This is a genomic window from Kitasatospora sp. NPDC057738, assembly GCF_042798815.1.
Taxonomy (GTDB): Bacteria; Actinomycetota; Actinomycetes; order Streptomycetales; family Streptomycetaceae; genus Kitasatospora; species Kitasatospora lactacystinica.
The window spans coordinates 53,892-95,938 of sequence record NZ_JBHVJT010000015.1 but is presented as its reverse complement, the minus strand read 5'-3'; the positions used below and the strand labels follow the sequence as shown (position 1 = coordinate 95,938).

35 protein-coding genes and 4 tRNA genes are annotated in these 42,047 nt (G+C 72.2%); 32 read left to right on the top strand and 7 right to left on the bottom strand.

The genetic code is table 11. The features are described 5' to 3' along the window. Positions 1-123: 123 nt before the first annotated feature. A complete protein-coding gene (locus tag ACFVGO_RS11060; RefSeq protein WP_359897554.1) occupies positions 124-1,392 on the bottom strand; it encodes a hydrolase in 1,269 nt (422 codons plus the stop codon). A gap of 278 nt (positions 1,393-1,670) precedes the next feature. On the opposite strand from ACFVGO_RS11060, the gene ACFVGO_RS11055 reads away from it, so the two are divergent. The 8 genes from ACFVGO_RS11055 to ACFVGO_RS11020 all read left to right on the top strand — a co-directional run bounded on the left by ACFVGO_RS11055 (position 1,671) and on the right by ACFVGO_RS11020 (position 6,488). Continuing rightward, positions 1,671-1,743, top strand: a tRNA-Thr gene (locus tag ACFVGO_RS11055). A gap of 42 nt (positions 1,744-1,785) precedes the next feature. Continuing rightward, positions 1,786-1,858, top strand: a tRNA-Met gene (locus ACFVGO_RS11050). Positions 1,859-1,941: 83 nt separating this feature from the next. Next, entirely contained in the window at positions 1,942-2,106 is a 165-nt protein-coding gene (gene rpmG / locus ACFVGO_RS11045) for a 50S ribosomal protein L33 (RefSeq protein WP_006604855.1), read from the top strand. Between the two features lie 117 nt (positions 2,107-2,223). Further along, complete coding sequence (locus ACFVGO_RS11040; RefSeq protein ID WP_359897553.1) at positions 2,224-2,682, top strand: MaoC family dehydratase N-terminal domain-containing protein; 459 nt, start codon at positions 2,224-2,226, stop codon at positions 2,680-2,682. Between the two features lie 5 nt (positions 2,683-2,687). Further along, on the top strand, positions 2,688-3,110 hold the full coding sequence (locus ACFVGO_RS11035; protein WP_359897552.1) for a MaoC family dehydratase: 423 nt from the start codon (positions 2,688-2,690) through the stop codon (positions 3,108-3,110). Between the two features lie 108 nt (positions 3,111-3,218). Continuing rightward, positions 3,219-3,800 (top strand): TetR/AcrR family transcriptional regulator, encoded by a 582-nt coding sequence (locus ACFVGO_RS11030; RefSeq protein WP_359897551.1) that lies wholly within the window; start codon positions 3,219-3,221, stop codon positions 3,798-3,800. A 106-nt stretch (positions 3,801-3,906) separates the two neighbouring features. Then, positions 3,907-5,337, top strand: a complete 1,431-nt coding sequence (locus tag ACFVGO_RS11025; protein WP_359897550.1) for an MFS transporter — start codon at positions 3,907-3,909, stop codon at positions 5,335-5,337. A 68-nt stretch (positions 5,338-5,405) separates the two neighbouring features. Further along, the gene (locus ACFVGO_RS11020; protein ID WP_359897588.1) at positions 5,406-6,488 is read left to right on the top strand and encodes a UDP-N-acetylmuramate dehydrogenase; all 1,083 of its coding nucleotides are present in this window, start codon (positions 5,406-5,408) and stop codon (positions 6,486-6,488) included. Between the two features lie 12 nt (positions 6,489-6,500). On the opposite strand, the gene ACFVGO_RS11015 is transcribed toward ACFVGO_RS11020, so the two are convergent. Both ACFVGO_RS11015 and ACFVGO_RS11010 read right to left on the bottom strand, forming a co-directional pair. After that, complete coding sequence (locus tag ACFVGO_RS11015; RefSeq protein WP_359897549.1) at positions 6,501-7,565, bottom strand: adenosine deaminase; 1,065 nt, start codon at positions 7,563-7,565, stop codon at positions 6,501-6,503. Positions 7,566-7,691: 126 nt separating this feature from the next. After that, the gene (locus tag ACFVGO_RS11010; protein WP_359897548.1) at positions 7,692-8,939 is read right to left on the bottom strand and encodes a pyridoxal phosphate-dependent aminotransferase; all 1,248 of its coding nucleotides are present in this window, start codon (positions 8,937-8,939) and stop codon (positions 7,692-7,694) included. A 284-nt stretch (positions 8,940-9,223) separates the two neighbouring features. On the opposite strand from ACFVGO_RS11010, the gene ACFVGO_RS11005 reads away from it, so the two are divergent. The 22 genes from ACFVGO_RS11005 to ACFVGO_RS10900 all read left to right on the top strand — a co-directional run bounded on the left by ACFVGO_RS11005 (position 9,224) and on the right by ACFVGO_RS10900 (position 34,305). Continuing rightward, positions 9,224-9,296 (top strand) — tRNA-Trp (locus tag ACFVGO_RS11005). A gap of 147 nt (positions 9,297-9,443) precedes the next feature. Continuing rightward, the gene (gene secE / locus ACFVGO_RS11000) at positions 9,444-9,767 is read left to right on the top strand and encodes a preprotein translocase subunit SecE (RefSeq protein ID WP_359897547.1); all 324 of its coding nucleotides are present in this window, start codon (positions 9,444-9,446) and stop codon (positions 9,765-9,767) included. 209 nt (positions 9,768-9,976) lie between these two features. Continuing rightward, positions 9,977-10,858, top strand: coding sequence for a transcription termination/antitermination protein NusG (gene nusG, locus ACFVGO_RS10995; RefSeq protein WP_359897546.1), 882 nt, complete (start codon positions 9,977-9,979; stop codon positions 10,856-10,858). 165 nt (positions 10,859-11,023) lie between these two features. Continuing rightward, positions 11,024-11,458, top strand: coding sequence for a 50S ribosomal protein L11 (rplK, locus tag ACFVGO_RS10990; RefSeq protein ID WP_359897545.1), 435 nt, complete (start codon positions 11,024-11,026; stop codon positions 11,456-11,458). A gap of 103 nt (positions 11,459-11,561) precedes the next feature. Continuing rightward, positions 11,562-12,284: a 50S ribosomal protein L1 gene (gene rplA / locus ACFVGO_RS10985; protein ID WP_196951777.1), complete on the top strand. Its 723-nt coding sequence runs from the start codon at positions 11,562-11,564 to the stop codon at positions 12,282-12,284. A gap of 96 nt (positions 12,285-12,380) precedes the next feature. Further along, a complete protein-coding gene (locus tag ACFVGO_RS10980; protein ID WP_359897544.1) occupies positions 12,381-13,160 on the top strand; it encodes a hypothetical protein in 780 nt (259 codons plus the stop codon). A 123-nt stretch (positions 13,161-13,283) separates the two neighbouring features. Continuing rightward, positions 13,284-14,162, top strand: a complete 879-nt coding sequence (locus tag ACFVGO_RS10975) for a hypothetical protein (protein WP_380357521.1) — start codon at positions 13,284-13,286, stop codon at positions 14,160-14,162. Between the two features lie 89 nt (positions 14,163-14,251). Next, entirely contained in the window at positions 14,252-15,163 is a 912-nt protein-coding gene (locus ACFVGO_RS10970; RefSeq protein WP_359897542.1) for a hypothetical protein, read from the top strand. Between the two features lie 333 nt (positions 15,164-15,496). Beyond that, positions 15,497-16,375 carry a hypothetical protein gene (locus tag ACFVGO_RS10965; protein WP_380631394.1) on the top strand — a complete coding sequence of 293 codons (879 nt, stop codon included), beginning with the start codon at positions 15,497-15,499 and terminating at the stop codon, positions 16,373-16,375. Between the two features lie 371 nt (positions 16,376-16,746). After that, a complete protein-coding gene (gene rplJ, locus ACFVGO_RS10960) occupies positions 16,747-17,310 on the top strand; it encodes a 50S ribosomal protein L10 (RefSeq protein ID WP_045693068.1) in 564 nt (187 codons plus the stop codon). Positions 17,311-17,401: 91 nt separating this feature from the next. Further along, entirely contained in the window at positions 17,402-17,785 is a 384-nt protein-coding gene (rplL, locus tag ACFVGO_RS10955; RefSeq protein WP_359823749.1) for a 50S ribosomal protein L7/L12, read from the top strand. A 710-nt stretch (positions 17,786-18,495) separates the two neighbouring features. Beyond that, complete coding sequence (gene rpoB / locus ACFVGO_RS10950) at positions 18,496-21,972, top strand: DNA-directed RNA polymerase subunit beta (protein ID WP_359897540.1); 3,477 nt, start codon at positions 18,496-18,498, stop codon at positions 21,970-21,972. A 98-nt stretch (positions 21,973-22,070) separates the two neighbouring features. Beyond that, entirely contained in the window at positions 22,071-25,964 is a 3,894-nt protein-coding gene (locus ACFVGO_RS10945; RefSeq protein ID WP_359897539.1) for a DNA-directed RNA polymerase subunit beta', read from the top strand. Positions 25,965-26,152: 188 nt separating this feature from the next. Continuing rightward, positions 26,153-26,226: transfer RNA gene (locus ACFVGO_RS10940), tRNA-Met, on the top strand. A 172-nt stretch (positions 26,227-26,398) separates the two neighbouring features. Next, entirely contained in the window at positions 26,399-27,073 is a 675-nt protein-coding gene (locus ACFVGO_RS10935) for a DUF4097 family beta strand repeat-containing protein (protein WP_359897538.1), read from the top strand. Positions 27,074-27,155: 82 nt separating this feature from the next. Next, the gene (locus ACFVGO_RS10930) at positions 27,156-28,343 is read left to right on the top strand and encodes a histidine kinase (protein ID WP_359897537.1); all 1,188 of its coding nucleotides are present in this window, start codon (positions 27,156-27,158) and stop codon (positions 28,341-28,343) included. Continuing rightward, positions 28,340-29,020, top strand: coding sequence for a response regulator (locus ACFVGO_RS10925; protein WP_380351773.1), 681 nt, complete (start codon positions 28,340-28,342; stop codon positions 29,018-29,020). Before ACFVGO_RS10930 ends, ACFVGO_RS10925 begins: the two co-directional genes overlap by 4 nt. Positions 29,021-29,136: 116 nt before the next feature. Continuing rightward, positions 29,137-29,772: a hypothetical protein gene (locus ACFVGO_RS10920; RefSeq protein ID WP_359897535.1), complete on the top strand. Its 636-nt coding sequence runs from the start codon at positions 29,137-29,139 to the stop codon at positions 29,770-29,772. 91 nt (positions 29,773-29,863) lie between these two features. Beyond that, the gene (locus ACFVGO_RS10915) at positions 29,864-30,604 is read left to right on the top strand and encodes an NAD-dependent deacetylase (RefSeq protein WP_380631392.1); all 741 of its coding nucleotides are present in this window, start codon (positions 29,864-29,866) and stop codon (positions 30,602-30,604) included. Positions 30,605-30,695: 91 nt separating this feature from the next. Then, positions 30,696-31,910 carry a cytochrome P450 gene (locus ACFVGO_RS10910; protein WP_359897533.1) on the top strand — a complete coding sequence of 405 codons (1,215 nt, stop codon included), beginning with the start codon at positions 30,696-30,698 and terminating at the stop codon, positions 31,908-31,910. A gap of 21 nt (positions 31,911-31,931) precedes the next feature. Beyond that, a complete protein-coding gene (locus ACFVGO_RS10905; RefSeq protein WP_380631391.1) occupies positions 31,932-32,930 on the top strand; it encodes an ADP-ribosylglycohydrolase family protein in 999 nt (332 codons plus the stop codon). A 55-nt stretch (positions 32,931-32,985) separates the two neighbouring features. Beyond that, entirely contained in the window at positions 32,986-34,305 is a 1,320-nt protein-coding gene (locus ACFVGO_RS10900) for a serpin family protein (protein WP_380351768.1), read from the top strand. A gap of 16 nt (positions 34,306-34,321) precedes the next feature. On the opposite strand, the gene ACFVGO_RS10895 is transcribed toward ACFVGO_RS10900, so the two are convergent. The 4 genes from ACFVGO_RS10895 to ACFVGO_RS10880 all read right to left on the bottom strand — a co-directional run bounded on the left by ACFVGO_RS10895 (position 34,322) and on the right by ACFVGO_RS10880 (position 39,327). After that, a complete protein-coding gene (locus tag ACFVGO_RS10895) occupies positions 34,322-35,434 on the bottom strand; it encodes an ADP-ribosylglycohydrolase family protein (protein ID WP_359897530.1) in 1,113 nt (370 codons plus the stop codon). A 71-nt stretch (positions 35,435-35,505) separates the two neighbouring features. Then, positions 35,506-36,777, bottom strand: coding sequence for a DUF2786 domain-containing protein (locus ACFVGO_RS10890; protein ID WP_359897529.1), 1,272 nt, complete (start codon positions 36,775-36,777; stop codon positions 35,506-35,508). A 97-nt stretch (positions 36,778-36,874) separates the two neighbouring features. Then, a complete protein-coding gene (locus tag ACFVGO_RS10885; protein WP_380631390.1) occupies positions 36,875-38,509 on the bottom strand; it encodes a transporter in 1,635 nt (544 codons plus the stop codon). Next, entirely contained in the window at positions 38,506-39,327 is an 822-nt protein-coding gene (locus ACFVGO_RS10880; RefSeq protein ID WP_359897527.1) for an ABC transporter ATP-binding protein, read from the bottom strand. The genes ACFVGO_RS10885 and ACFVGO_RS10880 overlap by 4 nt, the downstream gene beginning before the upstream one ends. A 266-nt stretch (positions 39,328-39,593) precedes the next feature. On the opposite strand from ACFVGO_RS10880, the gene ACFVGO_RS10875 reads away from it, so the two are divergent. Both ACFVGO_RS10875 and ACFVGO_RS10870 read left to right on the top strand, forming a co-directional pair. Beyond that, positions 39,594-40,148 (top strand): DUF1707 and DUF4190 domain-containing protein, encoded by a 555-nt coding sequence (locus ACFVGO_RS10875; protein ID WP_359897526.1) that lies wholly within the window; start codon positions 39,594-39,596, stop codon positions 40,146-40,148. A 266-nt stretch (positions 40,149-40,414) separates the two neighbouring features. Next, positions 40,415-42,013, top strand: coding sequence for a hypothetical protein (locus ACFVGO_RS10870; RefSeq protein ID WP_359897525.1), 1,599 nt, complete (start codon positions 40,415-40,417; stop codon positions 42,011-42,013). Positions 42,014-42,047 lie beyond the last annotated feature (34 nt).

The following is a 42,047-nucleotide window of genomic DNA, read 5'->3' as shown; positions in this document are numbered from 1 at the left end:
TTGTGGGGGGAGGGCCTGGTTCCGCTACGGAGGCGGCCCAGGGAGGGAAGGGGGGGGGGGGGGGGGCGCGCGACCTCCGCCCCCCGCCCCCATCTGTCGTCGGGGCCGGGTCCGTCCCCCGGATCAGCCGTCCGCGGCCCCGGACTGCCGGGGCAGCGCCAGCGCCACCGTGTCCGCGAACTCCCGGACCGCGCTGGTCCGGCTGACCACCCGGCCGCTGTGCACCACCAGCCGGCTGTGCCCGCCCGCGAGCGCCCCGGCCAGGCTGTCCCCGCGCACCGCCAGCAGCTCCGCCGGGAACCCGGCGTCCACCCGGACCGGGGCCAGCCCGAGCGCCGCCCGGGCCTGGTTCGCCACCGCGTCGTACGCCGCCGCCGGGTCCAGCTCCCCGCCGGCCGACAGCAGGTACGCCGACTCCAGCGGATCCGCCCGGCCGACCGGGTTGGACGGGTCGCGCAACGCCCCGCTGCCCGCCGCCAGCGGCACCCGGGCGGCGGCCAACTCCCTTACCAGGCCCGGCCGCAGGCCCGTCGTCCGGCCCTCCAGCCCGGTGCAGCCGCCGTTCTGCGGCAGGCAGACGACCCGGATCCCGCTGGTCGCCAGCACCGTCGACCCGCCCCGGGCCAGCGCCCCGCACGGGCCGAGCGTCACCCGCGGCCGCAGCGGCGCCAACGCGCCCGCCATCCGGGCGAGTTGGGCGGCGTCGGCGGCGCCGGTGTGCAGGTCCACCGGACAGTCCGCCTCCCGGGCGGCCTCCAGCAGCAGCTGCACGTACCCGGCCGGGTCCGGATCCAGGTCCGGGCAGCCGCCGGCCGCGGTGGCGCCCAGCTTGAGCGCCTCGCGCAGCTGCGCCCGGCCGTCCGCGCCGGCCCGCCCGGTGAGCAGCCGGGGCATCGCCACCGCCTGGAGCTCGGCCAGCCCGCGCAGCGCCTGCCGGGCGGTGAGCACCGCCTCCAGCCGGCGCAGTCCGTGCACGTCGCCGATCCGGACGTGGGTGCGCTGGGCGGTGGCGCCGTAGCCGAGCGAGGTCAGCGCGGCCTCGGTGACCCGGCGGGTGAGGTCGGCCGGGGTGTCCGGCGGCGGGGCGGCCAGCGCGGCGGAGAACGCGGTGTCGTAGTGGGCGTGCGCCTCGGCGGGGGCCGGGAGCAGCAGGTAGCCGCGCAGGTCGATCCGGGCGCCGGTGGTGACGGTGGGCGCGCCGGGCAGGGCGGGCAGTGGGCCGAGGCTGCCGACGGTGCCGACCGCCTGGATCCGGTCGCCGCTGATCCGGACGTCCACCACCCGCCCGTCGGCCAGCCGGGCGCCGGTGAGGAGCAGGACCGGGCCGTGCCCGAGCGGGTTGGCCGCCGGGCCGGGTCCGGAGTGCGGCCCGTCGGCGGCTGCGCTGTCCATCGCCGGCTCCTTCTCGCGTCGGCCCGTGCGGTCGGCCCCGGGCCGCCGGCCCGTACCGCCGGGCGGTCCTCCCGATCAATGAGCGTCGAGCCTATGGGCCCGGGGGGCGGGGCGCCGGGAGGCGGGCAATAGTCGTATCGGGTCGGGCCGCGGCGCTCGCGGCCCGATCGAACGCCCGGCCTTGGATCGTCCGCCCGTACCCCTCACCCACCTGCGGTCTTCGCCGCGGGATACGGATTTCACCTCCGGGCGCGAAACGTGTAATCTCTTCCTCGTTCGCCCCTATAGCTCAGTCGGTAGAGCGTCTCCATGGTAAGGAGAAGGTCTGCGGTTCGATTCCGCATGGGGGCTCGGTGAAAAGCGGTCAGCCTCGGCTGTGCCGTGGATCACTGTGGCGGTGTAGCTCAGTTGGTAGAGCAAGCGGCTCATAATCGCTGTGTCACCGGTTCAAGTCCGGTCACCGCTACCCCGCGTAGTCGGTCGGGAGATCGCACTCCCGGTCGGCTACTCTTGTTGTGTTCTTATTCGTTGTCCAAGGAAGGCACTCCCGTGGCTGCCACCGACGTCCGCCCGAAGATCACGCTGGCCTGCGTGGAGTGCAAGGAGCGGAACTACATCACCAAGAAGAACCGGCGTAACGACCCGGACCGTCTTGAGATGAAGAAGCACTGCCCCCGCTGCAACTCGCACACCGCGCACCGCGAGACCCGCTGACCCTGAAGCAGGGCGACGGGCCTGTGTGAATTCAGGTCTTCTACTCCGGGCCGCATCCCTCTACAGGGGGTGCGGCCCGGAGTTTTTTCGTATCCACCCGCGTTCCGAGGAGCTGCCATGGCGCTCGACCCCTCCTTCATCGGGCGTAGTTACCCGCCCACCGAGCCGTACGAGGTCGGCCGGGAGAAGATCCGCGAGTTCGCGACCGCGGTCGGCGACGCCAACCCGGCGTACACCGACCCGGAGGCGGCCAAGGCGCTGGGCCACCCCGACGTGATCGCCCCGCCGACCTTCCCGTTCGTGATCACCTACCGCGCGGCCGGCCAGGTGGTCGAGGACCCGGAGCTGGGCCTGGACTTCAGCCGGGTGGTGCACGGCGACCAGAAGTTCGCCTACACCCGCCCGGTGCGGGCCGGTGACCGGCTGTCGGTCGCGGTGACCATCGACAACATCAAGTCGCTGGCGGGCAACGACGTGCTCACCGTGCGCGGCGAGGTGACGGACGCGACCGGCGAGCACGTTGTGACGTCGGTCATGACCCTGGTGGCCCGGGCCGCCGACGAGGCGGGGGAGTGAGCACGATGGCGATCAGCTACGACGAGGTCGAGGTCGGTACCGAGCTGCCGGCGCAGTCCTTTCCGGTGACCCGCGACACACTGGTGCGGTACGCGGGCGCCTCGGGCGATTTCAACCCGATCCACTGGAACGAGAGGTTCGCCCTGGAGGTCGGCCTGCCGGACGTCATCGCGCACGGCATGTTCACCATGGCCGAGGCGATCCGGGTGGTCACCGACTGGGTCGGCGACCCGGCCGCGGTGGTCGAGTACGGCGTGCGCTTCACCCGCCCGGTGCCGGTGCCGAACGACGGGGTCGGCGCGGTGGTCGAGGTCTCGGCCAAGGTCGCCAAGAAGCTGGACGACCGCAGGGTGCAGGTCGACCTGCTGGCCACCGCGGGCGGTCAGAAGGTGCTCGGGATGTCCCGGGCCGTGGTCCGGCTCGGCTGAGCCGCCCCCTCGCGACGCCGGCCGCGGCCGGAGCCCCCGTACTCACGGGATCTCCGGCCGCGCCCGCGGGCCTTGCCTTGATAGTGATTGGCCACTAACTTGGAAGTCATGGCGAAGTCGAGCATCCGGATGAGCGCGGAGGAGCGGCGCGAGAGCGTCGTCCGGGCCGCCCTGATCGAGTTCGCCCGGGGTGGGTACCACGGCACCTCCACCGAGGCGATCGCCCGCCGGGTGGGCGTCTCGCAGCCGTACCTGTTCCGGCTGTTCCCGGGCAAGCAGGCGATCTTCGCCGCGGCTGCCGAGCGCTGCGTCGAGGAGACCTGGCGGGTGTTCGACGAGGCCTCGGCCGGGCTGTCCGGCGAGGAGGCCGCCGACGCGATGTCCGCCGCGTACATGAGCCTGGTCGAGGACCGTGACCAGCTCATGATGCAGATGCAGCTCTACGTCTCGGTCTTCGCGGCCCGGGCGGCCGGCGAGGAGGAGGTCGGCGAGACCGCCCGACGGCTGTGGGAGAACCTGTTCGACCGGGTCAGGATCCGGATCGGCGGCGACATGAAGGGCGCCACGCAGTTCTTCGCGTACGGGATGCTGATCAACACCATGGTGGCGCTGGGCTATCCGCCGGACCACCGGATGTGGAGCGGCTTCGACGGGTGCGAGGAGCCCGAGGAGCCCGAGGAGTCCGAGTAGCCGGGCCGCGCGGCGGTGTCCGTGCGGCCTTTTTTCGGCCCACGAAAGTTATTGAGCAATAACTACCTAGAGGAAACTGGGGGACGTCATGACGGAGAAACCGACCATGGGCAGAACCGCGATCTGGACGCTGGTGATCGTCAGTGCGGCCAGTTTCATGGCCGCACTGGACAACCTGGTGGTCACCACCGCACTGCCGTCGATCCGCGAGGAGCTCGGCGGCGGGCTGTCCGACCTCGAATGGACGGTCAGCGCCTACACCCTGAGCTTCGCCGTGCTGCTGATGTTCGGTGCCGCGCTCGGCGACCGCTTCGGCCGCCGACGGATCTTCCTGGTCGGCCTGACGGTCTTCACCGCAGGCTCCGCCGCGGCGGCGATGTCCCCGGGCATCGGCGACCTGATCGCCGCCCGGGCCGTCCAGGGCGTCGGGGCCGCGGTGATGATGCCGCTCACCCTGACCCTGCTCACCACCGCCGTGCCCGCGGCCAGGCGGGGGGTGGCCTTCGGCATCTGGTCGGGCGTCAGCGGCCTCGCCGTCGCCGCCGGGCCGCTGATCGGCGGCTCGCTGACCGAGCACTTCTCCTGGCAGTGGATCTTCTGGGTGAACGTCCCGGTCGGCCTCGTCCTGCTGCCGCTGGCCTACCTGCGGCTCGGCGAGAGCCGGGGCGCGGGCCGGGCCCTGGACGTGCCCGGGACCCTGCTGGTCAGCCTGGGGATGTTCGGGGTCGTCCTCGGCCTGATCCGAGGCAACCCGGACGGCTGGACCAGCCCGCTGGTCCTCGGCGCCCTGGTCGCCGGCGTCCTGCTGCTGACCGCCTTCGTCTGGTACGAGCAGCGGGTGGCCGCCCATCCGATGCTGCCGATGCGGCTGTTCCGCAGCCGGGCCTTCTCCGCCGTCAACGCGGCCAGCCTGCTGATGTACCTGGGGATGTTCGGCTCGATCTTCCTGATCAGCCAGTACCTCCAGGGCGTCGGCGGCTTCAGCCCGCAGGAGTCGGGCATCCGGATGCTGCCGTGGACGGCGATGCCGCTGCTGGTCTCCCCGGTCGCGGGCATCGTCTCCGACCGGATCGGCGGCCGCCCGATCGTGGTCGCCGGGCTGGCCCTGCAGGCCGTGGGCCTGGTGCTGTTCGGCCTGGTCGCGGACGGGAGCACCGGCCTCGACTACCCCGCCCAGATCCCGGCCATCGTGATCTGCGGGATCGGCATGTCGCTGTACTTCGGCCCGACCGCCCAGCTGGTGATGGCCAGCGTCCGGCCGCAGGAGCAGGGGATCGCCTCCGGCGCCAACAACGCGCTGCGCGAGGTCGGCGGGGCGCTCGGGGTCGCCGTGCTCGCCGCGGTGTTCTCGGCGCGGGGCGGCTACCAGTCGACGCAGGCCTTCACGGACGGGCTGGTGCCCGCGCTGTACGTCGGCGGGGCCGCCGTCGGGCTCGGCGCGCTCGCCGCGGTGTTCATCCCCCGGCGGCGCGCGGCCGCGGCGGCGGGTGCGCGGGAGGAGCGGGCCGGGGAGCCGGCCGTGCCCGCGGGGGTCTGAGGCGCCGGCCCCGGGCGACCGGCGTACGGGCGAGCGGCGTACGGGCGGCGGGAGCACGGGTGGCGGGAGTGCCGGGGGGCACCCCCGCCACCCGTACGCTGGTGGGCGTGCTGGTAGAAAACGACGCCCCCCTCGCCCCGCTGACCACGCTCCGGCTCGGCGGCCCGGCCCGCCGCCTGGTGACCGCCCACACCGATGACGAGGTGATCGCCGCCGTCCGCGAGGCCGACGCGGCCGGCGAGCCGCTGCTGGTCCTCGGCGGCGGCTCCAACCTGGTGATCGGCGACGCCGGCTTCCCCGGCACCGTGCTGCGGATCGCCACCGAGGGCTTCGCCCTGGACGGCACCGCGCTGGAGGTCGCGGCCGGCGAGACCTGGTCCGAGGTGGTCCGCCGGACCGTCGTGGACCACGAGCTGGCGGGCATCGAGTTCCTGGCCGGCATCCCCGGTTCGGCGGGTGCCACCCCGGTGCAGAACGTGGGCGCCTACGGCCAGGAGGTCGCGCAGTCGGTCACCGAGGTGGTCGCGTACGACCGCGCCGCCGACGAGGTGGTCGTGCTCTCGAACGCCGAGTGCGCGTTCTCCTACCGGCACAGCCGCTTCAAGGCCGAGCCGGAGCGCTACGTGGTGCTGCGGGTGCGGTTCCGCCTGGAGGACAACGGCGGCCTCTCCACCCCCGTCCGCTACGCCGAGACCGCCCGGCACCTGGGCGTCGAGCAGGGCGAGCGGGTGGCGGTCGGCACCGCCTGGAACGCGGTGCTGCTGCTGCGCGCCGGCAAGGGCATGGTGCTGGACCCGGCGGACCACGACACCTGGTCGGCCGGCTCCTTCTTCACCAACCCGGTGCTCACGGCCGCGCAGTACGACTCCTTCCGCACCCGCCCGGGCGCCGAGGACGCCCCCGCCTACCCGGCCCCGGAGGGCCGCACCAAGACCTCGGCGGCCTGGCTGATCGACCGGTCCGGCTTCGGCAAGGGCTACGGCAGCGGCCCGGCGACGCTCTCCACCAAGCACACCCTGGCGCTCACCAACCGCGGCTCGGCCACCGCCGAGGACCTGCTGGCGCTGGCCCGGGAGATCCGGGACGGGGTCCGCGAGGCCTTCGGGGTGGAACTGGTCAACGAGCCGGTGATGGTGGGCGTCGAGCTCTGAGGCGGCGCCTCGTCAGGCGGGTACGGCGGCCGGCTCCGCGGGGGCGCGGCCGCCCACCAGCCAGGCGTCGATGTCCGCCAGCAGCTCCTTGCGGACGGCCTCCGGCGCGACCGAACCGCGCACCGACTGCCGCGCCAGCTCGGCGAGTTCGGCGTCGGAGAAGCCCAGCACGTCCCGGACCAGCTCGTACTGGGCGGCCAGCCGGCTGCCGAACAGCAGCGGGTCGTCCGCGCCCAGCGCGAGCGGCACCCCGGCGTCGAAGAGCCGGCGCAGCGGGACCTCCTCGGGGTGCTCGTAGACGCCGAGCGAGACGTTGGAGGACGGGCAGACCTCGCAGGTGACCTGCCGGTCCGCCAGCCGCTCCATCAGCCTCGGGTCCTCGGCGGCGCGCACGCCGTGGCCGATCCGGCCGGCGCCCAGGTCGTCCAGACAGTCCCGGACGGACTCCGGGCCGGAGAGCTCGCCGCCGTGCGGGGCCGCCAGCAGCCCGCCGTTGCGGGCGATCGCGAAGGCCCGGTCGAAGTCCCGGGCCAGGCCCCGGCGCTCGTCGTTGGAGAGGCCGAAGCCGACCACCCCGTGGTCGGCGTAGCGGACGGCCAGCCGGGCCAGCGTCCGGGCGTCCATCGGGGACTTCATCCGGTTGGCCGCGACCAGGACCCGGATGCCCACGCCGGTCGCCGCGGCGGCGTGCTCCACGGCGTCCAGGATCAGCTCCAGCGCGGGGATCAGCCCGCCCAGCCGGGGCGCGTACGAGGTCGGGTCGACCTGGATCTCCAGCCAGCGGGAGCCGTCCCGCCGCTCGTCCTCGGCGGTCTCCAGGACCAGCCGGCGGATGTCCTCCTCGTCCCGCAGCACCGAGCGGGCGGTGTCGTACAGCCGCTGGAAGCGGAACCAGCCCCGCTCGTCGGTGGCCCGCAGTCGGGGCGGCTCGCCGGAGCTGAGCGCCTCCGGCAGCCGGACGCCGTGCTTGTCGGCCAGCTCCAGGAGGGTGGCGGGCCGCATCGAGCCGGTGAAGTGCAGGTGCAGGTGGGCCTTCGGGAGGCCCCTGACGTCTCGCGGGTTCAACAGGCGTTCCATTCACCGATACTGCCGTATGCGGCCCCCGAACGGGAACCGCCTCCTTTCCATCCCCCGAAGGGGTGAAAGGAGGCGGCGTGCCGGGTGAATCCCGTATGTCGGATTGACGTCAGTGCTCGAACCGCGTCAGTCGCGGGCCTCGCCGAGCAGCTTCTGCACCCGGCTGACGCCCTCGACCAGGTCGGCGTCGCCGAGCGCGTAGGAGAGCCGCAGGTAGCCGGGGGTGCCGAAGGCCTCGCCCGGGACGACCGCGACCTCGGCCTCGTCCAGGATCAGGGTGGCCAGCTCGCCGGAGGTCTGCGGGCGCTTGCCGCGGATCTCCTTGCCCAGCAGGCCCTTCACCGACGGGTAGGCGTAGAAGGCGCCCTCGGGCTCGGGGCAGAACACGCCGTCGATCTCGTTGAGCATCCGCACGATGGTCTTGCGGCGGCGGTCGAAGGCCTCGCGCATCTCGGAGACCGCGTCCAGGTCGCCGGCCACGGCGGCCAGGGCGGCGCGCTGGGCGACGTTGGAGACGTTCGAGGTGGCGTGCGACTGGAGGTTGGTCGCGGCCTTGATGACGTCCTTCGGGCCGATCACCCAGCCCACCCGCCAGCCGGTCATCGCGTAGGTCTTGGCGACACCGTTGACCACGACGCACTTGTCGGCCAGCTCGGGCAGCAGGGCCGGCAGCGAGGTGAAGGTGGCGTCGCCGTACACCAGGTGCTCGTAGATCTCGTCGGTGAGCACCCACAGGCCGTGCTCCAGCGCCCAGCGGCCGATCGCCTCGGCCTCGGCCTCGGTGTACACCGCGCCGGTCGGGTTGGAGGGCGAGACGAACAGCACGACCTTGGTGTTCTCGGTGCGCGCGGCCTCCAGCTGCTCGACCGAGACCTTGTAGCCGGTGGTCTCGTCGGAGACGACCTCCACCGGGACACCGCCGGCCAGCTGCACCGACTCCGGGTAGGTGGTCCAGTACGGGGCCGGGATGATGACCTCGTCGCCCGGGTCCAGGATCGCCGCGAAGGCCTCGTAGATCGCCTGCTTGCCACCGTTGGTGACCAGCACCTGGGAGGCGTCCACCTGGTAGCCGGAGTCGCGCAGCGTCTTGGCGGCGATCGCGGTCTTCAGCTCGGGCAGGCCACCCGCCGGGGTGTACCGGTGGTTCTTCGGGTCGCGGCAGGCCTCGACGGCCGCCTCGACGATGTAGTCCGGGGTGGGGAAGTCGGGCTCACCGGCGCCGAAGCCGATGACCGGGCGGCCGGCGGCCTTGAGGGCCTTGGCCTTGGCGTCCACGGCGAGGGTCGCGGACTCGGCGATCGCACCGATCCGGGCGGAGACCCGGCGGTCGGCGGGGCGGATGGACTGGTCGGGCTGAGGGGTGGAAGCACTCATGCCTGCATCGTCGCAGAACCCGGACCTACCGGGCATCGGGGTATCGGCATCCGTACGTTCCCGTCCGAATCGCGGCCCCGGCGATCCGTCGGCGGGCACCCCGCCGGACCGGACATCCGCCGGGTGACCGGCCGGTCCGGAAGAAGAGGTTCGACCAAACACCCCTCGACCACGTACACTCGCTGCTCGACGGCCCGCCGAGAAAAACCGGAGCTTTCACCGCCTGTACAGACAGCGGGGGGAGATGCGGTAGGTTGGTCGCCACCGGAGCCGCGAGGCACCGTAGGGCAATAGCTCAATTGGTAGAGCACCGGTCTCCAAAACCGGCGGTTGGGGGTTCGAGTCCCTCTTGCCCTGCTGCTAGATCCGTTTTCAGCCCGTTCGCTCCACAGGAGTGAGCGGGCTTGATGCGGAGATGGCACCGATCAGCACCGCTAGCCGACTGGCCGTGCCCCACCGGGAGCGCGGCGAAGCTCGGCAGGACCCGGATTCAGGTGAGGACGAGTGACGGAGACCACGGGCTCCACCGCAACGCCTGAGAGCGGCAACCCCGAGGGTGCCGATGGCGTCGCCGAGAACACGGCCGAGGGCGAGAACAAGTCCGGCAAGCAGAAGAAGTCCGGCAAGCGGGCCAAGAAGGGCCTGTTCGCCAGGATGGGTCTGTTCTACCGCCAGATCATCGCCGAGCTGCGCAAGGTCGTCTGGCCCACCCGCGGCGAGCTCACCAGCTACACCGCCGTCGTGGTCACCTTCGTCGTGGTCGTGATGGCCTTCGTGGCCGGCCTGGACTACGGCTTCTCCAAGCTGAGCCTCCTGGTCTTCGGCTGACCGGCCGCCTCACCTTTCGAACAGCTTCCCGACCCGGGCCGAATCCTCGGCCCGGGTCGAGCTGTCGGTGCCGGACGTACGCGCGGTTACCGTGGACTCGGTACTGTTGAAGTCTCCGAGACCTCGCCTGGCGCCCGCGCGAGCGGCCGTACGCCGGACCGGTCGAGGAGCGCGCCACCTTCACCATCTCCAGGAAAGAAGCCGCCACCGTGTCTGAGTCCCCCCTGTACGACGCCGACGAGACCGTCCGCGAGGCGGATGCGGATGTCGCCGCCGCGCCGGACGCGACCGAGCTGGCTGACGACGTCGAGTCCGCCGAGCAGATCGTGGACGCCGCGGACAGCGACGAGGACGAGGTCGAGGCGTACGACGAGGCCGAGGCCGGCGAGCCCGCCGAGGAGGCCGCGCTGCGCGTGGAGGGCGAGGCCGAACTCGACGCCGAGCTCGCCGCCGAGGAGACCGTCGAGGAGGAGCCGGCCGACGAGGTCGACCCGGTCGCCAAGTTCCGCGAGGACCTGCGCTTCATGCCGGGCGAGTGGTACGTGATCCACACCTACGCCGGCTACGAGAACCGGGTGAAGCAGAACCTGGAGCAGCGCGCCGTCTCGCTGAACGTCGAGGAGTACATCTTCCAGGCCGAGGTGCCGCAGGAGGAGGTCGTCCAGATCAAGAACGGCGACCGCAAGACCATCCGCCAGAACAAGCTCCCCGGCTACGTCCTGGTGCGCATGGACCTCACCCCGGAGTCCTGGGGCGTCGTGCGCAACACCCCGGGTGTCACCGGCTTCGTCGGCAACGCCTACGACCCGTACCCGCTGACCCTGGACGAGGTCGTCAAGATGCTCGCCCCCGACGTCGAGCGCCAGGCCGCCAAGGAGGCGGGCAAGCCGTCGCCGATCAAGCCGAGCGAGATCCAGGTGCTGGACTTCGAGGTCGGCGACTCGGTCACCGTCACCGACGGTCCGTTCGCGACCCTCCAGGCGACCATCAACGAGATCAACCCGGACTCGAAGAAGGTCAAGGGCCTGGTCGAGATCTTCGGCCGGGAGACCCCGGTCGAGCTCTCCTTCGACCAGATCCAGAAGAACTAGTCCCACGGTCTTCGGATTCGGGGCGGGGCCGAGGGCCCTGCCCCGAATCCGTTTTGGTCCAGCGGCGCCGACGCGTTAGCCTGGTCCGATGTGTGTGCTGGCGGCCGGGTGTCGCCCCGGTTCCGCACGCACCAGCAATCACCTCTCGGAAGGACCCGGAGAGACATGCCTCCCAAGAAGAAGAAGATCACGGGGCTTATCAAGCTCCAGATCAACGCCGGTGCGGCCAACCCGGCGCCGCCGGTCGGCCCCGCGCTGGGTCAGCACGGCGTCAACATCATGGAGTTCTGCAAGGCCTACAACGCCGCGACCGAGTCGCAGCGCGGCATGATCGTGCCGGTGGAGATCACGGTCTACGAGGACCGTTCCTTCACCTTCATCACGAAGACGCCGCCGGCCGCGCGCCTCATCCTGAAGGCCGCCGGTGTGGACAAGGGCTCCAGCGAGCCGCACAAGACCAAGGTCGCCAAGCTCACCAGCGCCCAGGTCCGTGAGATCGCCACCACCAAGATGCCCGACCTGAACGCCAACGACCTGGACGCCGCGGAGAAGATCATCGCCGGCACCGCCCGGTCGATGGGCATCACCGTCGAGGGCTGAGAATCTCCCTTCCCGCCAGGGGAAAGTTGATTCAGCCGGTTCTTGTGGTAGGGCCCGCGCAGGCCCGTGACACCACACCTCCATTCACCATTCAGGAGCAGCTATGAAGCGCAGCAAGGCCCTGAAGGCCGCGGACGCCCAGGTCGACCGCGAGCGCCTTTACGCCCCCCTCGAGGCCGTCCGCCTCGCCAAGGCGACCAGCACCACCAAGTTCGACGGCACCGTCGAGGTCGCCATGCGTCTGGGTGTCGACCCGCGCAAGGCCGACCAGATGGTCCGCAGCACCGTGATCCTCCCGCACGGCACCGGTAAGACCGCTCGGGTCCTGGTCTTCGCGACCGGCGAGCGTGCCGAGGCCGCGCGTGCTGCGGGTGCCGACATCGTCGGCTCCGACGAGCTCATCGACGAGGTCGCCAAGGGCCGCCTCGACTTCGACGCCGTCGTCGCCACCCCGGACCTCATGGGCAAGGTCGGCCGCCTCGGCCGCGTGCTCGGCCCCCGTGGCCTGATGCCGAACCCGAAGACCGGCACCGTGACTCCGGACGTCGCCAAGGCGGTCAACGAGATCAAGGGCGGCAAGATCGAGTTCCGCGTCGACAAGCACTCGAACCTGCACTTCATCATCGGTAAGGCCTCCTTCACCGACGAGCAGCTGGTCGAGAACTACGCCGCCGCGCTGGACGAGGTGCTCCGCGCCAAGCCGTCCGCCGCCAAGGGCCGCTACATCAAGAAGACCGCGATCTCGACCACCATGGGCCCCGGCATCCAGGTGGACCCGAACCGCACCCGCAACCTCCTCGTCGAGGAGGACCCGGCCGCGGTCTGAGCCTCAGCGCTCTAGAGCAGTCCGTACGGCGGGCCGAACCGTCGTACGCTCTGCCGGTCAGACCACGTGGAGCACCTGTGACCGCCGGAGTGTGCCGTGCCGCCCGCCCCTCGCCCCACCGTTCTCGCAGCGGCCCTGCTGCTCGCCACCACCACCGGGTGCAGCCTGCTGGCCGCTCCGACCACCGGCACCCCCGGGGGCCCCGCGCCGGTGCCGCCCAAGCAGGTGGTGCTCACCGCCGCGCAGGCGCTGGACGACGCCGGCAGCGCCCGGATCGACGTGGTGCGGGAGGGCCCGGGCGGCCGGCGCACCGCGAGCGGCTCCCTGGTCTGGGGCGCCTCGGACGAGGCCCGACTGACCGTCACCGACGAACGCGGCAGCGGCCGGCTGACCGTGAAGGACGGCGCCCTCGACCTCGTCTACCAGGACGGCGCGGCGAGGCACGCGGAGCGGAGCACCGCCGAGTCGGTCGACCCCGGGGCGGGCCCCGACCCGGAGGGCTTCGCGGGCGGCTGGACGACGGCTCTGATCTCCAGCCCGGGCGGCCGGGCGTACGAGGTCGCCCAGGGCGTCAAGCTCACCTCGCTCGGCGGCGAGCAGCTGGCCGGGGTGACCGTGGCGCACTACCAGGGCTCCGCGCCGGTGGCCGAACTGTTCGGCAAGGACGACGAGTTGAGCCCGCGACGGCGCGCCGCCACACTGGACTGGTACCGGCAGCACGGGGTGACGGCGATCGGCTACGACATCTGGGTCGGGCCCGGCATGCAGCTGCTGCGGCTGCGCGAGACGGTCCGGGGGGACGCGGGAACCACGGTGACGACGACCGATGTCTCGGCTCCCGGGGCGGCGGACGCGACGCCCGCCGCGGGCGGGTGACGGGGAGGCGGATATCCGGTGCGTGGGGACATCGACGATCCGTTAGAGTCCGCATGAAAAGAACATGAGAAGAGCTGACGATCGGTTCTTCCATGGGGATCTGGATCTCACGGGGGTACCTTCATGCGCGCTCTGCGCCTCGCCTCGGCCGTCGCGACGACGGCCGTCCTGCTCGGTGCCGCGACCGCCTGCGGCAGTGACGCCAAGAGCGGCGACGCCAAGGGCGGCACCAAGACCGGTGAGGCCAAGCCCGGTGACACCAAGAGCGCCGACGCCAAGGGCGCCGACCCGCTCGCGGCGGCCCTGGCCGCGGACCCGAAGGCCGCGCTGGCCGCGTCCGCCGTGGTGATGCAGAAGGCCGGCAACGGCAAGGTCACCATGATCCCGGCCGATCCCACCGACCCCGCCGGCACCGGCGACGCGGACTGGAAGGACCCGGCCAAGGCGGCCGTGGACCTGGCCAGCGACATCGAGGGCAAGAAGCTCCGGATCCGGGTGCTCGGAACGGACGCCTACCTCGGCGGCGGCGACGACGTCGCGCCGGCCCTCGGCGGCAAGCACTGGGTCAAGATGCCCGCCGACGCGACGGGCGACAGCTTCCGGGCGGTCGGCCAGATGACGAACCCGGTCGTCCTGCTCACCGTCGCGGCCCAGAGCGGCAAGCTCTCCAAGATCGGCCAGGAGGCCGTGGACGGCGTCCAGACCACCCACCTGCGGGCGGAGCAGGACACCGCCGCGCTGGTGGCCGGGATGACGGCGCTCTCGGCGGGCCAGCGCACGGCCGTCCAGAAGACGCTGGAGGAGGACGGCAAGACCCTCACCATCGACTTCTGGCTGAACGCCAACCAGGAGCTCGTCCAGTACAAGGAGTACGGCGACACCAACGGCGAGAAGCAGGCCGTCACGATCAAGTACTCCAACCTCGGCAAGGCCGCCGCGATCGCGGCGCCGGCCGCCGGCGACCTCGGCAACGAGGCCGACGTGCTCAAGCTGCTCGGCTGATCCGGCCGGACCGGACACCGGGCCCACCCGCAACAACCGGCTACCACCCCGGGCGCACCACGCGCCCGGGGGTCCTCAAGGGGGGAATCATGGCTGGAACCCGCAAGACCGCCGTCGCCGTCGTCCTCGCCGCCCTGGCGCTGACCGCGACCGCGTGCAACAACAACGACAAGAGCGCCGCCCCGGCCGCGCCGACCACGGCCGCCACCTCGGCCACCCCGTCGGCCGCCGCCCCGACCACCGCCGCGAAGCCGGAGAAGGTCAGCCCGGCGGTCTTCCTGGAGCAGGTCACCCAGAAGACCGGCGCGGCCAAGTCGGCGAAGGTCGACGAGGTGATCCAGGTCGGCGAGGTCGTCATGAAGGGCCAGGGGGCGGTGTCCTGGGCCGACGGCCTGGAGGCCGACCTCACGATGGACCTGTCGGGCTCCCCGATGGCCAAGCTCCTGGAGCCGCTGACCGGCGGGCCGAAGGTGCACTACCTGTACGCCAAGGACGCCATGTACATGGGCCTGGGCGGGCAGCTGGTGGAGAGCGGCAGCCCGAAGTGGGTGCGCTACAGCAAGGCCGACATGGCCAAGGCGTCCGGCGGCACGACCGACCAGCTGCAGAGCGCGGACCCGGTGCAGGGCGTCCGGACGCTGATCGCCAGCGGCAAGGTCACCGAGGTCGGCCAGGAGACGGTGAACGGCAAGGCCACCACCCACTACTCCGGTGTGCTCAGCGCGGCCGACGTGGTCAAGGCCACCGGCCAGGGCATGACCCAGGCGCAGGTCGACAAGATCAAGCAGAACCTGGACACGGCCGGCATCACCACCGACCAGATCGACGTCTGGGTCGACGCCGACAAGCTCGTGGTCAAGCGGAGCGAGGTGGCCGAGACCAAGGCCGGCGCGCTGAACGTCACCGTCAGCTACTCGGACTACGGCACCCCGGTGATCGCCTCCACCCCGGCGGACTTCATCGACCTCGCCGACCTCCAGAAGGCCGCGGCCGGCAGCTGATCCGCGCGGCCGGGGGGGGGGGGGAACGGGAGACAGTCCCCCCCCCCCCCCCCCCCGGCCCAGCTCGGACCAACCCGTGGAGCCACCCCGCGGAGGGGGAGGCGGGGCCAGCTGTCCACGCCGGGAGGACGCCGAGGGGGGCGGAGAGCCGGGGGAAGGGGGGAGGGGGGCCACCACGCCCCTCCCCCCCCCCCCCCGGCCCCGGGCCCGGCTGGGCCGACCCGGTGGATCCGCCCGGCGGAGGGGGCCGCCACCGGGCGGACCGGGGACGGGTGGCAAGGTGGCCGGGACGGGGCCGCCGCGGGACGGGGCCGGGCGAGAGGGGAACGGGCGATGGCGGCACGGCAGCGGTTGGCGGCAGTGGCCGCCGTCGCCCTGCTGGCGAGCGGGCTGAGCGGGTGCGGCGGGGACGGCGGCGCGCCCGCCGCGACGCCCGGCAGCCCGAGCCCGGTCGGCGCCCCGCTCTCCACCGCCTCCCCGAGCGCGCAGGCCAAGCCCACCGACCGCTCGCCGCACGGGGTGCTGCTCTCCGCCCAGCTGGCCATGCAGACCGCCCGCCGGGCCAAGGTCAGCTACCGGCTCGGTTCGGACGCCGGATCCGGCCCGCTGTTCTGGCAGCCCAAGACCGCGCTCCAGATCAAGCGCTCCACCCCGGCCGAGGCCGAGCAGCTGATCGTCGTGGACACCGTCGCCTACCAGGGCGGGGACGCCGCCACCGCGGCCCGGCAGGGCGGCCGGCACTGGGAGCGCTTCACCGTCCCGCCGGACGCGGACGGCCACAAGGAGATCCCGTACGCCGGGCTGATCGACCTGCTGAACCCGGTCGAGGCGCTGACCGCGGCCAACGCCGAGGGGACGGACCCGGTCTTCGTCGGCGAGGAGAAGTTCGAGGACTCCACCGTCGAGCACTACCGGGTCACCACCACCGCCGAGAAGTACGCCGCCGCCCAGACCCAGCTGACCCAGTCCCGCCGGGACGGCCTGCGGGTCGCGCTCGCGCCCGGCGGCTCGATCTCCCTCACCCTGGACCTCTGGCTCAACGACAAGGACCAGCTGGTCCGGCTCCAGCGCACCGGCAGCGGGGACAGCGGGCGGGCGGACGACTCGGTGCTCTACACCGACCTCGCCGGCGCGCTGCTCTCGGCGCAGGCGCCGGCCGAGGCGGACACCGCGGACACCGGCGTCCGGACGGTCTCCCCGCTGGCCCGCTGAGCGGGCGCCCGGGATGCTCCGGGACGGCCCGGGCCTGCTCCGTCCGGGGGCGATTTGCACCTCGCGGAGGGCTCCGGCTACGCTGGCCGAAGCCAAAGACCGCTGGTTGTCGCCGCGCCCGTCAGGGAGCAGGTGACCGAAGGATCTGCGCTTCGTCGCAGGCAGCCCGCGCAGGTGCGTCTGGAGCTTCGATTTCCGGGTCCCGCGTTCGCGTGGAGGTCCGTCGAGGTCGTTCCGAGCCCCGTGCCCCTGCGCACCGGGGCTCATTGCATTTCTGCAAGGGCTTTCCTTCCGTCCGGTCGGTCCACGGCGACCTAGGTCGACTTTCGCGGTCGGCCCGAATTCGACATCACGGAAGGAGGCGTAAGCCTATGGCCAGGCCCGACAAGGCTGCCGCCGTCGCCGAGATCACGGACAAGTTCCGTGGCTCCTCCGCGGCGCTGCTGACCGAGTACCGCGGTCTCTCGGTGAAGCAGGTCAAGACCCTGCGTCGCTCGCTCGGCGACAACGCCGAGTACGCCGTGGTGAAGAACACGCTGACCAAGATCGCGGCCAATGAGGTCGGGATCACGGAGCTCGACGACCTGTTCAACGGTCCGACGGCTGTCGCCTTCGTCACCGGTGACCCGGTGGAGTCGGCGAAGGCTCTGCGTGACTTCGCCAAGGAGAACCCCGCTCTCATCATCAAGGGCGGTGTCCTTGACGGTAAGGCGCTGTCCGCCGATGAGATCAAGAAGCTCGCGGACCTCGAGTCCCGCGAGGTGCTGCTCGCCAAGCTGGCGGGTGCCCTGAAGGCCAAGCAGTCCCAGGCTGCCGCGCTCTTCCAGGCCCTGCCGTCGAAGCTCGTCCGCACTGTGGACGCGCTGCGCGACAAGGTCGAGCAGGGCGGTGCCGGTACGCCGGCTCCCGCCGCCGAGGACGCCGCCGCCGAGTAATTCGGCAGGCTCACGCCTCGCTGCGGGCCCGTACGCCCGCCCCACCCGTACATCCGGCACCAACCTGCCGATTTAGTGGAAGGACGCCATCATGGCGAAGCTGTCCCAGGACGAGCTGCTCGCGCAGTTCGAGGAGCTCACCCTCATCGAGCTGGCCGCCTTCGTGAAGGCCTTCGAGGAGAAGTTCGACGTCACCGCCGCCGCGCCGGTCGCCGTTGCCGCCGCCGGCGTTGCCGGCCCGGCCGCCGAGGCCGCTGAGGAGCAGGACGAGTTCGACGTCATCCTCGAGGCCGCTGGCGACAAGAAGATCCAGGTCATCAAGGAGGTGCGCACCCTGACCTCCCTCGGCCTGAAGGAGGCCAAGGACCTCGTTGACACCGCTGGTGCCAAGGTCCTGGAGAAGGTTGCCAAGGACGTTGCCGAGAAGGCCAAGGCTGCCCTCGAGGGCGCCGGCGCCAAGGTCACCGTCAAGTGATCTCGCGCCCCCTCTGAGGGGGCGTAGGGCCGGGCCGATCACCCTTGCGGGTGGTCGGCCCGGCTTTTTCGCGTTTCCGGGCCGGGCCCGGGCCCCGCCGGGGCCGCCCCCGGCCCCGTTCCCCCGACCGGCCGGTACGGCCCGCCGGCGTGGCCGACGGCCCACTCGGCACCGTCGGTGCCGGGGGGTATGGTGATCAACGTCGTCGAGGGCGGCGCCACCACGGCTTCTGTAACGCCGGGGGGCGCCGGATCGATAGACAGGTCGAGGCCCGCGCCGCCGGCGGGCCCTTGACGAACCTGGCGCGGCGCGCGATTCTCAAGGCGCGAGTCCGCCGGGTTGGTTCGCCACTGGATGCATAACCAGTGGCTCCGGCGGGAAATGACTCCACGTGAGTTAGAGCAGTACCCGGTGGGCGCCCGCGCCCGCCGGCTACCGGGAGGAGTCTCCGATTCGGTCTCCGAATCAGAGCTGGACAGCAGTGTCGCCATTGGCTACACTGTCCCTTTGCGCTGCCTGTTAGCTTCTCCGTGACTCGTCGCCCGGAGTTTGCGTTGCCCTGATGGGGTCTGGCACCGCCTCCGCAAAGCGGCTCTGACCTGGGGTTTCGACCCCGGCGGAGGCCAGTGGCGAGGGAGGCGGCACCAAGCCCAAGCAGGCCCGGCTGGTACGCGCGTAGTGAGCTCCGAGCCCTCGGAAGGACCCCCCTCTTGGCCGCGCCGCGCAACGCCTCGAACAATTCCGCCGCATCCACCGCCCCGCTCCGCGTCTCGTTCGCGAAGATCAAGGAGCCCCTCGAGGTCCCGAACCTCCTGGCCCTGCAGACCGAGAGCTTTGACTGGCTGCTCGGCAACGCGGCCTGGAAGTCCCGGGTCGAGGCGGCCCTGGAGAGTGGTCAGGACGTCCCCACGAAGTCCGGTCTGGAGGAGATCTTCGAGGAGATCTCCCCGATCGAGGACTTCAGCGGGTCGATGTCGCTGACCTTCCGCGACCACCGTTTCGAGCCGCCGAAGAACTCCATTGACGAGTGCAAGGACCGCGACTTCACGTTCGCGGCCCCGCTCTTCGTCACGGCCGAGTTCACCAACAACGAGACCGGTGAGATCAAGTCTCAGACGGTCTTCATGGGCGACTTCCCGCTCATGACCCACAAGGGCACGTTCGTGATCAACGGCACCGAGCGTGTCGTCGTGTCGCAGCTCGTCCGCTCCCCGGGTGTGTACTTCGACTCCACCCTGGACAAGGTGTCCGACAAGGACATCTACTCCTGCAAGGTCATCCCCTCGCGTGGTGCCTGGCTGGAGATGGAGATCGACAAGCGCGACATGGTCGGCGTCCGCATCGACCGCAAGCGCAAGCAGTCCGTCACCGTGCTGCTCAAGGCGCTCGGCTGGACCAACGAGATGATTCTCGAGGAGTTCGGCGAGTACGAGTCGATGCGCGCCACCCTGGAGAAGGACCACACCCAGGGCCAGGACGACGCGCTGCTGGACATCTACCGCAAGCTGCGTCCGGGCGAGCCGCCCACGCGCGAGGCCGCGCAGACGCTTCTGGAGAACCTGTACTTCAACCCGAAGCGCTACGACCTCGCGAAGGTCGGCCGTTACAAGGTCAACCGCAAGCTGGGCAACGCCGAGTCGCTGGACTCCGGCGTGCTCACCGAGCCCGACATCATCGGTGCGATCAAGTACCTGGTGAAGCTGCACGCGGGCGAGACCGAGTGGCGTGACGACGAAGGCCGCGACATCGTGGTCGAGGTCGACGACATCGACCACTTCGGCAACCGTCGCCTGCGCAACGTCGGCGAGCTCATCCAGAACCAGGTCCGTACGGGTCTCGCCCGTATGGAGCGCGTCGTGCGCGAGCGCATGACCACCCAGGACGTCGAGGCGATCACGCCGCAGACCCTGATCAACATCCGGCCGGTCGTCGCCTCCATCAAGGAGTTCTTCGGCACCAGCCAGCTGTCGCAGTTCATGGACCAGACGAACCCGCTGTCGGGCCTGACCCACAAGCGTCGTCTGTCCGCGCTGGGCCCCGGTGGTCTGTCCCGTGAGCGGGCCGGCTTCGAGGTCCGTGACGTGCACCCCTCGCACTACGGCCGCATGTGTCCGATCGAGACCCCCGAAGGCCCGAACATCGGTCTGATCGGCTCGCTCGCCTCGTACGGCCGGGTCAACGCGTTCGGCTTCATCGAGACCCCGTACCGCAAGGTCATCGAGGGTGTCGTCACGGAGCAGGTCGACTACCTGACCGCCGACGAGGAGGACCGCTACGTCATCGCCCAGGCGAACGCGCCGCTGACCGCGGACCTGCACTTCGCCGAGCCGCGTGTCCTGGTCCGCCGCCGTGGCGGCGAGATCGACTACATCCCGGGCACCGAGATCGACTACATGGACGTCTCGCCGCGCCAGATGGTGTCGGTCGCGACCGCCATGATCCCGTTCCTCGAGCACGACGACGCCAACCGCGCGCTCATGGGCTCGAACATGATGCGCCAGGCGGTGCCGCTGCTGAAGAGCGAGGCTCCGCTGGTCGGTACCGGCATGGAGTACCGCTGCGCCGTCGACGCCGCGGACGTCATCACCGCCGAGAAGGCCGGTGTCGTCCAGGAGGTCTCGGCCGACTACGTCACCGTGGCCAACGACGACGGCACGTACACCACGTACCGCGCCGCCAAGTTCACCCGCTCGAACCAGGGCACCGCCTTCAACCAGAAGGTGCTCGTGGACGAGGGCGCCCGGGTCGAGGTCAACCAGGTGCTGGCCGACGGCCCGTGCACCGACGAGGGCGAGATGGCCCTCGGCAAGAACCTGCTCGTGGCGTTCATGTCGTGGGAGGGTCACAACTACGAGGACGCGATCATCCTGTCGCAGCGCCTCGTGCAGGACGACGTCCTCTCCTCGATCCACATCGAGGAGCACGAGGTCGACGCCCGTGACACCAAGCTCGGCCCCGAGGAGATCACCCGGGACATCCCGAACGTCTCCGAGGAGGTCCTCGCGGACCTCGACGAGCGCGGCATCATCCGCATCGGCGCCGACGTCGTCACCGGCGACATCCTGGTCGGCAAGGTCACGCCCAAGGGCGAGACCGAGCTGACCCCGGAGGAGCGCCTGCTCCGCGCGATCTTCGGCGAGAAGGCCCGTGAGGTCCGCGACACCTCGCTGAAGGTTCCGCACGGTGAGTCCGGCAAGGTCATCGGCGTCCGCGTCTTCGACCGCGAAGAGGGCGACGAGCTGCCCCCGGGCGTCAACCAGCTGGTCCGCGTCTACGTGGCCCAGAAGCGCAAGATCACCAACGGTGACAAGCTCGCCGGCCGTCACGGCAACAAGGGCGTCATCTCGAAGATCCTGCCGGTCGAGGACATGCCGTTCCTGGAGGACGGCACCCCGGTCGACATCATCCTCAACCCGCTGGGTGTCCCGTCCCGAATGAACCCGGGACAGGTCCTGGAGATCCACCTCGGGTGGCTCGCCAAGCAGGGCTGGGACGTCTCCGGGCTGGCCGACGAGTGGGCCCAGCGCCTGCAGGCGATCGGCGCCGACACCGTCGAGGGCGGCACCAACCTCGCCACCCCGGTCTTCGACGGCGCCCGCGAGGACGAGATCACCGGCCTGCTGGACAACACCACCCTCACCCGTGACGGTGAGCGCCTGGTGAACTCCACCGGCAAGGCCCGACTGTTCGACGGCCGCTCCGGCGAGCCGTTCCCGATGCCGGTCTCGGTCGGCTACATGTACATCCTCAAGCTGCACCACCTGGTCGACGACAAGCTGCACGCCCGTTCGACCGGTCCGTACTCGATGATCACCCAGCAGCCGCTCGGTGGTAAGGCGCAGTTCGGTGGTCAGCGCTTCGGTGAGATGGAGGTGTGGGCCCTCGAGGCGTACGGCGCGGCCTACGCGCTCCAGGAGCTCCTCACCATCAAGTCCGACGACGTCCTCGGCCGAGTCAAGGTCTACGAGGCCATCGTCAAGGGCGAGAACATCCCCGAGCCCGGCATTCCCGAGTCCTTCAAGGTTCTCATCAAGGAAATGCAGTCGCTCTGCCTCAACGTGGAGGTGCTGTCCTCGGACGGCCAGTCCATCGAGATGCGGGACTCCGACGAGGACGTGTTCCGCGCCGCCGAGGAGCTCGGCATCGACCTGTCCCGGCGCGAGCCGAGCAGCGTCGAAGAGGTCTGACGGAGGCCGGGCCGGCCGCAGCAGCGGCCGGCCCGCCCCCAGGCCCCCCTCAGACCACATGAACGACTCTCGACTTACGAAAGAGGGCTTGACGACCAGTGCTTGACGTCAACTTCTTCGACGAGCTCCGCATCGGCCTGGCCACCGCCGACGACATCCGCCAGTGGTCGCACGGCGAGGTCAAGAAGCCGGAGACCATCAACTACCGCACCCTGAAGCCGGAAAAGGACGGGCTCTTCTGCGAGAAGATCTTCGGCCCCACCCGGGACTGGGAGTGCTACTGCGGTAAGTACAAGCGCGTCCGCTTCAAGGGCATCATCTGCGAGCGCTGCGGCGTCGAGGTGACCCGCGCCAAGGTGCGCCGCGAGCGGATGGGCCACATCGAGCTGGCCGCCCCGGTCACCCACATCTGGTACTTCAAGGGCGTGCCGTCCCGCCTGGGCTACCTGCTCGACCTGGCGCCGAAGGACCTCGAGAAGGTCATCTACTTCGCCGCCTACATGATCACCTGGGTCGACGACGAGCGCCGCCAGCGCGACCTCCCGTCCCTGGAGGCGCACGTCTCGGTCGAGCGCCAGCAGATCGAGAACCGCCGCGACTCGGACCTCGAGGCCCGCGCCAAGAAGGCCGAGACCGACCTGGCCGAGCTGGAGGCCGAGGGCGCCAAGGCCGACGTGCGCCGCAAGGTGCGCGAGGGCGCCGAGCGCGAGATGAAGCAGCTGCGCGACCGCGCGCAGCGCGAGCTCGACCGCCTCGACGAGGTGTGGGCCCGCTTCAAGAACCTCAAGGTCCAGGACCTCGAGGGCGACGAGCTGCTCTACCGCGAGCTGCGCGACCGCTTCGGCACCTACTTCTCCGGCTCGATGGGCGCGGCGGCCCTCAAGGACCGCCTGGAGACCTTCGACCTGGCGGAGGAGTCCGAGCGCCTGCGCGAGATCATCCGCACCGGCAAGGGCCAGAAGAAGACCCGTGCGCTCAAGCGCCTCAAGGTCGTCTCCGCGTTCCTGCAGACCACCAACAAGCCCAACGGCATGGTGCTGGACTGCGTCCCGGTCATCCCGCCGGACCTGCGTCCGATGGTGCAGCTGGACGGTGGCCGCTTCGCGACCTCCGACCTGAACGACCTGTACCGCCGCGTGATCAACCGCAACAACCGCCTGAAGCGCCTTCTCGACCTCGGTGCCCCCGAGATCATCGTGAACAACGAGAAGCGCATGCTCCAGGAGGCCGTCGACGCGCTGTTCGACAACGGCCGTCGTGGTCGCCCGGTCACGGGCCCCGGCAACCGCCCGCTGAAGTCCCTCAGCGACATGCTGAAGGGCAAGCAGGGTCGTTTCCGTCAGAACCTGCTCGGCAAGCGAGTCGACTACTCGGCCCGTTCGGTCATCGTCGTCGGCCCGCAGCTCAAGCTGCACCAGTGCGGTCTGCCGAAGGCCATGGCGCTGGAGCTCTTCAAGCCGTTCGTGATGAAGCGCCTGGTCGACCTGAACCACGCGCAGAACATCAAGTCGGCCAAGCGCATGGTCGAGCGTGCCCGCCCGGTCGTGTGGGACGTGCTCGAAGAGGTCATCGCCGAGCACCCGGTCCTGCTGAACCGTGCGCCCACCCTGCACCGCCTCGGCATCCAGGCCTTCGAGCCGCAGCTGGTCGAGGGCAAGGCCATCCAGATCCACCCGCTCGTCTGCACCGCGTTCAACGCGGACTTCGACGGTGACCAGATGGCCGTCCACCTGCCGCTCTCCGCGGAGGCGCAGGCCGAGGCCCGCATCCTGATGCTGTCCTCGAACAACATCCTGAAGCCGGCCGACGGTCGCCCCGTCACCATGCCGACCCAGGACATGGTGCTCGGTCTGTTCTTCCTGACCTCGGACCGCGAGAACGTGAAGGGCGCCGGCCGCACCTTCTCGTCGACCGCCGAGGCGATCATGGCCTTCGACGCCCGCGACCTGGACGTCCAGGCCCCGATCGAGCTGCGCCTGCCGGCCGGCACCGTCCCGCCGCGCGGCTGGACCGCCCCGGTGGACGAGGACGGCCAGTCGAGCTGGTTCGACGGCGAGCCCTTCCGCCTGACCACCACCCTGGGCCGCGCGCTCTTCAACGAGCTGCTGCCCGAGGACTACCCGTTCGTCGACTACGAGGTGGGCAAGAAGCAGCTCTCCGCGATCGTCAACGACCTGGCGGAGCGCTACCCCAAGGTCGTCGTCGCGGCGACCCTGGACAACCTGAAGGCGTCCGGCTTCCACTGGTCGACCCGCTCGGGTGTCACCGTCTCGATCTCCGACGTCGTCGTCCCGCCGAACAAGCCCCAGATCCTCGAGGGCTACGAGGCGAAGGCGGAGAAGGTCCAGCGTCAGTACGAGCGCGGCCTGATCACCAACGACGAGCGCAAGCAGGAGCTCATCGGCATCTGGACCCAGGCGACCAACGAGGTCGCCGAGGCCATGAACGAGAACTTCCCGAAGACGAACCCCATCTTCATGATGGTCGACTCGGGTGCTCGTGGAAACATGATGCAGATGCGCCAGATCGCCGGTATGCGTGGTCTGGTGTCGAACGCCAAGAACGAGACCATCCCGCGACCCATCAAGGCGTCGTTCCGTGAGGGTCTGTCCGTGCTGGAGTACTTCATCTCCACCCACGGTGCCCGTAAGGGTCTGGCCGACACCGCCCTCCGTACCGCCGACTCCGGTTACCTCACCCGTCGTCTGGTCGACGTCTCCCAGGACGTCATCATTCGCGAGGAGGACTGCGGCACCGAGCGCGGCCTGAAGCTGGCGATCGGCTCCGTGGGTGCGGACGGCGTGCTGCGCAAGGCCGACGACGTCGAGACCAGCGTCTACGCCCGCATGCTCGCCGAGGACATCACGGTGGACGGCAAGCTCCTTGCCACCGCCAACACCGACCTCGGCGACGTCCTGATCGACGAGCTGATCCGCCACGGCATCGGCGAGGTCAAGACCCGCTCGATCCTGACCTGTGAGTCGGCCGTCGGCACCTGTGCCATGTGCTACGGGCGCTCGCTGGCCACCGGCAAGCTGGTCGACATCGGTGAGGCGGTCGGCATCATCGCCGCCCAGTCCATCGGTGAGCCCGGTACCCAGCTGACCATGCGTACCTTCCACACCGGTGGTGTGGCCGGTGACGACATCACCCAGGGTCTGCCGCGTGTCGTCGAGCTCTTCGAGGCCCGTACCCCGAAGGGTGTGGCTCCGATCTCGGAGGCGCAGGGCCGGGTCCGCATCGAGGACACCGAGAAGACCCGCAAGCTGGTCGTCACGCCGGACGACGGCACCGACGAGATCGCCTACCCGGTCTCGAAGCGTGTGAAGCTGCTCGTCAGCGAGGGCGAGGCGGTCGAGGTCGGCCAGAAGCTGACCATGGGTGCCACCAACCCGCACGACGTCCTGCGCATCATGGGCCAGCGTGCCGTCCAGGTCCACCTGGTCGCCGAGGTCCAGAAGGTCTACAACTCGCAGGGTGTGTCGATCCACGACAAGCACATCGAGATCATCATCCGGCAGATGCTCCGCCGCGTGACGATCATCGAGTCGGGCGACGCCGAGCTGCTGCCCGGCGAGCTGGTCGAGCGCGGCCGCTTCGAGCAGGAGAACCGCCGCGTCGTCGCCGAGGGCGGTCACCCCGCCTCCGGCCGTCCGCAGCTGATGGGTATCACCAAGGCCTCGCTGGCCACCGAGTCCTGGCTGTCGGCCGCCTCCTTCCAGGAGACGACCCGGGTCCTCACCGACGCGGCGATCCACGCCAAGTCGGACCCGCTGCTGGGCCTCAAGGAGAACGTCATCCTCGGTAAGCTCATCCCGGCCGGTACGGGCCTGCCCCGTTACCGCAACATCCGGGTCGAGCCGACCGAGGAGGCCAAGGCCGCGATGTACTCGGCCGTCGGCTACGACGACTACGACCTGTCGCCCTTCGGCGCCGGCTCCGGCCAGGCGGTTCCGCTGGACGACTACGACTACGGCCCGTACACCGGCTGAGTCGCGCAGCACCGATCGCAGGGCGGTCACCCCACGGGGTGGCCGCCCTGCGGCGTTCCCGGGGGCTCCAGGGGCCGTCAGGGGCCGCTGGGGAGCGTGGGGGAGGCCCGGCCGGCGGGGCCGTTCGGGGCACGGACGGAAGCCGATTAGGTCATTCGGCCGAAGTCGCGTAGAGTCATGTTTACCGACGCGGGGTGGAGCAGCTCGGTAGCTCGCTGGGCTCATAACCCAGAGGTCGCAGGTTCAAATCCTGTCCCCGCTACAAAGAGAAGGGCCCGGAGGCATCAAGCCTCCGGGCCCTTCGGCATTCCCCGGGCCGGACGGCTCCGTCGCACGGGGGAGGGGCGGGAACCGCTCCGGCGGGGGAGGCGGTCGGGGCGGCCGCCGAGGGAGGGTTCCCGGTGTCGGTCGACGGGCTTTCGAAGGAGCCGGGGATGAAGCGGGTGCTGGGCGCGGTGGCGATCACGGCGGGGGTGCTGGTCGGGATGTCGGCCTGCCTGCCGTTCGGGGACGACGCGGAGCACCGGACGGTGAGCTACGGGGTGGCGGGGCCGGTCCGGGAGCTCGTCGTGGAGGGGGCCGACGGCGGGGTGGTGGTGCACGGGGGCGGTGACGCCGTGCACGTGGTCGAGAAGCAGGACTACCGGGGGGACGCGCCGAAGAGCACCCACGAGGTGACGGACGGCGTGCTGAGGCTGACGTACGACTGCGGCTCCTGCGGGATCGGGTACACCGTGCAGGTGCCCGCCGGGACCAGGGTGCGGGTGAAGGAGGGCAACGGCGGCGTCAAGCTGTCCGGGCTGGCCGGCGAGGTGGACGCCGAGGTGACCAACGGCGGGGTCGAGGCCGACGGGCTGCGGGCCCCGCGGGTGCGGCTGACCACGGTGAACGGCGGGGTGCGGGCCGACTTCGCCGCGGCGCCGTCGAAGGTCGAGGCGAGCACCACCAACGGCGGGGTGCGGCTGCGGGTGCCGGCCGGGGAGGCGTACGCGGTGGACGCCCGGGCCTCGGCCGGCGCGGTGGACCTGGGCATCCCCTCGCAGCCGGGCGCGGCGCGCAGCATCAGCGCCCGGGCGGAGACCGGCGGAGTGACGGTCAGCGGTGGCTGACCTGGGCGTTCCGCAGGCGCTGCCGGTAGGGCATGATCTCCTGCGCGGGGGCGGCGTCCCCGGCTACGGGGGAGGGACCGGGGTGGAGCGTGCGGTGCGCCTGCGCGGCCGGGTGGACGGGTTCGGCCCGTACCTGCCGGACTCGCTGCTGGCGGTGGCGGCGGCCGGGGTCGCGCTCTGGGCGGTGTCCCAGGACACCACGGTGCGCCCGTGGTGGATCCACCTGCTCGCGGTGGCGACCGCGCTGCCGCTGCCCTGGCGGCGCCTGAGGCCGCTGACGGTGCTGGCGCTGGCGACGGCGCCGTCGCTGGTGATCTCGGTGGTGGCGCACTCGGCCAACCCCCAGGTGCCGCTCTCCGGGGTGGTCGCCCTCTACACGGTGGCGGAACGGTCCTCGGAGCGGGTGCGGTGGAGCGTGCTGGCGGTGGTGGTGGCCGGCAACGTGCTGGGCACCCACTCGCCGAACGGCGCGCTGTTCAGCCTGGTCACCTCCGTCGGCACCTTCGTGTTCGGTTCGCTGGTGCGCGCCCAGCGGCAGCTGGCCCGGGTGCAGGCGGAGCGGGCCCGGGACGCCGGCGAACGGGCGGCGAGCGACGCGGCCCGGGCGGTGGCGGAGGAGCGGGCCCGGATCGCCCGGGAGATGCACGACATCCTGGCCCACGCCGTCTCGCTGATGGTGATCCAGGCCGAGGCCGGGCCGGTGGTGGTGCGCAGCGATCCGGACCGGGCCGTCCGCGCGTTCGACACCATCGCCGACGCGGGCCGGGACGCGATGGTCCAGCTGCGGCGCGTGCTGGGGGTGCTGAAGGATCCGGAGGCGGGCCGGCAGCTGGCGCCGCAGCCCCGGCTGGCCGAACTCGCCGCGGTGGCCGACCGGGTGCGCGCGGCGGGGCCGCGGGTGGATCTCGAACTTCCCGGACAGGAGGGTCCGCTGCCGGCCGACGTGGAGACGGCGGCGTACCGGATCGTGCAGGAGGCGCTGACCAACACGGTCAAGCACGCCGGGGCGGACCGGGTCGCGGTCCGGGTGCGGCGGGCCGGGGAGGTGCTGGAGGTGGTGGTCTCGGACAACGGACGCGGGGTGCCGGCCGCGGCCGGCCGTGCGGTGGTCGGCTGGTCCGGCGGCCGCGGGCTGGTCGGCATCCGGGAGCGGGCGGCGGCCTGCGGCGGGCTGGCCGAGGCCGGGCCGGGGCCGGAGGGCAGGGGTTTCCTGGTGAGGGCCCGGCTGCCGCTGGGCACCGGCGGGGTGGTGGAGAGGGTGGACGAATGACGCCGATCCGGGTGGTCGTCGCGGACGACCAGGAGCTGGTGCGGGCCGGGTTCGGGATGATCCTGGACGCGCAGCCGGACATCGAGGTGGTGGCCGAGGCGTGCGACGGTGCCGAGGCGATCGAGGCGGTGCGCGCGCACGGTCCGGACGTGCTGCTGCTGGACGTCCGGATGCCGGTGATGGACGGGCTGGAGGCGGCCCGCCGGGTGTGCGCCGAGTTCCCGTCGACCAAGGTGATCATGCTGACCACCTTCGACATCGACGACTACGTCTTCGACGCGCTGTACGCGGGTGCCAGCGGCTTCCTGCTCAAGGACGTCCGGCGGGACGACCTGGCGCACGGGGTGCGGATGGTCGCCTCGGGGGAGGCGCTGCTCGCGCCGTCGGTGACCAGGCGGCTGATCGGCGAGTTCGCGGCCCGTCGGCCGGGGGCGCCGGAGCGGGCGGTGCGACCGCCGTCGCGGCTGCTGGAGCAGCTGACCCTGCGCGAGCGGGAGACGCTGCGGCTGATCGCGCGCGGGCTGTCCAACGCCGAGATCGCGGCCGAGCTGGTGGTCAGCGAGCACACGGTGAAGACGCACGTCAGCAATGTGCTGAGCAAGCTCGGGCTGCGGGACCGGGTGCACGCGGTGGTGTTCGCGTACGAGGCCGGGGCGGTGGTGGCGGGGGAGTCCTGACGGGCTCCCCCGTGCGGGGGAGGCGGCCGGTTCGCCGGTGCGGGGGATCCGGGACGAGGGCCCCGGCCGGGAGGCTCTGCGGTGTCGGAACGGACCACACCGCTGGAGACCATCGGATGAACACCGCCCTGGATGCCCGGAACACCCGCCCCACCCGCCTCAGCGGCCTCACGCCGTACGCCGTCGTCGGCGCCCCCGCCCTGATGGCCCTCTACGGCGGCATCCGCCTGGTGCCGGGCTCCCGGGCGCCCGGCCCCGGCTGGACGGCGGGGCACACCGCGATGCTCGCCGGGCTGCTGCTGTTCGCCCCCGTCCTCCTCGCCCTGCACCGGCGGCTCGCCCCGCGCGGCACGGCCGGGCGGACCGCGGCCGGGGCGGCGCTGGGGACGGCCTTCGCGGGGCTGCTCTGCTCGCTGGCGCAGATCGGCATCGACCTGGTGGTGGGGCTGGCGGCGGCGGACAAGGCCGAGCAGTCGCGGCTGTTCGACCGGGTCCAGGACGTCCCGGGCGTGCTGCCGGTCGTCTACCAGGTCGGCCCGCTGCTCTTCTACGTCGGCCTGCTGGCGCTGCTGACCGCCGCCGCGGCGGGCCGCTCCCGGGTGCTGCGCTGGTGGAGCCCGGTGCTGGCGCTGCTCGGCACCCTGGCCTCGGGCGTCGACCTGGCCCTCGTCCCGCTCGCCGCCGCCTGCTACCTGCTCGCGCTCGCCCCGCTGGCCCGCCCGGCCGCCGCGCCGCGCGCCGCCCTGGCCTGAAACGCGCGTCCTGGCCCGAAGCGGGCCCCGGCCCGGTGCCCCCGGGTTTTTCGGTGGCCGGTCGTGGGCCGCGGGCCGTACGGTCCGGGGTATGAACGCGAAGCGCCCCCTGATCGCCGTGCTCACCGGCGCGGGCATCTCGACGGACTCCGGCATCCCCGACTACCGCGGCCCGCAGGGGCTGTGGCAGAAGGACCCGTCGGCGCAGGAGCTGGTCACCATCGGGCCGTACCTGGAGGACCCGGAGGTCCGGCGGCGGGCCTGGCGGATGCGGCTGGAGACGGGCGCGCTGGGCGCCGAGCCGAACGCCGGGCACCGGGCGCTGGTCGACCTGGAGCGCTCCGGGCTGCCGCTGCGGGTGCTCACCCAGAACATCGACGGGCTGCACCAGAGGTCCGGGCTGACCGCCCGCAAGGTGCTCGAACTGCACGGCAACGTGCGGGAGACGCAGTGCCTGCGCTGCCGGGTGGTCGGTTCGATGGCGGACGCGCTGGAGCGGGTCGGGGCGGGCGAGCCGGACCCGGCGTGCCGGGAGTGCGGGGGGATCCTCAAGCCGCGCATCGTGATGTTCGGCGAGAACCTGGACCCGGAGGTGCTCGGGCAGGCCGACTCGGTCGTCCGGGTCGGCGACGTCTTCATCGCGGTCGGCACCAGCCTCCAGGTGTTCCCGGTGGCGGGGCTGCCGTACAACGCGGTGCGGACCGGGGCGAAGCTGATCATCGTGAACGGCGAGCCGACGCCCTACGACGAGGCCGCGGCCGAGGTGATCCGGGAGCCGATCTCGCAGGCGCTGCCGAAGCTGGTGCGCCGACTTGTCCTGGAGCGGGCCTGAGCGGGCGCCGGAAGGGTCATGTTCCCGGATGTACCGCGTGCGTACGATGATCTTTCCGGCTTCCCCCCTCCTGGCCTGGAGTGATCGACCGATGACGACGACGGCGAAGTTCGACCCCTGGTCGGCGGCCTTCGTGGCCCACCCGTACGACGCGTACGCCGAACTGCGCGAGCACGCGCCGGTGACGTACTTCGAGCCCACGAACCAGTGGCTCGTCTCGCGCCACGAGGACGTCAGCGCCCTGCTGCGCGACCGGCGGCTCGGCCGCACCTACACCCACCGCTTCAGCCACCAGGAGTTCGGCCGCCCCGAGCCCGACCCGGCGCACGAGCCCTTCCACACCCTCAACGACCACGGGCTGCTCGACCTGGAGGCGCCCGACCACACCCGGCTGCGCCGGCTGGTCTCCAAGGCCTTCACCCCGCGCATGGTCGAGGGCCTGCGCCCCACCGTGCGGCGGCTGGCCGGCGAACTGGTCGACGGGCTGCTCGCGGCCGGCGGCGGCGACCTGATCTCCGCCGTCGCCGAGCCGCTGCCGGTCGCCGTGATCGCCGAGATGCTCGGCGTGCCGGAGGGCGACCGCCACCTGCTGCGGCCCTGGTCCGCCGACATCACCGGGATGTTCGAGCTCAACCCCACCGAGGAGACCGCCCGCCGGGCCGTCACCGCGAGCATCGAGTTCTCCGACTACCTGCGCACCCTGATCCGCGAACGCCGGGGCAACCCCGGGACGGACCTGATCAGCGCGCTCATCCAGGCCCAGGAGGGCTCCGACGCGCTCAGCGAGCAGGAGATGATCTCCACCTGCGTGCTGCTGCTCAACGCCGGCCACGAGGCGACCGTCAACACCACCGGCAACGGCTGGTGGGCGCTGTTCCGCAACCCCGGGGAGCTCGCCCGGCTGCGCGGCTCGGTGGACGCACTGCTGCCCACCGCGATCGAGGAGCTGATGCGCTGGGACACCCCGCTGCAGATGTTCGAGCGCTGGGTGCTGGAGGACATCGAGGTCCGCGGCGTCACCATCCCGCGCGGCGCCGAGATCGCCCTGCTCTTCGGCTCCGCCAACCGCGACCCCGAGCGCTTCGCCGACCCGGACCGCCTCGACCTCGGCCGCACCGACAACCCGCACATCACCTTCGGCGCCGGAATCCACTTCTGTCTGGGTGCCCCGCTCGCCAGACTGGAGCTCACCGAGTCCTACGGCACGCTGCTGCGCCGGGCCCCGGGCCTGCGGCTGGTCCGCGAGCCCGAGTGGAACCCGGGCTACGTGATCCGCGGGCTCAAGGAGCTGTTGGTCGAGGTGTGACGGGAAGAGGGGGGAGCTGCCGTGGGCAAGGCGACGGGGGCACTGCTGGGGCTGGCGATCGGCGACGCGATGGGCCGGCCGACCGAGTTCCAGGACATCGAGCGGATCGCCGCCGACCATCCGGACTGGCGGCGGCTCCCGCTGCCGAAGAAGGCGCTGGTCACCGACGACACCCAGATGACGCTCGCCCTCGCCCGCGGCCTGCGCACCGCCCTGGCGCGCGGGACCCTGACGCCCCTGCGGCTGGAACGGCCGGTCCGCGAGGAGTTCGTCGACTGGTGGCGCTCCCCGCAGAACAACCGCGCCCCCGGCATGACCTGCCTGCGGGCCTGCCAGCGGCTCAGCCACGACGAGTACCGCTGGCAGCAGGCCAGCGACATCGGCTCCAAGGGCTGCGGCGCCAACATGCGGGTCGCCCCGGTCGGGCTGATCCGCGACCTGGACGCCCGGCAGCTCTCCGGCGCCGCCCAGCTGCAGTCCGCGCTCACCCACGGCCACCCGACCGCGCTCGCCGCCAGTGACCTCACCGCGTACGCCGTGCGCAAGCTCGCCGAGGGCGTCCCGCCCGCCGCACTGCCCGGGGTGCTGCGGGCGTACGCGCTGGCGAGCCGCGAGCGGTACGACGCGTTCTGGCTCGGCGACCTCTCCGACCACTGGTACGGCTCCTCGCCGCAGGCCGTCATCGCCCGCGGCTGGGACGAGTGCCTCCAGGTGCTCGACCGGCTGGACGCGGCGCTCGCCGCCCCCGACGTCGAGGCCGACCCGTGCCTGGCCACCGGCGAGGGCTGGGTCGCCGAGGAGGCCTTCGGCACCGGCCTGCTCTGCTTCCTGCTGCTGCCCGACGACCCGGTGGCGGCCGTCCGCCGGGCCGCCTGCTCCAGCGGCGACTCCGACTCGCTGGCCTGCCTGACCGGCGCCTTCGCCGGCGCCCACCACGGCGAGGCGGCCTGGCCGGCCGACTGGGTGGAGCGGATCGAGCACCGGGACGAACTGCTGGAGTTCGGAGCGCTCTGGGACTGATCCGGGGCACGCCGGCCGGGCGGAACCGGTGGGCGGGGCGGCGCGTCGAAGGGCCATGACGAACCGCAGCACCGCAACCCGTCGCACCCTCCGCCGCCCGGCGGCGCTGCTCCTCGCGGCCGCGCTCGCCACGCCGCTGCTCGCCGGCTGCGGCAGCACCGGGGCCGCCGCGCCCGTGGAGCTCCGGGCGTCCGCGCCCGTGAGCCGGCCGGCCGTCGACCCGGCCCAGGTGGCCGCCACCGCGAGCGCCACCGACGCCTTCGGCCTGGACCTCCTGCACGCCCTGACCAGCGAGCCGGACGCCGCCGGGAGCAACCTCGTGGTCTCCCCGTCCGGCCTGGCCACCCTGCTCGCCATGCTGCTGCCCGGAGCCCGCGGCGCCACCGCCGGGGAACTGGCCGAGGCCCTGCACACCGGGCTCGACCCGCGGCAGTACGCGCTCGCCACCGGCGCGCTGAACCGGCCGGTCCCGGCCACCGACAAGCTGACCCTGCGCCGCAGCGACGACGTCTGGACCCAGCAGGGCCTGGCCGTCGAGCCGGACTACCTCGCCACCCTCGCCGCCGCCTTCGACGCCGGGGTCCACCAGGCCGACTTCGCCAAGGACCCGGACGGGGCCCGCAGGACCGTCAACGCGGCCGTGGAGAAGGCCACCGACGGCCGGATCAAGGAGCTGTTCGGCTCGAACGGGATCACGTCGAGCACCCGGCTGGTGCTCACCGACGCGCTGTACCTCAAGGCGAAGTGGGCCTCCGCCTTCAAGCCCTCGCTCACCGCCGACCGCCCGTTCCACAAGCTCGACGGCTCCGCCCCGGCCGTCCCCACGATGGGGCAGAGCGGGGAGTTCAAGTACGCCGACGGCTCCGGCGGGATCGTCGGCGAGCCCTGGCAGGCCGTCGAACTGCCCTACGCGGAGGGCGGGCTGGTGATGGACCTGATCGTCCCCGCGCAGGGCGGCTTCGCCGCGTTCGCCAAGGGCCTGGACCAGCCCCAGCTCGACCGCGTCCTCGGGGCCCTCGCCGAGCGGCCGGTCGACCTCCGGCTGCCGCGCTTCCACTTCGGCACCTCGAAGGAGCTCACCCCCGCGCTGCGCTCGCTCGGCGTGCGGGCGGCCTTCGACGCGGCCGACTTCGGCGGCATCGCCAAGGACCCGCTGGCCGTCGGCACGGTGTTGCAGAAGGCCACGATCGAGGTCGGCGAGGACGGCACGGTCGCGGCGGCCGGCAGCGGTGTCGGGATGGAGGTGATGGCGGTGCCGAACGCCGAACGGCCGGTCCAGGTGTACGTCGACCGGCCGTTCCTGTTCCTGATCCGGGACGCCCGGGGCGGCGCGCCGCTGTTCCTCGGCCAGGTCACCGACCCGCGGGCGGGCTAGTCACCGGGCCGGGTGGTCACCAGGCGGGGTAGCGCCCGCCGAGCCCGGGGTGCAGCGGGTCGCGGCTGCCGAACAGCACCAGCAGGTCGTCGGCGACCTGCCGCAGCTCGGCCCGGCCCTCGACCGCCCCGGCCCACTCGGGGGGCAGCGCGGCGGCGCCGTACGCGGCCCCGACCAGGTTGCCGCAGACCGCGCCGGTCGAGTCGCTGTCCCCCGAGTGGTTCACCGACAGCAGCAGCGCGGTGCGCACCGGGTCGGGGTCCAGGGTGGCCGCCAGCAGCGAGTACACCGCGATGGCCAGGCACTCCTCGGCGGTCCAGCCGAGCCCGACCCGCTCCACCGTCTCCGCGGCCGGCTCGGCCTCCTGGGCCAGCCGCACCGCCCGGGCCAGCGCCTGGACGGTCTCCTTGGAACTCGGCAGCTCGCGGATCTGCTCCACCGTCTCGCCGACCGCCGCCCACGGCTCGGTGCCGTCCGCGAGCCGCTCGACCAGGGCCGCGAAGGCGCCGGCCGCGAGGTAGCCGGTCGGGTGTCCGTGGGTGAGCTGGGCGCACTGCACCGCCAGCCCGAAGGACTGCTCGACACCGAGCCGGGCCAGCCCGAACGGCGCCGAGCGCATCACCGTGCCGCAGCCCTTGGAACCCGGGTTGATCGGCCCCAGCAGCCCGATCGCGGACGGCGCCTCGAACGCCGGATGCTCGGTCACCCCGCTCAGGCAGGCGTTGCCGGGCGCCCGCCGCGCGTACAGGAAGGGCCGGCTCAGCAGCCAGCCGTCGTACGGGCGGGGCTGCGGCTCGGTGTCCGGCGCGCCCTGGTACTGGGTCCGCAGCCAGCGCCGGTAGGCGCCGTGGACGGCCTCCGGCACCGAGCCGCCGCCGCCCGTCCAGCCGCGGACGAAGCCGCGGATCAGGCCCTCGGCGGTGAACAGCGTCATCTGGGTGTCGTCGGTGACCTCGACCGGCCCGGGCCCGGCCGGCAGCGTGGTCACGCCCTGCGGCCCGAACCGGTCCCGGATCTGGTGGAGTTGCTGGAACTCCACCGGCCAGCCCAGCGCATCGCCGATCGCTCCGCCGAGCAGCGCTCCGCGCACCCGGTCCCGGTACCCCGACTCCGCCGCCGGATCCGTCACGTCGCGTCCCCCTTCGTTCGTGGCGGACTACGTTCTATCAGGTCCCCGGGGAATGATCGGCGGGACGGGCCCTACCGGCGGATCGCACCGGCGCGTCCGTGCAGGGCGGCCCGGTCGGCGGCGGCGCGTCCGGCCGCCCAGCCCACGCCGTCGCTGACCCGCACCCGCTGCGAGACCAGCTTCGGGAACAGCCGGTCGACCTGCTCGTCCACCGCCTCGGAGCGGGCGGCGAGCGCGGGCAGCAGCCGCTCGTCCGGCAGCAGCTGCTCCTCGGTGCCGTCCTCGCGCAGGTGCCGGCCGGCCGCGGCGGCGCTGGTGGCGCGCTCGGTCGCGGCGGTCAGCCGCTCGCGGATCCGCGCCGCGTACGCGACCAGGAAGGACTGCCGGAACGCCTTGCTGCGCGAGTCCTTGCGGGAGCCGGCCTTGTTGAGCGCGTGGGTGGCCTGCACCAGCAGCGAGGTGTAGAGCAGCTCGACGCCGTCCAGGTCGCCGTCGAAGCCGACCACGGTGCAGAAGCCGAACTCCTTCGCCCACACCACCCGGCACCGGTTGGCCGCCGCGACCGCGTCCAGCAGCATCGTCTTGGGACCCTCGTACGGGTTGTCCACCCCGATCCGCAGCGCCGCCGGGGTGTCGCGGTCGGCGCCGGCCGCGGCCAGCAGCGCGTCGTCGATGCTGTGCTGGGCCATCAGCTGCTGGGCCTTGGCGGTCAGCGCCTCGGCCTCCTCCGGGTACTCGGTGGATTCGGCCTTGGCCAGCAGCGCCCGGATCCGCGCCAGCATCCGCGGCTCGCCGGTCACCGGCGCCGAGTGCCGCCCCCGGACGGCCTGCCCGGGGGCGGGCCCCACCGGGGCGATCGGCGGCAGCCGGCCCCAGGTGCGCAGCAGCTCCAGGACGGCGGTGGCGAGCGCGAAGCGGTCCAGCCGGTGCCGGTGGGCGAAGGCGCCGAGGTACTCCTCGTCGCCGGACCACCACACCTCGGCCTCCAGCTCGCGCAGCTGCTCCCGCCAGCGCCGGTCCAGGCCGGCCGCGGGGTGGCGGCGGTCCTCGGCGGCGATCAGGTCCACCGCGAGGGCCAGGTGGACGGGCTGCAGCTCGCGCCGCACCACGCGCGCCAGGTCGGCCGGCCGCCATCCGGCGGACCAGCAGCGGCCGACGGCGGCGTCCGCGTGGCCGAGCACCGCCCGGCTCACCTCGGGCCACTGCCCGGCCGAGGCGGCCAGCAGCGAGGCCCCGGTGTCCAGGGCGAGGTCCAGTGCGTCCTCCGGTGCCGTCAGCACCGACCGCACCGCCTGCTCCAGCAGCGGCCCGGCGGTCCCGGCCTGCTGCGCTCGCTCGCCCACGGTGTGTCCCTGCTCTCCTCGACGGTCCGGCCTCCTGCCCATGATGCCGGAGCCGCGGCGGAGACCGTCCGGCGCTCGGGCCGGCGGGGCCCGCGGCTCAGCGCTCGATGGCCTTGGCCAGGATCTCCGGCGTGCGCTCCAGCAGCCGGCCCGCGGCCATCCGCACGCCCAGCGTCGCGACCAGGGCGCCGTACAGCGGGCCGACCAGCAGCACCGGCCAGCTCGGCCCGTCCGAGACCAGCGCCCAGGCGAGGTAGCCGCCGACCGGCAGTGCCAGCACCGTGACGCCGAGCATCGAGCCGAACTGGTTGAGCAGGATCAGCCCGCCCTGTCCGGGGGCGGCGTTGCGCATCGGGTTGCTGTCGGCCGGCATGGTGTAGGGCGCCAGCACGCTGAACATCGAGCCCAGCGCGATCCCGCAGCCGAGGAGGGTCAGCGCCAGGCCGAGCGCGGACGGCAGCTCGCCCCACCGGCCGGTGACGGCCGCCAGCACCAGCCCCAGCACCACCGTCACCGGGACGGCGTACGACAGCACCGCGTACGCCCGGCCGCGCAGCTCGGACCGGGCGTCGGCCGGGGTGCGCAGGGTGGCGGCGACCATCCAGAACGCCGAGCCGTCCATGCCGAACAGGTTGAGCATCTGCAGTCCGAGGAACACCCCGGTCATCGCCAGCAGGTAGACGCTCGCCCAGCCCTGGACCATCGACAGCACGCAGATCACCAGCGTCATCCCGATGCTGGTGAACAGCGCGGCCTTGGCCCGCGGCTCGCGCCAGGCGTACCGCAGGTGGCGCTGCATCACCGCGCCGGTGCGGCCCTGGGGCAGGAAGCGCCAGCCGCGCGAGTTCTGCACCCCCCGGGCCACCTCCAGGGTGGAGGAGTCGGCGGTGACCATCAGCTCCTGCAGGCTCCGCCGCCACCAGCGCAGCAGCAGTGCCAGCAGCGCGGCGGCCGCGGCGAGCTGGAGCAGCGCGAGCCCGTACCGGCCCTCGCCGGCGGTGCGCGGCGCGTCCGCCGCGCTGATCGGCGGGATCCAGCGCAGCACCGAGGCGATCGGCTTCAGCGGGGTGAGGTCGATCGGTCCGCCCCGACGGCCGAGGATGCTCTGCGAGCCGACGTTGGCGACCTGCACCAGCAGCGCGAAGGCCAGCCCGCCGAAGATCGCGAAGTCCTTGCCGCGCCGGCTGGAGAGCATCCGGGCGTTGCCCGCGGCGACCGCCCGGGAGAGCGTGACCAGGCAGAGCACCGCGAGCGGTACGGCGGGCACCGCGACCGCGGCCGAGGCGCCGCCGGCCGCGCCGGCCAGCACCGCGCCGGTCACCAGCACCAGGCTGATCAGCGGCCCCGGTCCGATCAGCGCGGCCAGCAGCGAGCCGCGCAGCAGCGGGCCGGGCCGCAGCGGCAGCATGGTCAGCCGGGTCGGGTCGGCGCTCTCGTCGCTGGAGAAGAGGAACAGCGGCAGGGCGGCCCAGCCCAGGGCCAGCACGCCGAGCAGCATCACCCCGGCGTCCCCGGAGCCCGCGTAGCGCCCGTTCAGCGCGCTCATGGCGACGGCGACGCCGGCCGCGAGGGCCAGGCCCGCGACGCCGCCGATCACGTAGACGGTGGTCCGGCCGGGGCTGCGCCGCAGCCCGTTGCGCAGCAGCCGCAGCTTGAGCGCGACCAGGGCGCGCACCACCGTCCGCCCGTCGGGCACCGAGGCCGTGCGCGTGGCCTCGCTCCGCTCGGTCACAGGGCACCCCCGGGCTGCCCGCCGCCGAGCCAGCCGAGCGCCTGCCCGTCGTCCTCGCGCACGCCGATCAGGTCCAGGAAGGCCTCGTGCAGGCTGCGCCCGCCCCGTACGGTGTCCAGCGGTCCCTGGGCGATCACCTGGCCGGCGTTGACCACGGCGACCCAGTCGCAGAGCTGTTCGACCAGCTCCATCACGTGACTGGAGAAGACCACCGTGGAGCCGGCCGCCGCGTACCGCTTGAGCACGCCGCGGATGGTCTGGGCGGAGACCGGGTCGACGCCCTCGAAGGGCTCGTCCAGGAACAGCACGTCCGGGTTGTGCAGCAGCGCCGCGGCCAGGCCGATCTTCTTGCGCATGCCGGTGGAGTAGTCGGCGACCAGCTTGTCGGAGTCGCGGCCGAGGTCCAGGACGGCCAGCAGCTCCTCGGCCCGCCGGTCCACCTCGGCGCCGGGCAGGCCGCGCAGCCGCCCGGTGTACTGGAGCAGCTCGCGCCCGCTGAGCCGCTCGAACATCCGCAGGCCCTCGGGCAGGATGCCGATCCGCGCCTTGACCGTGACCGGGTCCGCCCACACGTCGGTGCCGTGCACCAGGACGGTGCCCTGGTCGGGCCGGAGCAGCCCGGTGACCATCGACAGCGTGGTGGTCTTGCCGGCGCCGTTCGGCCCGACCAGGCCGATGAACGCCCCGGCCGGCAGCTCCAGGCTCAGCCCGGCCACCGCGGCCTGGGTGCCGAAGTGCTTCCAGAGCCCCTGGATGCTGACGGCGGACGGGGTTCCCGGCCCGGGGAGGTCGGAGGACGGCGGCGCTGACGCCTGCATGGCGGCCTTCTCTGCTCGTGGTGGTGGAGTGGTGGGCATCGTGCTGGTGGAAGCTCTCGGGGCTCAGCCTGTCACTGCTCGAACAGGCTGTCGCCCGAGTTGAGCATCCCCTGAGCACATCCGCCGAACGGGTGAGGCTCGCCGACCAATATCCTCTTCTCGGCGGCTACTGGGCCGATTTGGCAACTACTCAGTTCGGCCGTTCGTCCTGCACTATGAGGAAGCAGTGACGTGCGCGGGGGTGCCGCGCTACCGGGAGGTGGCGGATGTCCGTACAACCATGGGGCGAGCCCGGTTCCGGCTATCCGCCCGGCAAGCGGTCGGCGGGGGGCTGGCAGCCGGTGCCCGCGCCCGCGGTGTCGTCGCAGGCGGCGATGCGGGCGGGCCACGCGGACCGGGACCGGACGCTCGACGTGCTCAAGGCCGCGTTCGCCGAGGGGCGGCTCTCCGTCCAGGAGTACGAGCAGCGCCACGAGGCCGTGGCCGCGGCGCAGACCTACGGTCAGCTGGCCGTGCTGGTGGCCGACCTGCCCTCCGGGCCGATGACGGCGCCGCCGGCCGCCGCCGCCACGCCGGTTCCGGCCACCTTCATGGCCGTCCCGCCGCCGCCGCAGGCCCGCCCCACCAACGTGCTCGCGGTGGTCTCCCTGGTGGCCAGTCTGGTCGGCCTCTCCGCGCCCGCCGTGATCACCGGCCACATCGCCCGCTCGGAGATCCGCCGCCGCAACATGGACGGCGACTGGGCGGCCGTCCTCGGCCTGGTCATCGGCTACCTGGGGTGCGCGTTCTGGACCCTGATGATCCTCCTCGGCTTCGCCTGAGGCCCACCCGGTCGGGTGATCCCACGGCGGTCGGCCGTTCTTCCCGATGGGGCCTTCCTCAGACGGAGGACCTATGATGCCCGGGGCTGCCGCCGCGCACCCGGAAGCAGTACGTTCTCCGTCACCGGCCGACGCCGAAGGGCCGGGCGGGCCGAGCGAGCGACCACGAGCTGAGGACCGTGCCAGTGACAGTCAGTGCCCAAGAGGCCTCCAGGATCCCGCCGAGCGGAGGGCGTTCGCTGGTCGGTGGATCCGCGGGCCGCTCCGTGGCCCGGCTCCGGACGTCGGCTCCGGCACTGCTCGCGGGCGAGGCCGTGGTCTCCTTCCTGGCCGCCCTGGTGCTCCCGCTGATGGCGCGTGGCTTCCAGATGGACCCGCTGAACCGGATCGCCCAGGTGAGCGGTCTCGCCGCGGTGCAGCTGCGGTTCGCGGTCATCGGCTTCCTCCTGCTCGGCGCGGTCGTGCTCGCGATGCGCTTCCGCTCGGGCCGGCACTTCGGCCTGGCGTCCCGTTTCTCCTCGGCCGCCATCGCCGGTCTCGCCAGCGGCTTCGTGGCGGCCGGCGCGGTCATCGCGCTGCTCGGCACGCCCTGGCCGATGTTCGGCATGAACGGCGACAGCCAGCGCATCGTCGAGTGGGCCCACGCGGTGGTGAACGGTCAGCCCTCGGGCTCGCCGGTCTACCCGCCGGCGCCGCTCTACACCCTGGGCTTCTACGCGGAGCTGTTCCGCGGCGGCAACACCGCGTACGCCTTCAAGGACCTGCAGATCTTCGGCGCCGCCGCGTTCGGTCCGCTGGTCTACCTCTCGTGGCGCATGCTGCTCAGCCCGGTCCGCGCACTGGCCTTCGGCGTGCTGCCGGCCTTCGCCCTGATCGACGCCTACAAGCCGTACAGCCAGACCGTGCTGGTGGTCCTGGTGCCCGTGCTGGTCGCCGTGGTGGTGCACCTGCGCCGGAGCGGGACGGACGGCTGGCGGCTGCTGCTGCTGAAGGCGGGCGGCTTCGGGGCGTTGCTGGGCCTGATGTTCCTCACGTACTCCGGCTGGTTCCTGTGGAGCGCCCTCGGCGTGCTGGTCGCGGCGCTGATGTACTTCCCCTGGCACGAAGACCGGCGCAAGGGCCTGGCGTACCTCGGCACCACCGGGGTCGCCTTCCTGCTGGTCTGCGGCAGCTACCTGGTGACCATGCTGACGGAGGCCCCGGACACCAAGGACTCCAACTTCCGCTTCGACAACTTCACCGACCCGGCGTACTTCCTGATGTGGCGTACGGACATGCCGGGCAAGGTGGGGGACTGGCCGATCCCCGGCGAGTTCGGCGGCATGGACCTGTTCGCGGTGGTGATGTTCGTCGCACTGGGCGCGGCCCTCTGGCTTGGCATCCGCAAGCCGGTGATCGTCACCATCAGCTGCATGTTCGCGAGCGCCTGGGTGATGCGGATGTTCATCGCCTCGCACATGTACGAGACGCAGACGGTCCAGCTCTACACCCGGACCAACAACCAGCTGCTCTACTGCGGCCTGCTGCTCTGCGCCCTGCTCGCCCACCTGGTCTCGCTCCGGCTGGCCGAGCGCCGCCGGGCCGCCGAGGCCGCGGAGGCCGCCGGGACGGCCGGAACCGCCGGAACGGCCCTGCCGGGTCCGCAGGCGGCCGTGATCGGTACGCTGTTCGCTCTTCTCTTCCTGTTCGGTACGGTCTCCTCGTCGATGGCGGACCGCTACATGCCGGCGAAGGAGGACACCTACCGCATCCTGCCGTGGGTGTCGCACACCATGCAGAACCTCGACGGCACCTGCCCGAAGTTCGCGCCGGGTGGGCAGTGCTCCAAGACCGGTGACCAGTCATGGCTCAGCATGATCAAGTAACCAGTTCCCGCCCATGAGCCCGAACTGACCCCGA

Excerpts from the sequence above, each read along its gene's own strand:
- ACFVGO_RS11060 (WP_359897554.1), bottom strand. The coding sequence starts at position 1,392 with ATGGACAGCGCAGCCGCCGACGGGCCGCACTCCGGACCCGGCCCGGCG.
- ACFVGO_RS11040 (WP_359897553.1), top strand. The coding sequence starts at position 2,224 with ATGGCGCTCGACCCCTCCTTCATCGGGCGTAGTTACCCGCCCACCGAG.
- ACFVGO_RS11035 (WP_359897552.1), top strand. The coding sequence starts at position 2,688 with ATGGCGATCAGCTACGACGAGGTCGAGGTCGGTACCGAGCTGCCGGCG.
- ACFVGO_RS11030 (WP_359897551.1), top strand. The coding sequence starts at position 3,219 with ATGGCGAAGTCGAGCATCCGGATGAGCGCGGAGGAGCGGCGCGAGAGC.
- ACFVGO_RS11025 (WP_359897550.1), top strand. The coding sequence starts at position 3,907 with ATGGGCAGAACCGCGATCTGGACGCTGGTGATCGTCAGTGCGGCCAGT.
- ACFVGO_RS11015 (WP_359897549.1), bottom strand. The coding sequence starts at position 7,565 with ATGGAACGCCTGTTGAACCCGCGAGACGTCAGGGGCCTCCCGAAGGCC.
- ACFVGO_RS11010 (WP_359897548.1), bottom strand. The coding sequence starts at position 8,939 with ATGAGTGCTTCCACCCCTCAGCCCGACCAGTCCATCCGCCCCGCCGAC.
- rplK (WP_359897545.1), top strand. The coding sequence starts at position 11,024 with ATGCCTCCCAAGAAGAAGAAGATCACGGGGCTTATCAAGCTCCAGATC.
- rplA (WP_196951777.1), top strand. The coding sequence starts at position 11,562 with ATGAAGCGCAGCAAGGCCCTGAAGGCCGCGGACGCCCAGGTCGACCGC.
- ACFVGO_RS10975 (WP_380357521.1), top strand. The coding sequence starts at position 13,284 with ATGCGCGCTCTGCGCCTCGCCTCGGCCGTCGCGACGACGGCCGTCCTG.
- ACFVGO_RS10970 (WP_359897542.1), top strand. The coding sequence starts at position 14,252 with ATGGCTGGAACCCGCAAGACCGCCGTCGCCGTCGTCCTCGCCGCCCTG.
- ACFVGO_RS10965 (WP_380631394.1), top strand. The coding sequence starts at position 15,497 with ATGGCGGCACGGCAGCGGTTGGCGGCAGTGGCCGCCGTCGCCCTGCTG.
- rplJ (WP_045693068.1), top strand. The coding sequence starts at position 16,747 with ATGGCCAGGCCCGACAAGGCTGCCGCCGTCGCCGAGATCACGGACAAG.
- rplL (WP_359823749.1), top strand. The coding sequence starts at position 17,402 with ATGGCGAAGCTGTCCCAGGACGAGCTGCTCGCGCAGTTCGAGGAGCTC.
- ACFVGO_RS10935 (WP_359897538.1), top strand. The coding sequence starts at position 26,399 with ATGAAGCGGGTGCTGGGCGCGGTGGCGATCACGGCGGGGGTGCTGGTC.
- ACFVGO_RS10925 (WP_380351773.1), top strand. The coding sequence starts at position 28,340 with ATGACGCCGATCCGGGTGGTCGTCGCGGACGACCAGGAGCTGGTGCGG.
- ACFVGO_RS10920 (WP_359897535.1), top strand. The coding sequence starts at position 29,137 with ATGAACACCGCCCTGGATGCCCGGAACACCCGCCCCACCCGCCTCAGC.
- ACFVGO_RS10915 (WP_380631392.1), top strand. The coding sequence starts at position 29,864 with ATGAACGCGAAGCGCCCCCTGATCGCCGTGCTCACCGGCGCGGGCATC.
- ACFVGO_RS10910 (WP_359897533.1), top strand. The coding sequence starts at position 30,696 with ATGACGACGACGGCGAAGTTCGACCCCTGGTCGGCGGCCTTCGTGGCC.
- ACFVGO_RS10900 (WP_380351768.1), top strand. The coding sequence starts at position 32,986 with ATGACGAACCGCAGCACCGCAACCCGTCGCACCCTCCGCCGCCCGGCG.
- ACFVGO_RS10880 (WP_359897527.1), bottom strand. The coding sequence starts at position 39,327 with ATGCAGGCGTCAGCGCCGCCGTCCTCCGACCTCCCCGGGCCGGGAACC.
- ACFVGO_RS10875 (WP_359897526.1), top strand. The coding sequence starts at position 39,594 with ATGTCCGTACAACCATGGGGCGAGCCCGGTTCCGGCTATCCGCCCGGC.